This is a genomic window from Pseudoxanthomonas sp. 97-1-1, assembly GCF_057773125.1.
On the sequence record NZ_JBYMTJ010000005.1, the window covers coordinates 1 to 57671 of the forward strand.

The window sequence follows — 57671 nt, forward strand, 5'->3', positions numbered from 1 at the left end:
CGCGCTCAGCGCAGCAGGTACTGGTTGAGCAGGTTCTCGTAACGCTCCTGCTTGCCGCTGATCTGCTTCGGTTCGCCCTGCCCGGTCGCCAGCGCGGCCAGATCGGCCAGGCCCAGCGTGCCGTTCTCGAAATCCTTGCCCTTGCCGCTGTCGAAGCTGGCGTAGCGTTCCTTGCGCCACTGCTCCCACGGCGAGTCGGTCAGCAGCGCGTGGGCGACTTCAAGGCCACGCGCGAACGCGTCCATGCCACCGATGTGGGCGATGAACAGGTCTTCCAGATCGGTCGACTCGCGGCGCACCTTGGCATCGAAGTTCAGCCCGCCCTCCAGCCCGCCCTGGCGCAGCACCACCAGCATGGCGCCGACGGTGTCGTACAGATCGGTGGGGAACTGGTCGGTGTCCCAGCCGTTCTGCGCATTGCCGCGGTTGGCATCGATGCTGCCCAGCAGGCCGTGGTCGCTGGCCACCTGCAGGTCGTGCTCGAACGTGTGGCCCGACAGCGTGGCGTGGTTAGCTTCGATGTTGAGCTTGAAGTCCTTCTCCAGCCCGTGCTCCTTCAGGAAGCCGGCCACCGTGGCGCTGTCGAAGTCGTACTGGTGCTTCATCGGCTCCATCGGCTTGGGCTCGATCAGGAAGTTGCCCTTCAGGCCGATGCTGCGGCCGTAGTCGCGGGCCATGGTCAGGAAGCGGGCGAAGTGCTCGACCTCGCGCTTCATGTCGGTGTTGACCAGCGAGGCGTAGCCTTCGCGGCCGCCCCAGAACACGTAGTGCTCGCCCCCCAGTTCCACCGTGGCCTCCAGCGCCGCCTTCACCTGCACCGCCGCGCGGGCGACCACGGCAAAGTCCGGATTGGTCGATGCGCCGTTCATGTAGCGCGGATGCGAGAACAGGTTGGCCGTGCCCCACAGCAGCTTGATACCGGTGGCGTCCTGGCGGGCCTTGGCCAGGCCGGTCATATGCTTGAGGTTCTTCTGGTACTGGCCGATGTCCTCGGCATCCGGGGCCAGGTCGATGTCGTGGAAGCACCAGTACGGCACGCCGAGCTTGGTGAAGAACTCGAACGCGGCATCGACCTTGGCCTCGGCCGTGGCCATCGGCGAACCCGCTTCCCACGGGAAGTGGCGCGTGCCCGGGCCGAAGGGGTCATGGCCGGCATTGCAGAAGGTGTGCCAGTAGCAGACGGCGAAGCGCAGGTGCTCGCGCATGGTCTTGCCACCGATGGTCTTGTTGGCGTCGTAGACCTTGAACGCCAGCGGGTTGTCCGAGCCGCGGCCCTCGAACGGGATGCGGCCGATGCCGGGGAAGTATTCCTGGGCGCCGATGAAGGGCTGCGTGCTCATGGTGCGTGATCCTGTGGTTGTGCGTGATGTACGTGGGGGTGTCAGCCGCGCTGCAGCGGCGTGAGGGCATCGAGGTGCTGGAGGAAGCGGCGGTAGGCCGCGGCATAGGCCTGCGTACGGGTGGGATCGGGCGTGGCGGACAAGGCCGGCTCGGTGGCGACGTGGGCGCGTGCGATGTCGGCGATGGACGATGTCTCGCCACGCGAACGGCCCCATGCCCACAGCGCCTGCAGCGCCGCACCGAAGGCCGCGCCCTCGGCCTGCACCGGCACATCCACCGGCAGGCCGAACACATCGGCCACCAGCTGCCGCCACGCGGCGCTGTTGCTGCCCCCGCCGGTCAGCACGATGCGATCGAACTGCATGCCGGCGCGCACGAAGGCATCGAAGCCGTACTTCAGGCTGTAGGTCGCCCCTTCCATCGCGGCGCGGTAGACATGCGCCGGGGTCATGTTGGTCGTATCCAGCCCGGCCAGCACGCCCTTGCCCAGCGGCAGGTCGGGCGTGCGCTCGCCGTTGAGGAAGGGCAGCATCACCAGGCCGTCTGCGCCGGGCGGCGTGGCGTGCAGGTGGGCATCGCCCTCGCGCGTGCTGAAGCCGAACGCCTTGGCCACCTGTTCGGTGGCCACGGTGCAGTTCATCGTGCAGATCAGCGGCAGCCAGCCGCCGGTGGAGGAACAGAACGCGGCCCAGGCGCCGGCCGGATCGACTACCGGGGTATCGGAGTAGGCGAACAGCGTGCCCGAGGTGCCCAGGCTCATCGCCAGCCGGCCCTCTTCCACGCAGCCGGTGCCGATGGCCGCCATCATGTTGTCGCCGCCGCCGACGGCGACCTTCGCCGTCGCCGGAAGGCCCAGTCGCGCGGCTGCGGTGGGATCGATGTCGAACAGGGCATCGGGTGCAGCGATCGGCGGCAGGCAGGCGGCCAGGTCGCGATCCGGATCGGTGGCACGCAGGAGCTCCGCCGACCATGTCCGCGTGCGCACGTCGAGCCAGCCGGTGCCGGAGGCATCGCCGTACTCGCAGAAGCGCTGGCGGGTCAGCACGAAGTTGAGGTAGTCGTGCGGCAGCAGGATGCTCGTCAGCTGTGCATAAGCCTCGGGGCGGTGGGTCTTTGTCCACGGCAACTTGGAGGCGGTGTAACCGGCCAGGATCGGGTTGCCCGCCAGCGCAATCGTCGCTGTCGAACCGCCCACCGCGTCCATGATCTGCGTGCACTCGGCCGTGGTGCTGGTGTCGCACCACAGTTTGGCCGGTGCGAGTACCTCACCCTGCGCATCCACCGGCACGAAGCCGTGCTGCTGGCCCGACACCGACAGCGCCACGATGCGCGCACGCAGTGCCGGATCGATGCGCGTGAAGCACGCCTGCATCGCGGCCACCCAGTCGGCCGGGTGCTGCTCGCGGCTGCCGTCCTCGCCGCTGATCAGCTCCAGCGGCGCGCTGGCACCGGCCACCACCGCACGTGTGGCAGCGTCGTACACCACCACCTTCAGGCTCTGCGTGCCTGCGTCGATTCCGGCGACAAGGCTCATGCCATTTCCTTCTTCATGCGCGCACCAGCGCGCCATTGCGCAGTCGCACAGCGGCTGAAGCCCCGGCGGCGAGTTCGATGTCAAGTGTCTGGTCCGCATGGACCAACGCGTAGCGGCCACCCTTGTCCGAGTGCAGCGTCACGTGCGCCAGTCGTCCTGCTTTCCAGCTGAGATCCAGCTGCGCGGCATTGCGTACGCGCACGCCTTCAAGTTCGCCGTCGCGCCACGACGGTGGTAGAGCCGGCAGCAGGAAGATCGACCCGCCCCAGCTCTGCACCAGCATCTCGACGATGCCGGCCGCGCCACCGAAATTGCCGTCGATCTGGAACGGTGGGTGCGCGTCGAACAGATTCGGGTAACTGCGCTGCGGCGACAGCAGCATGCGCAGGATCTTCAGGCTGTGCTCGCCATCCCACAGGCGCGCCCAGAAATTCAGCCGCCACGCGATGCCCCAGCCGGTGGCGTCGTCGCCGCGGATCTCCAGCGTTCGGCGCGCGGCGCGCGCGAGCTCGGGCGTGTCGCGCAGGTTGATCTGCGCGCTGGGGTGCAGGCCGTACAGGTGCGAGATGTGCCGGTGGTGGATCTCGGGCGCCTGCATGTCCCAGTCCTGCTGCCATTCCTGCAACTGCCCGGCCTTGCCGATCCGGTTGGGCGGCAGCTGCGCGCTCAGCGTGGCCAGGCGCGCGGCGAAATCGGCGTCCACGCCAAGCACGCGCGCCGCCTCGATGCACTGGCCGAACAGATCGCGCAGGATCTGCGCATCCATCGTCGGACCCGCACAGATCGCTGCGCCGAAAGGATGTTCGTTCTCCGGCGACAGCGACGGCACGGTGACCTTGTGCCCGGTCTGCGGATCGTCCTGCAGCGTCTCGACGAAGAACTCCGCGGCGCCCTTGAACAGGGGCCAGACCTGCTTCAGGTAATCCGTATCGCGGCCGTAGTCCCAGCGGTCCCACAGCGCCTGCAGCAACCAGGCGCCTCCTGTCGGCCACAGCGCCCAGCGCGCGCCATCCGGCGGCGTGGCCGCGCGCCACAGGTCGGTGTTGTTGTGGAGCATCCAGCCACCGGCGCCGTACATGTCGCGCGCGACGCCGGCACCGGTCTTCGCCAGTTCCTCCAGCATGCGCTGCAGCGGCTCGACGCACTCGCCCAGCCCGTTCGCTTCGGCGGGCCAGTAGTTCATCTCGGTATTGATGTTGACCGTGTACTTGCTCTCCCACGGCGGATCCATCAGGTCGTTCCAGATTCCCTGCAGGTTGGCGGGCTGGCTGCCCGGCCGCGAGCTGCAGATCAACAGGTAGCGTCCGTACGCGTGGTACAGCGACACCAGCGCGGGATCGTCGCCCTGCGCAAACGCGGCGATGCGCTCGTCGGTGGGCAGGTCGGCCGCGGCGGTGCGGCCCAGGTCCAGCCGTACGCGACGGAAGAGCCGGCGGTGGTCGGCCAGATGGTCGGCCAGCACCGCATCGAACGCCTTGTCCTTCACCCGCCCCAGCTGCGCGGCGGTGATCGCGTCGGGATCGCCGCTGACATCGTCGTAGGCCATATGGCCGGTCGCCGCGACGATGCGCAGTTCCAGCTCGCGCACGCCGTCGAACACGATCTGGTCCTGCTCCACCCGCACCTGGCCCTCGCGGTGCGCGATATGCACGCGAAACGCGAAGCGCAAGCGCCCCTCGATGCCATGCTTGCCGACGTTGCGCCCGCTGACCAGCCAGCCGCCATCGACGACGCGCGTCGTGGTCGCATGTTCGTTGCCAGTGCGAATGCGGCCGATCATCGCGTCGCCGCCATCGACCGCGTAGCGCACGACGATGCACTGGTCGACCGCTGACACGAACACCTCGCGCCGATGCACGCCGGCACCCACGCGGAAGGTCGTGCGCGCGACGGCCGCATCGAGATCGAGTTCACGGCGATAGTCCGCCACGCCATCCAGGCGGTCGAACTGCAGCCACAGGTTGCCCAACGGCTGGTACGCCATCTGCTTCACCGGGCGCGAGATCAGTGTCTCGTCGGCCAGCGCCGCAGCTTCGGCGTAGCGACCGGCGAAGACCAGCTCGCGCACCCGCGGCAAGCCCTCGCGCGCCTTGGGATTGACCGCCGAGTACGGCCCGCCCGAATACAGCGTGTCCTCGTTGAGCTGCAGGCGCTCATGCGCCACGCCGCCGAACACCATCGCGCCCAGTCGGCCGTTGCCGACCGGCAATGCTTCCACCCAGACGCGCGCCGGCTGGCGATACCACAGGCGCAGGTCCTGTGCCGTCGTCGCGCCCGCCGGCACCGCAGCGGCATCCCAGGGCAGTCCCGCCACCAGTGCACCGCCCGCCACGCCCTTGAACAGGGTGCGGCGACCGGGATCATGTGGCCCGGTGTCGACGGCGACCGGCGACATGCCCGGGCGCGGGGACTGCATCATCCAGCCCTCCCGGACAGGTGTTGTCTACCGGTTTCCATGGTGCCGCCCGACCACCCTGCTGTCATCGTGCAGTGCGGGGAAACCGCACGGCCTGCGCCTTGCCGTCGTAACGCACGGTGACGTCGGCCGCCGGTTCCAGCGTGCCGGCATCGGCGCGCGGACCGTCGATGAAGCGCACCCGCACCTCGCGGTTGGCGACCATGCCGGGATAGCGGCCTTCGCGCGCACCGATGCGCAGTTCACCCGTCTTCTCGTTCCACGCCAGCGGAATGCGGCTGGATTCACCGCGCTCGTAGCCGTAGCTGCGGCCGTTGTCCTCGTACAGCGAGAACGTGCCATCGGCGCCGGTGTAGACCTCGATCGTCAGCGGCGCATCGGGCTGCTCGTCCACGTACTGCTGCACTACCGTGCGTGGCACGATCGAACCCGCACGCACGAACAGCGGCATGCGCTGCAGCGGCGCGCTGGCGTCGATGGTCTGGCCACCGCCGTAACGCTTGCCGGTCTGGAAGTCGATCCAGCTCGTGCCCGCCGGCAGGTAGACCGGGCGCGTGGTCGCCTTGAACGTGGTGACCGGGGCGACCAGGAATGCCGGACCGAACATGTACTGGTCGGCGATATCGCGCACCTTCGGGTCGGACGGGAAGTCCATCGCCAGCGTGCGCAGCAGCGTGCCGTCCTGGTGGTACGTATCGCCGGCCAGCGTGTAGATGTAAGGCAGCAACGTGTAACGCAGCTTCAGGTAGTGCACGAAGCTGTCGTAGTGCGGCGAGCCTTCCGGTGCGATTTCCCAGATCTCGCGGTACGGGAACTGGCCGTGCAGGCGGAAGATCGGCACGAACGCGCCGTGCTGGAACCAGCGCAGGCTCAGCTCGCGCCACTCGGCGAGGTGCGCCGGGTCCTTGGTCTCGTAGCGCCGCTCCGGCGAGAAGCCGCCGATGTCGAAGCTGATGTTCGGTGCGCCGGCCATTGAGGCGTTGACGAGGCCCGAGATCTGCTCGCGCAGGTCGTCCCAGCGCGGCACGATGTCGCCACTCCAGAACGCCGCACCGGCGCGCTGCTGGCCCGCGAAGAACGCGCGCGACAGGATGAAGACGCGCTTGTCCGGATCCTGCTCGCGCGAGCCACGGTAGACGCCCTCGGAGTGCACCAGCGGATAGGAGTTGAAGAACTCCACGGACGGGGCCAGCGAGGTCGGCGTGGTGCGCGCCTTGCGCTCGCCGACATCGATGTTGCTGTGCAGGTCGGGCTCGCTGGCGTCCAGCCACCACGCATCGAATCCCTTGGCGTTGAGCTTGCCGTTGACCTGGCGCCAGAAGATGTCCTGCGCCTCCTTCGAGTACGGGTCGTAGAACGAATTCAGGTAGCCCTTGCCGATCCAGTCCAGCTCGCCCACTTCCACGTTGCGGTGGTACATGTGGCCGGCGGCGTCGAGCTCCTTGTAGTTCGCGGTGGTCGGATAGAACTTCGGCCACACCGAGATCATGATCTGCGCGTGCTGGTCGTGCACGTGCTCGACCATGCCATCGGGATCGGGGAAGTTCCTGGTATCGAAGTCGTGCGAACCCCAGGCATCCTCCGGCCAATACGACCAGTCGAGCACGATGGCGTCGATCGGCAGCTTACGCTTGCGGTACTCGTCCAGCGCGCCGGTCAGCTCCGCCTGGGTCTTGTAGCGCTCGCGGCTCTGCCAGAAGCCGTACGACCATTTTGGCAGCAGCACGGCCTTGCCGGTCAGCGTGCGGTAGCCGGCCAGGACCTGGTCGGCGTCGTCGCCCGCGACCACGTAGTAGTCGATGGCCTGCGCGGCCTCGGACCAGATCGACAGGTCCTTAGCTTCTTCCGCAGGCAGCGGATCGCGGTGCAGCAGCGCGATGTAGGCCGGCTCGATGCGGTCCCACACCAGCTTCACCTTGTGGCGCTGGCCGGCCTTCATCTCCAGCGCAAACTCGTGGTGCCACGGATTCCAGTTCTGGCGCCAGCGGTCGATGACCAGCTTGCCGTCGATGTACAGCTTGGCGTACTCGCTGTTGTAGACCGAGAACGTATGCCGGCCATCGCTGCGCGCCGCGATCTCGCCCTCCCACACCACGTCGCTGCGTCCGCCCTGCGCCATGTTCTTGCCGGCCGCCGGGAAGTTGGCGAGATCCTTGATGTACTGGTAGTTCACTTCGCTTTCGCGACGCTCCACCACCTGCTTGCCGTTGACCGTGTAGCGCGCCGTCAGCGCACCCGGCTTGCCCTGGGCGTCGAACAGGTCGAGCGACGCGCCCAGCGGCTGCAGGCCACGCGGATCGCCATAGCGGGTGATCGCGTTGCTGTCCCACAGGATGCCGTAGTGGCGCGTGGAGACCAGGTAGGGAATCGCCTTGTCGATGTTGTGCTGGAGCAGCTCGACATCGCGCCCCTTGAGGTTCATCCAGCCCTGCTGGTGCAGGCCGGTGCCGTAGAAGGCTTCGTCGTCCGTCGATTCGAAGCGCTGGCGGATGCTGTAGTAGTCCTTGCCCTCGAACGTCGCCGGAGAAAAGGTGCGCGCGCGCTCGGCGAGCAGCGGCTTGCCGGCGGCGTCAAAGAAGCTGACCTGCCCCGTGCGGGCATCGACCTTCGCCGAAATGCCCTGCGTGCTGACCGTCACCTGCCCGCCGGCTTCGCCCACCTTCACCGCCGGCGGCGCACCGGTCTTCGCCCGCATCAGGCTGGGCGTGCGGGCGAAGTCGCCGTCGGGATCGGCCATCACGCGCAGGATGCCCGGCGCGACCGCTTCCACCTTCACGTCGGCGGCGGACGCGTCGGCGGGGCGCACGATCACGCCGTGGTCGATCTTCTCGACGGCCTCGTTGCCCGCGGCGTTGGCGCCCGCTGCAGCCAGGGCCAGCAGCGGCACCGTCAACGTCTTCAAGTAACCCATCGCTTGCTCCTCGTGGGCGCCCGCAGGCGTCCCGGTTCATGGACCGGCGGAACCGGCCCGTGGATCGTTCAGTAGGTCGCCAGCTTCACCCGCAGCAATTGCGGGACGCTGGAGAAATTGAGGCCGTAGTCGGTCTGGTCGCCGTTCCAGCGACGGCGGAACACCCACTTGCCATCGACGTAGGTGCCCTCGTCGACGTAGTCGTAGATCTGCCGCGCGGCCAGCGCCGGATCGGCGGCGTGGATGTTGATGCGCGCGTGCGCGCCGGTGACCAGGAATTCGTCCGGCCCCAGCTGCACCACCAGCGCGCGGCCGATGGGCTCCGGATTGCCGGGCGGCTCGCCCTGGAACCAGAACTGCGGCACGCCATACGTCACCACCATGTTCCAGCGGTCATCGATCTTCACCGTCTGCACTGCCTGTCCCGGCTGCTCGGCGGTGCCGCGCACCTTGCCCTCGAAGCTCGCCTGCGCGATGACGCGAGCCGCCGGCTTCACCATCGCGTAGTTCATCGCGAACGTGGCCAGCGTCTTCTCGTCCATGTGCTTGGCGCCGAGCGGCCAGTTGGAATAGCGCGAGTAGTCGATGCCGAACGGCGACCAGCCGATGGCCTGCTCGCCCAGCGCCGAGAAGAAGTAGCGCGCGTATTCCTCGCGGTTGCCGGTCTCGGCGACGAACAGCGGGTTGTCCGGGCGTGAGTAACGGTCCAGCACCGTGGTGTAGTGGGTGTACTCGGGCATGTAGATGTCCGGCGCCAGCAGGTCGATGTGCGGCGCCGCGGCCTTGTACACGTCCAGCACGTTGTCGGTCGGGCCACCGCTGGCGTACTGGCCCGGCTGGCCCGGATTGAACGGCCCGCGCAGGGCGGCGTTGACGAACATCGGCAGCGGGTAGACCGCCTTGCCCGCTTCCGCCACCTGGTCGATGTAGTGCGCGATATGCCAGGCATGGAAGACCTCGTCCGCGTCGGCGCCGAACACGTCGCGCCACGTGCCCGGCGACTTGCCCAGCTTCTTCAGCAACGCTGCCGGCACCGGTCCTTCGAACACCTTCTGCGCCAGCGGCGAGAAGTCGCGCACGCTGCCGTAGGTGCCCGGCTCGTTCTGCGGCTGCACCAGGATGACGGTGCGCTGCGGGTCCGCCGCTTTCAGGTGCGTCATCAGCGCGACGAAGGCCTTGCGGTCGGCATCCAGCGTGGCCTGCGCATGCGGCGACAGCGAGTTCAGCGTGCGACCGTCGGCGGTGACCACACGCGGGAAGCGCGCGTTGTCCAGCTTCACCCAGGCCGGCGCGTAGTTCGGGCCGTTGTTCTTCCAGGTGGCGAACCACAACAGTACCAGCCGCACGTTCTTCTCGCGCGCCTGCTTGAGCAGCACATCGACGAAGGAAAAGTCGAACGTCCCCTCCTTCGCTTCGATCTGCTCCCATGCCACCGGCACCATCACCGTGTTCGGCTTGACCACGTCGATCGCCGGCCATACGTCGTCCAGCGCCTGCGGCCAGTTGCTGGAATTGTTGACCTGCGCGCCCAGGATCAGGAACGGCGCGCCATCGACCATCAGCGCATGGCGGCCGTCCTTGCTGACGATCTGCGGGATGGGGGCCTCGCCGCCGCTCCGGCTGCCTGCGCCCGATGCCGCTTCGCCCGGCGTTGCCGCATCGTCGGGAGCGCGGCATGCAGGGAGTGCGCAGATTGCGACCAGAAGACCGCAGAGCGTGGACAGGCGAAGCAGGCGAGGCATCATCAACAAGACTCCAGGTTCACCAGGTGTCGCTGCGGAAAGGCGAAGCGGGCAGCTGCGCGGTGTTGATCAGGTCGGCATCGGCGGGATTGTCGGACCAGCCGTAGCGCACGGCGACCGGGCGCGGGACCGCCGCACTGCGCACCACCACCTGCCCATCCACCAGCGACGCCTCCGCCGGATGGAAGACCTGGTCCGTGCCGGCGAGCGCGAAGCCGTGCACGCGCGTGCCGCCACCGCGCACCGCCAGCGTGCCGCCCGCGCTGCCGAACTCGACATGTGCGGCACCGCCCTCGAAGCGGGTGTGCTGGGGCGTCGGGCCATGGAAGTCCACGGCTTCGCCGTACGCCACATGCCGTGCGGCCAGTGCCAGACGCTTGCCGACGTCCTGCTTGTTGAGCGGATGGATGTCGTCGGGATTGCCGATATCGATCGCCACCGTCTGCGCGGTGCCCGGCATCCACAAGGTCATCGATTGCGACTCGCGCAACACCGCCCAGGGACTCTCGTCGCCCTTGTCGGTGCCGGAGGAGAAGTTGGCCAGCTGCACCCACAGGAACGGCAGGCCGGGCGCATCCCACTGCGTGCGCCATTGCGCCCGCCACTGTTCGATCATCGCGGGGAACTGGCGGCGGTAGCGCAATGCGTCCGCCACGGTGTTCGCGTTCGATTCGCCCTGGTACCAGATCACGCCGCGCAGTGCGTAGGGCTGCAGCGGATGGATCATCGCGTTGTACAGCAGGGTGGGATGCTGGTTCTTGTCGTCGACCAGGGCGACGCTGACGCTGGACGGCCGGAACGACCAGTCCGCCAGCGTGCGCGGTGCGGCGCCCTGCGGCTGGACGAAGACCTCGGCCGCGTCGCCGTGGATGCCGCCCCCGCCGCCGAAGTCGGATACGCGCACGGCCACGTGATTGACGCCCGCATGCAGGGCCGATGCCGGCACGGTGTAGCGGCGCGGCAGGTTGTACTGCATGTGCGTCTGGCCGACCTGGGTGCCATTGACCCAGGTGGTGTCGGAATCGTCGATGCGGCCCACGCCCAGCATCACGCCGGCAGCAGCCTCTTCGGCGGTCAGCGTGAACGTGGTGCGGTACCACGCCACGCCGTCCATGCCGTTCCAGCCCGTGGCTTCCCACAGCGCGGGCACCTTGATCGGTGTCCACGCGGACGCGTCAGTCGCGGCGGACTGCCAACCTGCATCATCGACGGGAAGATCCGGCCAGCGCGCCAGATTGCGGCGCGTCCGCGCCAGCGCCTGCTCATCCTGTGCGCGCAGCGTGCTGGCCTGCTGGGCCAGCGCCTTTTCGTCCAGCCCCTGCGATGGCGCATCCATCCAGGCTTCGATGCGGCTGCCACCCCAGGTGCTGTCGATGATGCCGATCGGCACACCGGTGACCTTGCGCAGTTCGCGCGCGAAGAAATGCGCCACCGCCGAGAACTTGCCCGCGGCCTGCGGCGACGAAGCGACCCATTCGCCACCTGCGAGCTGCGCCTGCGGCGTGCCGGCCCAGGACTTGGGGATCTTGAAATGGCGGATCTGCGGATCGGTCGCGCGTGCGATCTCCCCCTCCGGATCGGCCGACTGCGCGATCGGCCACTCCATGTTCGACTGCCCGCTGGCCAGCCACACGTCGCCTACCAGTACGTCCTGCAGCACACGCGCGCCGGTGCCATCGTCGATACGCATCACGTGCGGGCCACCGGCGGGCAGCGCGGGCAGTTCCAGCGACCAGTGGCCGCTGGCATCGGCCTGCGCCGCGCCGTCACGGCCGGCGAACGCCACCACGACGTGTGCGCCCGGGGCCGCCTGGCCCCAGACCTGCACCGGCTGGTCGCGCTGCACCACCATGCCATCGGCAAAGATGCGCGGCAGTTCGACGGCGTGTGCGGCCGGCATTGCGAGAAAAACGAGAAGAGCGAGGGCGATTCGATTCACTGCGGATCTCCGTACCAGATGCCACGTCCTTCGGTGCCGAAGTAGACGCGGCCATGCAGGCGGGGATCGCCTGTCACATGGCGGATGATGCCGCCAAACCGCAGCGCGTCGGTATCGATCCGCTGCCAGTGCCGGCCGTTGTCGCCGGAGCGATACAGGCCGCGCTGGCCCCCCACTTCGCCGAACACGAACAGCACCGGCGCATCGCCGTCCTTCGCCGGCTTGCCCAGGCCCACCGACATCACGTTGTCCACGCCCGGCACGCGTGCCAGCCTGCCGGGGGAAAGATGCAGCAGGCCGCGCCAGGACGACGCGATCCAGGCTTCGCCGGCACGCTGCGGATGCGGCCGGATCTCGGCCCGGTACCAGTCGCCGATTTCGCCCACCGGCGCGCGGACTTCCTCGAACGCGACGCCGCCATTGCCGCTGACATACAGCGTGCCGCTGATGGCATCGAAGCCGTAATAGATGCCTTCATCGACGCGGTCGGCTTCCACCACCGCCGTCTTCGGCAGGCCTTTCACCTGCTGCCAGCGCCCGCCCATGTCGGCGGTGATCCAGTGATGTTCACCGTTGCGGGGATGCCAGATGGCGCGCTTGCCATCGGCGGCCAGGGTGATCTGCCCCGCGCCATCGCCATCCGGCGGCTCGCTTGCGAACGCGGTCCAGGTGCGGCCGCCATCATTCGACCATGCGCCACGCACCGCGCCTTCCGGCCGGTTGTGGAAATAGCCCGTGCGTACCATCACCTGCGGCACCTGTCCGGCGAAGGCCAGGCTTTCGGTATTGGAGAAACGCACCCCGGCAAAGCGCGGTTGCGATACATCGAGCGTGTCATGCACGAAGCCGTCGACATCCCCCAGGCCACTGACCAGATGTGCGCCCTGCGGCGGACTGGCCAGCGCCAACGGCACGGTTTCCTCGAAGCCCGCCTGCTCGAAGCGCCACTGCATGTCGGCGCCCTGGTCGAATGCACGCGCATTGGTCGACGCCCACACGCCGTAGCCGGTGACGAACAGGATGCGGTCCGGATCGTGCGGATCGATCTCGATGTCGGCCATCCAGTGCGGCTTCGCATCCGCAGTCCACGGCGCGGACGAATGATCGAAGCGGGAGCGCGGCAGCGTGGCCGTCCACGTGCGGCCGCCATCGACGCTGCGATAGAGGTCATCGTGCGGCTGGTAGCGACGGAAGGTGGTGGCGATGATCACGTCCGGGTTGTCGGCCTGCACCGCGACCGCACCCCAACCGAACCCCTTGCCGGATGCGTCGGAGGAACGGGGTGCCGGCGTGATGTTTTCCCAGCGGTCTCCGGCGGGATCGAAGCGCCATACCGCACCATCGGCCATGTTGTTGGGGCCGGGCTCGTCGCCGTAGCTGAGCAGCCAGCGCCCGCGCCCGTCGCGCACCATGTGGCTGGGACGCAGCCCCACCGGCTGGCCGGGCACCGCGTGCCAGCTCACGCCACCGTCAAGCGAGCGATACAGGCTGGTCTCGTTCGTCGATACGCCTGCATACAGGGTCTTCGAGGGCGTGCCCGGCGTGCCGCTGGCGGGATCGAACACCACGAACGCGATGCCGACGGGACGCAGCTCGCGCCAGCCCATCGCCCAGGCCGAGCGCGCCTTCGCAATGGCAGGGAACGCCGGCACTTCACGCCAGGTCGCGCCGGCATCGCCGCTGCGCCACAGCCCGTCGGCGCGCGTGCCGAACAACAGCACGCGTCCGTCGTGGGGATCCACCGCCAGTCGTTCACCGTTGCCGCGCCCCTGCTCGTTGCCGCCGAGCTTGAAGGGCAGCGACGTGCGCTGGAACGTCGCGCCGCGATCCGTCGAACGCAGGATCGCGCCGTCCTGTCCACGTTCGTGCAGGTAGGTGCCGACGGCGAGGTACACGCGATCCGGATCGGACGGATCCAGCGCCAGGCTTTCCACGCCGAAGCGGCCACTGTCCTCGTGGCCCATCCAGTCCATCAACGGTTGCCAGCGCTGTTCGCGCGACACCCACCGGTACGCGCCACCGATATCGGTGCGGGCGTACAGCAGGCCCTTCTCGCGCGGATGGAACACCAGCCCGGTCACGAAGCCCCCGCCGCCGATGGCGACGTTGCGCCAGCGGTAGTCGGCGGTTTCGTCCTTCGCCGCGGCGGCGGGTGCCAGCAGCAGGACGGAGAGCGCGAGAATCAGGCGAAGCGTGTGCACGGAGTCTCCTGTGGAGAGGGAGAGCCGGTGCGCCAGCGTGAAGCACACCCAGGTAGCCGCGAGCGATGCGGGAAGGGCGGTTGCTGCTGCCCCTCCCGCAAAGCACGCATCAGAACGTGAAGCGGATCGTTGCGGCGTAGCGGCGGTCGTTGACGTACCAGGACGTGACGCGCCTGCCGGCGCCGTTCTGGTCCATGATCGTGCGCTGCTCGGCGTTGTTGAGGTTGTTCATCTCCAGGCCGATCTGCACGTTGTCGGAGAAACGGTAGAAGATCGAACCATCCAGCTGGCCGAACGCGTCGCTGTACACCGGCAGTTTCCATGCGATGCCGCCGTCACCGCCGTTGTAGCCGTTCGGGCCGATCGACAGCAGGTACTCGCTGCGCCAGTTGTAGGCCAGGCGGAACTGCCACGGACCCTTCTCGTAGAAGGCCGCCACGTTGTACGAGTTCTTGGACAGGCCATCGGCCGGCAGGTCGTCGAACAGCGAGCCATCGGTATCGACGGGCACCGCGTTCGAGGCGTCCGGAATGCTGGTGGAGCTGTCGATGTAGGTGTAGTTCGCCGACATGCCCAGGCCATCGAACGGCGCCGGCAGGAAGTCGAAGAACTGGTTCCAGCCGATTTCCGCGCCCTGGATCTTCGCCGTGCCGACGTTGACCATCCGCGAGACCAGGTAGTCGTACTGGTTGCCGTCGACGCCGGGATAGGCAACGAGTTCGGTCTGCTGGCGGAAGTAGTCCTTGATGTCCTTGTAGAAGAAGTTCACCCAGGCCATGCCGCCGCGGTCCGGCGCGAAGTACCACTCCAGCGACAGGTCGAACTGGTTCGCCTTCATCGGCGTGAGGTACGGGTTGTCGGTGGAACTGCCGGTGAGATCCAGGTCGCCGGGTTGCAGCGTGGTGCCCGGTTGCGGGGTCACGCCGTCCCTGACCGCCACGCTGAGTTGCTGGTAGGCCTGCATGTCGCTGAAGGCAGGACGTGCGATGGCCTTGGACGCGGCGAAGCGCACGATCCAGTTCTCGGCCGGCTCCCACTTCACGTTCGCGCTCGGCAGCACGTCGGTATACGAGTTCTCCGCCGAGATCGGTTCGGACTGGCCCGAACCCAGATACGGCGCGAACGCGTTGTTCGGATAGACGAGATAGCCGTCCGCGCTGTTCTCGGTGCGGACGACGCGCACGCCCACGTTGCCGTCGATACGCGCGTCGTCCATGGCGAAGTTCACCATGGCGTAGGCGGCGTACGTCTTCTCCTTCTGCACGTTGCCCCATTGCGGGTCGGCGAGGTTGCGCGGGGTGATCTGGCCGTAGGGCGCGCCGGGAAGGTAGTACGGCACCGCTGCGCCGTGGATGTCGAGGTAGCTGTTGGGGAAGCCGAGCGCGGTGGCCAGCACCGGCGAATAGAACGCCCCCGGCGTGGTGGCGCCGCCCCGGTAGAAATTGTCGAACGTGACCAGGTTGGTCAGGCTGGAATTGACGGTGCCGTTGAGGTCGAGGCCGGGCAACGGCACGCCGCCCGGCAGCGCCCACCACTGCATCCACGGCTGGAACACGGGCTGCCAGTCGTAACCGGTATCGATGCTGTGGGCATCGCGGTCGGTGACGCGCACGCCGACCTTGAAGGAATCGAAGAAATTGCTGTCGAAGCTGTGCTTCAGGTCCGCGCGCCAGGCGATCTCTTCGGCTTCGTTGTCGTCCTGGTGGTCCATGGTGAACCCCCAGTAGTAGTTCGCGGGGTTCGTCGTGAACTGCTGGTCGACACCGATGCGCGGCACGCCATGGCCCAGGTCGATGTCGATGTAGGGCACGTTGAGGCCCAGCGACACGGTGGAATCCAGCGAACGCGTGTCGGCGGTGATGTACTGCAGGTCGGTCGACAGTTCGGTGCGGTCGCTGAAAGCCCACTTCAGGCCGAACGAGTAATCGGTGGTCTCGGACTTGCGATGCGACGCGCGGATGTCCGTGCCCATCGGGATGTCGCCGTTCGACAGCAGGCGACCGGACACGAACACGTTGCCGTCCATCTCGTACGGCTGGCTGGCATCCACCCGCACCTGCAGCGGGTCGTTCGAGACGAAGATCGCGTCTTCGTACCAGAGCTCGTCGTACTTGCTCTGGAAGGCCGTGGCGAACAGTTCCAGCGTGTCGCTGGGACGCCACTGCAGGGCGACATACGCGCCCTGGCGCTCGCGCTTGTATTCCAGTGTGCGCCAGTCGGCGCCGCGCGGCAGCCACAGTTGCTCGTTGGTTCCGTCATTGTTGAGGTCGGAGTTGGCGGTGCTGAAGAACGGCCGCACGAACATGCCGTCGGTGCGCGTGGCCAGTTCCGAATGCGCCACGTCGACCAGGATGCCGAAGTCGCCGGCATCGGTTTCCCAGCGGTTGCTGAAGAGGATGGAGCCCGACGGCTGCAGCTTCTCGGCGAAGTCGCCGCGGTTGGCGCTGAAGGACATGCCGAACTTGCTGCCTTCGAAGTCGAACGGCATGAAGGTGCGCAGGTCGACGCTGCCACCCAGGCCGCCTTCGATCATGTCGGCCTTCTGGTTCTTGTACACGTCCACGCCGGCCATCAGTTCGGATGGCACGTCCTGGAAGCTCAGGCTGCGGCCGCCGGAAGCGGAGAAGCTGTCGCGACCGTTCAACTCGGACCGCACCTGGGTCAGGCCGCGCACCTGCACGCCACCGCCCTCGGCGGAGAAATGCTCGGGATCGCCGACCGACAGGAAACGGTCGATGGTGACGCCGGGGATGCGCGACAGGGTTTCGGTGATGCTGCGGTCGGGCAGCGCGCCGATGTCGAGCGCGGTGACGGAATCGACGAAGGTGTCGGCGTCGCGCTTGATGTCCTGCGCCTTGTAGACGGAACCGCGGATGCCGGTGACGACGACCGCGTCAAGCTCGGTAGCGGCCTCTTCCTGTTGCGTGGCGGGCGCGGTGTCCTGCGCATACGCAGGCGCGGCCAGCATCATGGCGATGCCCAGGGCGAGGACGGTGGGTTGCAGCTTGCGGCCATCGGAGCGGACGGCACGGACGGCCGCCGCAGGGCGGCGCTGGAGCGTTGACATGGATGTTCCCTCCCAGGACACATGACAAGCGATTGAGTTTTGGTCCCGATCCGCGGACGTCTGCGCGTCTTTCGGCCGGATGAAGCAAGTGGCGGCTGCGGCCCCGGCCGCGGTCGTCGGTGGTGCGGATCCATCCGTGGTGGATGTCAGGGCGGTGAAAGCCATCTGGGCGGGCCCGGACAATCAACCGGCGGCAATGGGACCGCGCTGGGTGACTACGGCGGGAGCATAGGCGGCGCTGACATGCCGTACCAATGAAATATTGATCGCCAGCTATATCGAACCCGAATAGCTGGCCCGGCTCAGCCCGGGGAACCCTCGCCCGGCGGCGGTGCACCCGCAGGACGCGGCGGCTCCGGTTCGGCATACAGCCGGCGGGCGGTTGCCCGCAGCGCCTCCAGCACGCGCTCGGCGCCTGGCGACAGCAACTGGTCGCGGCGGCGCACGATGCCGAAGAACTCCATGCGCACCCCCAGCTCGATCGGCAGCACGCACATCTGGCCGGTCTGCAGATACGGGCCCACGGATTCGGCCGGCAACGCGGTGAGCATGTCGCTGTGGCGCAGCAGGTGGATGATCACCGGCAGCGAAGCGGTTTCCACGATGTTCTGTGGCGGCGGCTGGCCGTGTTCCAGGAACACCGCGTCCAGTCGCGAGCGCAGCACGCTGGCGGCCGGCGGCATGATCCAGCCGTAGTCCGCCAGGTCGGCGTGGGTGATGCGCGGGCGCCGGGTAAGCGGATGGCCGGCGCGCACGATGACGGCATGCGGCTCGTCCGCCAGCGGCTCGAAGTCCAGTTCGCCCGCGCCTTCCGGGCCCATGATGCGACCGACCACGATGTCCAGCTGCCCATCCAGCAGCTTGGCGACCAGGGGCCGGCTGTAGTCCATCTCGACCTTGATGAGGATGTCGGGAAAGTCGCGCTTCACCGCGGCAACCGCCTGGGGAACCAGGGTGGTGCCCGGGTTCACCACCGTGCCGATGGACGCCTGGCCCATCCGCCCGCTGCGCAGCGCGGCGATCTCGTCATGGGCGCGTCCGATCTCCGACAGCGCGGAGCGCGCGCGGCGGATCAGCACCTGGCCGTACCAGGTGGGCTCCACGCCACGCGCGTGCCGCTCGAACAGCGGCACGCCCAGCAGGCTTTCCATTTCCGCCAGCAGCTTGGACGCGGCCGGCTGGGTCATGTTGGCGGCCTCGGCGGCACGCAGCACCGACCGCTGCTCGTACAGGTGCAGCAGCAGGGTGAGATGGCGGGTCTTGAGCCGGGTGGCGCCGAACCAGCCGGTGGTGGGTTGGACCATGGGAACCTCCGGGCGAATGACCTATTCGCGCTGGGAATAGCCTATGACAAAAATTTCATTTGTCGTACATAGATGCCCACGCGAGGCTATGCCACGCTTCAAGGGCGGACTGGCCGGGACATCGGGCCGCCCGCAACGGGGCACCCACGGACGGCCGGCACAGGCCCGCCGCACGGTGATCCCGCATCCGATCAACGCCGGGAGGAGGGCCCCATGGCGACATCGCAGTCCGACGGCACCTCGCGTGCCGGCGCCATCGTCGCGTCCATGCCATCCGCAGGTGCACGCCCGTGAGCACCCGGCTGTCCGGCAAGATCGCCATCGTCACCGGCGCCGCCAGCGGCATCGGCGCGGCGACCGCGCGCCTGTTCGCCCGCGAAGGCGCCACCGTCATCGGGCTCGATCGACAACCGGCGACCTCCACCGACGCGGGCGTCACCCACCACCTCGCCGACATCACGGATGCCGCCGCCGTCGATGCCGTCGTGCAATCCGTGCGCGAGCGGCATGGCCGCATCGATGCGCTGGTGAACAACGCCGGCGCCGACGTGTTCTCCGAGCCGCTGTCGCTGTCGGACGAAGACTGGGAACGCTGCTTCGCGCTGAACCTCAAGGGCGCATGGCACCTGTGCCGTGCGGTGCTGCCGGCCATGCTGGCGCAGGGCGCCGGCTCCATCGTCAACATCGCCTCGGTACACGGGCACAAGATCATCGCCGGCTGCTTTCCGTATCCGGTGGCCAAGCACGGCCTGATCGGCCTGACCCGTTCGCTCGGCATCGAGTACGCCGCACGCGGCATCCGGGTGAATTCGATTTCGCCCGGCCTGATCCTGGTGCCGCGCATCGAAGCCTGGTTCGAACGCGAGCCCGGCACGCGCGAGAAACAGACTGCGCTGCTGCCGCCGCAACGCATCGGCACGCCGGAGGAAGTGGCCTATACCGCGCTGTTCCTCGCCAGCGATGAAGCCCGCTTCATCAACGCCACCGACATCGCCATCGATGGTGGCCGTTCGCAGGTCTACCACGACTGAGCGCATGGACAGCCCTCCCCTCCCTTTCGCCCTGCCGCTGATCGCGATCCTGCGCGGCATCACGCCCGCCGAGGTGCCTGCGCATGTCGGCGTGCTGGTGGAGGAAGGCTACGATGCGATCGAGATACCGACCAACTCGCCGGACTGGGAGCACAGCGTACGCATCGCCGTGGATGCCTTCGGCCAGCGCGCGATGATCGGCGCCGGCACCGTGCTGACCCCGGCGTCCGCCGATGCGCTGGTGGCGGCCGGCGGCCGCTTGATGGTGACGCCGAACACGCGTCCGGCGGTCATCCGCCACGCGGTGGAGCACGGCCTGCAGGTGGCGGCCGGCTTCGCCACCGCGAGCGAAGCCTTCGACGCACTCGATGCCGGCGCGCAGATGCTCAAGCTTTTCCCGGCTTCTGTACACGGACCGGCGCTGGTGCGCGCCCTGCGCAGCGTGCTGCCACCCGTCCCCCTATTCGCCGTCGGTGGCGTCACGCCCGACACCCTCTCCGGCTACCTCTCAGCCGGCTGTCAGGGCGCCGGCATCGGCGGCGAACTTTACAAGCCCGGCCAACCGGTCGAGCGCACGCGCGAACACGCGCGGCGTTTCCGGCAGGCCTACCTGGACCACGCCGCATGAAGATCGTCCGCCTCAGCACCTACCATGCCGCACCGCGCTGGCTGTTCCTCAAGGTGGAAACCGACGAAGGCATCACCGGCTGGGGCGAGCCGGTCATCGAAGGTCGCGCGCACGCGGTGGAAGCGGCGGTGCACGAACTGTCCGACTATCTGGTTGGCCAGGATCCGGCGCGCATCAACGACCTCTGGCAGGTGCTGTATCGCGGCGGCTTCTACCGGGGCGGCGCGATCCTGATGAGTGCCATCGCGGGCATCGACCAGGCGCTGTGGGACATCAAGGGCAAGGCGCTTGGCGTGCCCGTGTACCAGTTGCTCGGCGGCCTGGTGCGTGACCGCATGAAGACCTACCGCTGGGTCGGTGGCGACCGTCCTTCCGACATCGTCGCGCAGATGCAGCGGTACCAGTCGCTCGGGTTCGACACGTTCAAGTTCAACGGCACCGAAGAACTGAAACTGATCGACAGCCCGCGCGCGATCGACGCCGCGGTGGCCAAGGTCGCGGCGATCCGCGAGGCGATGGGCGACCGCGTGGACTTCGGCATCGACTTCCACGGCCGCGTCAGTGCGCCGATGGCGCGCGTGCTGCTGCGCGAACTGGCGCCGTTCAAACCGTTGTTCGTCGAAGAGCCCGTACTGCCCGAACAGTGGGAATACTACCGGCCGCTGTCCGATGCCACCTCCATTCCGCTCGCGGCCGGCGAGCGCATGTACTCGCGCGCCGAGTTCAAGCCGGTGCTCGCCGCCGGAGGGCTGGCGATCCTGCAGCCCGACCTGTCGCACGCCGGCGGCATCACCGAGTGCGTGAAGATCGCGGCGATGGCCGAAGCGCACGACGTGGCGCTGGCGCCGCATTGTCCGCTGGGCCCGGTGGCGCTGGCGGCCTGCCTGCAGGTGGACTTCGTGTCGCACAACGCGATGCTCCAGGAGCAGAGCATCGGCATCCACTACAACGCAGGCGCCGACCTGCTGGACTACGTCCTCAACAAGGACGACTTCCGGTGCGATGGCACCGGCAGCATCGCCGCACTGCCAAAACCGGGCCTGGGCGTGGAGATCGACGAAGCCCGCCTGGTCGAAGCGAGCCGGCAGCCGCCGCGCTGGCGCAATCCGCTGTGGCGGCACGCCGATGGCAGCGTGGCCGAGTGGTGATGCCGTGACGACGGCGCTGGCGACCCTGGCCGTCGACAGCCGCTGCGCACTGGGCGAAGGCATCCTGTGGTGCGAACGCCGCCGGGTGCTGTACTGGACCGACATCCTCGCCGCCGAACTGTGGCGGCACGACCCCGCCACCGGCCACACCCACACCTGGTCGCTGCCGGCCCCGCTCGGCTGCCTGGCGCTGGGCGAAGACGGACGCCTGCTGCTGGGCCTGGCCAACGGGTTGTATGCCAGCGACGTGGAAGCGCACCTGGTCGCGCGCGACCTGCCGCTGGCGAAGCTCGTGGACGTCGAAGCGGACGACCCGATGACACGCATCAACGATGGCCGCGCCGACCGGCATGGCGGCTTCGTGTTCGGCACCAAGAGCGAACACGCCGACCTGCGCCCCGCCGGCCGGTTCCATCAGTACACGGCCGCCCACGGCCTGCGCGAGCTCGCGCTGCCGCGCGCCGCCATCCCGAATTCGATCTGCTTCGATGCAAGCGGCACGCGCATGTATTTCTGCGACTCGGTGGCGCCACGCATCCTGCAGTGCCGCTATGACGCGGCGACGGCAACGGTGTCGGACATCGCCGTGTTCGTCGAACTCGACACGCCCGGCGCGGAGCCGGATGGCGCCATCGTGGATGCCGAAGGCGCGCTGTGGAACGCGCAGTGGGGAGCCGGTCGCGTGGTGCGCTACCTGCCCGACGGCCGCACCGACTGCATCGTGGCGGTCCCCGCGCCGCAGCCTTCGTGCTGCGTGCTGCACGACGACACGCTCTACATCACCAGCGCCCGCGTCGGGCTGGATGCCGCCGCACTGGCCGCGCATCCCCTGTCGGGCGGCGTGTTCTCCCATCGCATCGCGCGTCCGCTCGCGCGTGCGGAAGACCGGGTGCGACTGCCATGATCGCCGTCGACTGGGGCACCAGCACGCTGCGCCTGTACCGCATGGCCGACGACGGCCAGGTCCGCGAGCGCCGTCGCAGCGACCACGGCGTGATGGCCTGCGATGGCCGTTTCGGCGACGTGCTGGCGCAGGAGATCGCAGGCTGGGACGACACCGACGTCCTGCTGTGCGGGATGGTCGGCGGTCGCGGCGGCTGGCACGAAATGCCCTACCTGCCGTGCCCCGCCGGCAACCATGCGCTGGCGCTGGGCATGCAGCGCTTCCAGCCTCCGGGCTTCGACGATCGGGCGCTGTGGCTGGTGCCGGGATTGCGCGACAACGATTCCGACACCGTGCCCGACGTGATGCGCGGCGAAGAGACGCAACTGGCGGCATTGCTGGACGTGCTGCCCGGCGGCACGCACCTGGTCTGCCTGCCCGGGACGCACAGCAAATGGGTCACGGTGCGCGACGGCAGGGTGCAGCGGATCGCGACCGCGATGACCGGCGAGCTTTATGCGGTCCTGCGCCAGCACAGCATCCTGGGACGACTGATGCCCGTCGGCGACGTGCGCTTCGACGGCTATGCGTTCGACGCCGGTCTCAAGCGCAGCGCGGATGCGGGCGGCCTGCTGCACCATCTGTTCGGCGTACGCACCACCGGCCTGTTCCAGCAGTTCGCCGAACCGGCGCTGCCGTCGTACCTGTCCGGCCTGCTGATCGGCCATGAGCTGCGCGCGTCGGGCCTGTTCTCGCATGCGCCGCGTCCCGCACAGGTGCACCTGATCGGCAACGACCGGCTGCTGGGCTCGTACGCACACGCGCTGACCGCGCTGGGCGTCGGCGTGCAGCGACACCCGGAAGACCTGGCCGCACGCGGCCTGCATGCGCTGTGGTCACGGCGCACGAGTGCCGCCACCACATGAGGAGGCAGACGATGCTGACGCGTTGCGCACTGGTGTTGATGGGCATTCTTTCGATGGCATCCGCATGGGCGGGTGACGCCGTCTTCAGCGAGGTGCGCTATGTCGGCGACGACGGTGGCCCGCCTGTCGACGCCACGCTGTTCCGCAACCCGGTGGTCGCCGGCTTCTATCCGGACCCGTCCGCCATCCGCGTCGGCGACGACTTCTATCTCGTCACCTCGACCTTCGGCTATTTCCCCGGCCTGCCGGTCTTCCACAGCACCGACCTGGTGTCGTGGACGCAGATCGGCAACGCGATCCATCGCCCGGACCAGATCCACTACGGCGACAAGGAAGAACTGACGCGCGGCCTGTTCGCGGCCACCCTCGCCCACCGCGACGGCACGTTCTACGTGGCCAACACCTGCTTCTACTGCGACCGCGGCAACTTCGTGGTGACGGCAAAAAATCCAGCCGGCCCGTGGTCCGACCCGATCTGGCTCGGCGTCAGCGGCATCGACCCTTCGCTGTTCTTCGATGACGATGGCAGCGCGTGGGTGGTGCACAACGACGTGCCCGATGGAACGCTGCGCTATGACGGCCACCGCGCGGTCTGGCTGCAGCGCTTCGACTTCGACAAGCGCGAACGCGTAGGCGGGCGCGTCCTGCTGGTGGATGGCGGCGCGGACCCGTCGACGAATCCCGAGCACGTCGAAGGGCCGCACATCTTCAAGCACGACGGCTGGTACTACCTGACCGCCGCCGAGGGCGGCACCGGCGAGCAGCACGCGCAGATGGTCTGGCGCAGCCGCAAGCTGACGGGGCCGTACGAAGCGTTCCCGGGCAATCCGTCGCTGACCCAGCGCGATCTCGACCCGACGCGCATCGATCCGGTGACATCCACCGGCCACGCGCAGTTCGTGCAGCTCAAGGACGGCGCGTGGTGGGCGGTCTTCCTTGCCACGCGTCCGTACCGTGGCAACCAGTACAACCTGGGCCGCGAGACCTTCCTGCTGCCGGTCACGTGGAAGGACGGCTGGCCGGTGATCCTGCCGCGCGGCGAACGCGTGCCGATGGTCGTGAAGCGCCCGGACCTGCCGCGCAATCCGCAGCCGCTGCCGACCAGTGGGCCGATCGCATGGACGGAGCGCTTCGACGCGCCGGCGCTGCCGCTGTCGTGGATGACGCTGCACCCGCCGAGGACGAGGTGGTACACGACCGGTGCACAGGGCCTGGCACTCTCGCCCGGCACGATGCCGCTCGGCGGATTCGGCGCCACCCCCGGCCAACCGTCCTATGTCGCGCACCGCCTTCAGCACCACCATGCCACGCTGGAAACGACGATCGCCTCGTTCGACCCGTCGCCAGGCGAGTTGGCGGGACTCGCCCTGCTGCAGAACGAATACGGTCACTACGTGCTCGGTGTCGAACGCGACGCGCGCGGCCTGGCGGTGTCGCTGTACCGGCGCAGCAGCCGCGATGGCGCGAAGGAAGGCGAACGGCTGGCGCGCATCCCGCTGGATGCGAACGCCATGCCGATCACGCTGCGCTTACGCCTCGACGGACCACGCCTGGATGCCGATTACGCGTTGGCTCCAGGCGAGTGGAGGTCCGTCGCCTCCGGCCTGGATGCGAGCCTGCTGAGCGTGGAGACCGCAGGCGGCTTCATCGGCAACACCTTCGGACCCTACGCCGTCCGTCGCTGACCACGCCATCACGGGAGTTCGCATGTCGGGTACCTCGCGTCGCGGGTTGTTCAAGGCTGGGCTCGCGGGACTGGTCGCCTGGCCGCTGTCCTCGCGTGCCAGTGCGGCGGACACATGCGCGGCACCGCTGCCACCGCACGCCACCGGCATCGAGGGCCAGCGCAAGGCCGATCTCGGCGACGGCACCTACCTCAATCCCGTCGTCGCGGGCGACCGCCCCGATCCCACGATCCTCAGGGACGGCGACGATTACTACATGACGTTCTCGTCGTTCGATGCCTATCCCGGCCTGGTGATCTGGCATTCGACCGACCTGGTCAACTGGGTGCCGCTCGGACCCGCATTGCGCACGCCGGTCGGCACGGTCTGGGCCGTCGATCTCTGCAAGCACGGCGACCGCTATTTCATCTACCTGCCTTCCCTGGCGAAAGGCGGGGCGTGGAAGATTCACGTCATCTGGGCCGACGACATCCGTGGCCCCTGGAGCGAACCGGTCGACCTGCACATCGATGGCTGCATCGATCCCGGCCACGCAGTCGGCGAGGACGGTCGGCGGTATCTGTTCGTCAACGGCATCCGCAAGGTGCGGCTCACCGACGATGGCCTGGCGACCGACGGGGCGCTGGAGCATGCGTACAGCCCGTGGCGTTACCCGGACGACTGGATCACCGAGAACTTCGCGCCGGAAGGCCCCAAGCTGACGCGCCGCGGCGACTGGTTCTATCTGGTCACCGCCGTCGGCGGCACCGCCGGCCCGGTGACCGGCCACATGGTGATCGCCGCACGTTCGCGTTCGATCCACGGCCCATGGGAACACTGCCCGCACAATCCGCTGGTACGGACCCGGGACGCTTCCGAACCCTGGTGGTCGCGCGGACACGCGACGCTGGTCGAAGGCCCTGCCGGCGACAGCTGGATGGTCTACCACGGGTACGAGAATGGGTACCGCACGCTCGGGCGGCAGACGCTGCTGGAGCCGATCGAGTGGACGGAAGACGGCTGGTTCCATGCGCGTGGCGGGGATCTATCGAAACCGTTGCTTGCTCCACGGGGTGGCAAAGTCGGCATTGCCGGTGTCGCGCTGTCCGATGATTTCTCGACAGACCGGCTCGGCACGCAATGGGCCTTCCACGCGCCGCGGCCTGACGAGATGCAGCGCATCCGCTACGGGACGCAAGCGCTCCGCCTCGCCGGCGCCGGCACTTCGCCTGCCGATGGCAGCCCGCTGGCCTGCATCGTCGGCGACCGCGCCTACCAGGCCGAGGTCACGCTGACCTTGGTGGGCGAAGGCGAAGGTGGCCTGCTGCTGTTCTACAACCCGAAGGCCTTCGTCGGGCTCGGCTTCACGCCCGCCGGGCTGCGCGTGTTCCAGTACGCCGAGGAACAGACCTGGGCGCGACAGTCGATGCCGACACGGCGCGTACGCATCCGCCTGACCCACGACCACCACGTGGTCACCTGGCACCACTCGCACGACGATGGCCGCACGTGGAAGCGGCTGGACACGCGGATGGAAGTCTCCGGCCTCCACCACAACGTGTTCGGCGGGTTCCTCAGTCTCCGGCTGGCGCTCTACAGCGCCGGCATGGGCGCAGTCGAGTTCAGCGACTTCCGCTACCGCGCGCTCGCCTGAGGCGCGTCACGTCGCGTCGCCGGCCGCGTTGGCGCGATCGTTCTCGCGCATCTCGTACCACATGCCATTGAGGATGGCGAAGCTGGCCGCGAGGCTGACGCCGAGTATCCAGGAGAAGTACCACATGGTCGTTCCTCAGTAGGCGTTGTGGTTCTGTTCCAGGCTTTCAGGACTCACCTTGCCGCGCAGCACGCGGTACACCCAGGCGGTGTACAGGAGGACCAGGGGCAGGAACACGCAGGTGGCCACCAGCATCACGAACAGCGTGAGGTGGCTGGAAGACGCATCCCACACTGTCAGGCTCGACGCGGGATGGGTGGAGGACGGCAGAAGGAACGGGAACACCGCCAGGCCTTCGGTCAGGATGATGCCGGCGATGGCGAGCGCCGAGGCGAGGAACGCCGCCATGCCGCGGCCCGCGCGCAACAGCAGCGCGGCGGCCAGCGCGCCCGTGACGCCCAGCACGGGGAAGATCCAGGTCCACGGCATGGCCTGATAGTTCGCCATCCAGCCGCCGCGCGCGCTGGTCACCTGCTTGAACAGCGGATTGGACGCGGCATCGGTCACGGCGGCCCCGACCACGGCGTAACCGTCCACGCCCTTCGCCACCCACACGCCGGCCAGCACGAACAACACCGCCGTCGCCACCGCCGCCAGCGATCCGAGGCGCCGCGCACGCAGCGCCACCGGCCCGTCGGTCTTGAGCACCAGCATGCTGGCGCCATGGGCCACCAGCATGGCGACGCTGACCAGGCCGCACAGCACCGCGAACGGCGACAGCAGCGCGAAGAAGCCGCCGCTGTAATGGATGCGCAGCGTGTCGTCGAAATGGAAGGGCACGCCCAGCAGCACGTTGCCCATCGCCACGCCGAACACCAGCGCGGGCACGAAGCCGCCGACGAACAGCGCCCAGTCCCACACCGCCCGCCAGCGCGCGTCTTCGACCTTGCTGCGGAACTTGAAGCCGACCGGCCGCAGGATCAGTGCGAACAGGATCAGGAACATCGCCAGGTAGAAGCCCGAGAAGCTGACTGCATACAGCGCCGGGAATGCCGCGAAGATCGCGCCACCGCCCAGGATCAGCCACACCTGGTTGCCTTCCCACACCGGGCCCACCACGTTCAGCACCAGCCGGCGCTCGGCATCGGTACGCGCCACCGCCGGCAACAGCGTGCCGATGCCCAGGTCGAAGCCGTCCATCACGGCGAAGCCGATCAGCAGGATGCCCAGCAGCAACCACCAGATCAGGCGCAGGGTCGCGTAGTCGAGGGGAATCGTGTCCATGTCGTCCTCCTGTCAGGCCACGGTCGTGGACGCGGGTGCCAGCGGCGTGCCTGCCTGGTCGGGTCGCCGTTCGCCGCCGGGCACGTCATCCGGGCCTTTCAGGATCACCTTGCGCAACAGGTACACGTCGATGACCGCCAGCGTGGTGTAGACCAGCACGAAACCGGTGAGCGAGATGACGACCTGGTGCAATTGCAGTCCCGAGGCGGCCATGAACGTCGGCAGCACGCCATCGATGGCCCACGGCTGCCGTCCGTACTCGGCGATCAGCCAGCCGGCTTCGATCGCCAGCCAGGGCAGCGGCAGGCTGTAGAGCGCCAGCTTCAGGAACCACGGGTACTTGTCGAGCTTCTGCACCGTCGCCAGCCAGAACGCCAGCGCGAAGAACGCGATGAAGTAGAAACCGATGCCCGCCATCAGGCGGAAACTCCAGAACAGCGGCGCCACGCGCGGGATGGTGTCGGCGGCGGCGCGCGTGATTTCCGCGTCGGTGGCGCTGCCGATATCCTCGCGGTAGCGCTTCAGCAGCAGCGCATAGCCCATGTCGCGCCAGTGCTGATCGAACACCGCCTTCGCCTGCATATCCTCGCGATTGGCGCGCAGCTGCTGCAGCGCCGCGTAGGCCAGTTGTCCGTTGCGGATGCGGCCCTCGGCGCGTTCGACCAGCTCCCCGATGCCCGGAATTTCGGTATTGAACGAGCGCGTGCCGATCAGGCCCATCACCCACGGGATGTGCACGGCATAACGGTTGGCGCGCGCCTCCTGGTCGGGAATCGCGAAAGCAGTGAATCCCGCCGGCGCCGGCTCGGTCTCCCACATCGCCTCGATGGCCGCCAGCTTCATCTTCTGGTTCTCGCCGGCCACGTAACCGCTCTCGTCGCCCAGCACCACCACCGACAGGGCCGCGGCCAGGCCGAAGCTGGCCGCCACCGCCATCGAGCGCTTGGCCAGGTCCGCATGGCGTCCCCGCAACAGGTAGAACGCGCTGATCGACATCACGAACACCGCGCCCAGCACGTACCCCGCGCTGACGGTGTGCACGAACTTCGCCTGCGCCACCGGGTTGAACAGCACCGCCGCGAAGTCGGTGACTTCCATCCGCATGGTGACGGGATTGAATTCGGCGCCCACCGGGTACTGCATCCAGCCGTTGGCGATCAGGATCCACAGCGCCGAGAAGTTGGTGCCCAGTGCCACCAGCCAGGTCACCATCAGGTGCTTCACGCGCGACAGTTTGTCCCAGCCGAAGAAGAACAGGCCGATGAAGGTCGCTTCCAGGAAGAACGCCATCAGCCCTTCGATGGCCAGCGGCGCGCCGAAGATGTCGCCCACGTAGTGGCTGTAGTAGGACCAGTTCATGCCGAACTGGAACTCCATCACGATGCCGGTGGCCACGCCCATGGCGAAGTTGATGCCGAACAGCGTGCCCCAGAACATCGTCATCCGGCGCCAGATGTCGCGCCCGGTCATCACGTAGACGCTCTCCATGATCGCGATCATGAAGGACAGCCCCAGCGTCAGCGGCACGAACAGGAAGTGGTACATCGCCGTCAGCGCGAATTGCAGACGGGACAGTTCGACGACGGTCATGTCCGGCATGGCGATGCGGCTCCCGGGTGTCCGTGGTGGATTCTAGACCCCGCCTGTCGCGAACGGGGGCGACCATCTGTCGCACCCCCCTTCGCGCGGCCCTGCGGCATCCTGCGCGCCCCGCAGCCGACCGGCTGTCGGGAAGGGGTTGATCCTGATCAATGCGGCCCGGCTGAATGGGCTCGAGAATCCACCGTACCAGAATAGGAGAGGCCGCATGCAAGGCGTCCAGGGGACTTACAACGACAAGGTGGTGCGCCAGTTCACGGTGATGACCGTGGTCTGGGGCATCGTGGGGATGCTGGTGGGGGTGCTGATCGCGGCCCAGCTGTACTGGCCGGCGCTGAATTTCGATCTGCCGTGGCTGAGCTACGGACGCCTGCGCCCGCTGCACACCAACGCGGTGATCTTCGCGTTCGGTGGCTGCGCGCTGTTCGCCACCAGCCTGCACGTGGTGCAGCGGACCAGCCACGTGCGGCTGCTCTCCGACAAGCTGGCCGCGTTCGTGTTCTGGGGCTGGCAGCTGGTCATCGTGGCCGCCGCCGTCTCGCTGCCGCTGGGCCTGACCCAGGGCAAGGAGTACGCCGAGCTGATCTGGCCGATCGACGTGCTGATCGCGGTGGTCTGGGTGTCCTACGCCGTGCTGTTCTTCGGCACCATCGCCAAGCGCGCGGTCAAGCACATCTACGTGGCGAACTGGTTCTTCGGCGCCTACATCATCGCGGTGGCGCTGCTGCACATCGTCAACAGCCTGGCGCTACCCAGCGGCCTGCTGCACTCCTACCCGGTGTACAGCGGCGCGGTCGATGCGATGGTGCAGTGGTGGTACGGCCACAACGCGGTGGGCTTCTTCCTGACCGCCGGCTTCCTGGGAATGATGTACTACTTCGTGCCGAAGCAGGCCGGCCGCCCGGTCTACTCCTACCGCCTGTCGATCGTGCACTTCTGGGCGCTGATCGCCATCTACATGTGGGCCGGTCCGCACCACCTGCACTACACCGCGCTGCCAGACTGGGCGCAGAGCCTGGGCATGGTGTTCTCGCTGATCCTGCTGGCGCCCAGCTGGGGCGGCGCCATCAACGGCGTGATGACGCTGTCGGGCGTGTGGCACAAGCTGCGCACGGACCCGATCCTGAAGTTCCTGATCGTCTCGCTCTCGTTCTACATGATGTCGACCTTCGAAGGTCCGATGATGTCGATCAAGACGGTCAATTCGCTGAGCCACTACACCGACTGGACCATCGGGCACGTGCATGCCGGTGCCCTGGGCTGGGTGGCGATGATCACCATCGGCTCGGTGTACGCGATGCTGCCCAAGCTGCTGGGCCGCGAACAGATGTTCTCCATCAAGGCCATCGACACGCACTTCTGGCTGCACACGCTGGGCGTGGTGTTCTACATCGCCTCGATGTGGATCGCCGGGGTGATGCAGGGCCTGATGTGGCGCGCCACCAACGCCGACGGCACGCTGACCTACAGCTTCGTCGAAGCGCTGAACGCCACGTATCCCTACTACCTGGTCCGCCTGGGCGGCGGCCTGCTGGTATTCGTCGGCATGCTGCTGATGGCCTGGAACACCTGGAAGACCTTCCAGGCGGCCCGGTCCACCGCACCGCAGCCGATCCTGCCGCCCGATGCCAGCCAAGCGCGCGCCTGAGGAACCGACATGAGCAACGGAAATTCACACGAGAAAGTCGAGAAGAACGTCGGCCTGATGGCGGTGCTGATCGCGGTGGCGGTGTCGTTCGGCGGCCTGGCCGAGATCGTCCCTCTGATGTTCCAGGCCGAGGCGATCAAGCCGCTGGAAGGCGTGAAGCCCTACCCGGCGCTGCAACTGGCCGGCCGCGATATCTACATCCGCGAAGGTTGCTACAACTGCCACTCGCAGATGGTGCGCACGCTGCGCTTCGAATCCGAGCGCTATGGCCACTACTCGCTGGCCGGCGAATCGGTCTACGACCGCCCGTTCCAGTGGGGCAGCAAGCGCACCGGGCCGGACCTGGCCCGGGTGGGCGGACGCTACTCCGACGACTGGCACCGCGTGCACCTGATCAACCCGCGCGACGTGGTGCCGGAATCGAACATGCCGTCCTTCCCCTGGCTGGAGAACGCCAAGGTGGACGGCGCCGAAGTCGCCCAGCGCATGAAGACGCTGCAGCGCATCGGCGATCCGTACACCGACGAGGAAATCAACAGTGCCGCCACCGACGTGGAAGGCAGGACAGAACTGGACGCCGTGGTCGCCTACCTGCAAGGGCTGGGCAAGGCCGCGCCGAGGGGAGGCTGAGCCATGGTATCGGGGATCGTGACCGGGGCACTGATCGTGCTGTTCATCGCCGGCTGGGTGTGGGCGTGGAGCCCGCGCCGCAAGGCGGATTTCGAGGATGCGGCACGCATGCCGCTGGGTGAGGAAGGGGAGAACAACCCATGAGCGCAGGCTGGATCGGATTCATCGTCGCGCTGGTCGTACTGAACATCCTGGGCTGCGTGTGGCTGCTGTGGTGGACCGGCCGCCGCCGGCCCGGCGACCCCGCACCGGAAGACACCTCGCACGTGTGGGACGGCGACCTGACCGAGTACAACAAGCCGCTGCCGAAGTGGTGGATCAACCTGTTCTACATCACCATTTTCTTCAGCATCGGCTACATCGCATGGTACGGCGGCCTGGGCGTGATTCCCGGCTATGCGAAGTGGTCCTCCACAGGCGAGCACGACCAGGTCAAGGCCGTGCAGGACAGGAAGCTGGAAGCGACGTTCGCACCATTCGCCAACCAGCCCATCGACCAGCTGGCCAAGGATCCGAAGGCGCTGGCGCTGGGACAGTCCATCTTCAACAACACCTGCGCCACCTGCCATGGTTCCACCGGCCAGGGCGCGATCGGATATCCCAATCTCAGCGACGACATCTGGCATTGGGGCGGCACGCCCGACCTGGTGCTGCAGACGGTGCTGGATGGCCGCGAAGGCGTGATGCCGGAATGGGGCACCGCGCTGACCAACATGGGTGGCGACAACGCGGTCGACTACGTCATCGCCTACGTCAACGTGCTGAACAACCCGCAGGACGGCATGAAGAACAACTTCATGGCTGCCCAGGGCAAGCCGCTGTACGATGGCCTCTGCGTGGCCTGCCACGGCGTGGACGGCAAGGGCAACCAGGAACTGGGCGCCCCCGACCTCACCGACGATTACTGGCTGTACGGCAACAGCAAGGAGAGCATGCGCACGACCATCAACAAGGGCCGTCATGGCGTGATGCCCGCCCACCGCGAACTGCTGGGCGAGACACGTGCCCGCCTGGTCGCCTCGTATGTCTGGTCGCTCTCGCACAAGCAGGGCCAGGCGACCGCCGGCGCGAAATGACGGATTTCACCGAGCCCCGCCTCGACCATCCGCCCCGACCGCTCGCACAGCGCATCGGGGCAGTGCTGTGGCCCAGCTTCTTCGCCGCCGGCGTGGCGACGATGGTGTTCTTCGCCTTCGTCGACCCGCTGACGCTGCGCGACATGACCTTTCCCGACCTGGCGATCAGCCGCGAACTCGGCTACACGCTGGGTTTCTTCATGTTCTGGCTGGCGACGTCGGCCAGCAGCCTGTTCACCTGGATCCTGCTGCGTCCGGCCAGCCGCTTCAACCGCGCGCTGCCGCCGGACTGAGCGCGGCCTGCGACAAACCGTCGCTCCCTCGCGTGCCGATGCGGCGCGAGCATGACGCCAGCCAAGACAGAGTCGCCCATGTCCACGCCAGCACCTCCTCCCTCTCCCGCCCCTGACACCGCCAAGCGGCGCATTCCGCTGGACGTGGTGGATGCGCAGGGCAACTCGTTCTACGTGAGCGAACGCAAGGTGTATCCGCGCGATGTGGCGGGCACGCTCAACCGCCTGCGCGTGGCGGCGGTGTGGTGGCTGCTGGGCATGTACTACGTGTTCCCGTGGTTGAAGTGGGACGACCGCCAGGCCGTGCTGTTCGACCTGCCCGCGCGCAAGTTCTACGTGTTCGGGCTGGTGTTCTGGCCGCAGGATTTCCTGCTGCTGGCGGTGCTGCTGATCATCGCGGCGATGGCGCTGTTCTTCTTCACCGCGCTGGCAGGCCGCCTGTGGTGCGGCTATGCGTGTCCGCAGACGGTGTGGACGGAAGTGTTCCTGTGGATGGAGCGCTGGACCGAAGGCGACCGCAGCGCGCGCATCAAGCTGGATGCCGCGCCCTGGAGCGCCAACAAGGTGATGCGCAAGGGCGGCAAGCACGTGCTGTGGGCGCTGTTCGCACTGTGGACGGGCTTCACCTTCGTCGGTTTCTTCACGCCCATCCTCGATCTCGGCGCGCGCCTGTGGCCCTTCGCCTGGGGCGGCTGGGAGACGTTCTGGGTGTTCTTCTACGCGCTGGCCACGTGGGGCTTCGCCGGCTTCCTGCGCGAGCAGGTCTGCAAGTACATGTGTCCGTATGCGCGCTTCCAGAGCGCGATGTTCGACCGCAACACCCTGATCATCGCCTACGACCCGATGCGCGGCGAGCCGCGCGGTCCGCGCAAGCGCGGCCTGGGCAGCGTGCTGGAACGTGCGCGCGGCCTGCTCGACCAGGTCACCGCCTACGACTACGTGGTACGTGCCAACGCGCATCCCAGCGCCGCCGACCAGCGCCTCGGCGCGCACGGCACCATCACCTTCGCCGGTGCCGGCGCGGTGATCGAACCGCTGCCGAAATTCGTCCCCGACCAACTGGGCGACTGCATCGACTGCACGATCTGCGTGCAGGTCTGCCCCACCGGCATCGATATCCGCAACGGCCTGCAGTACGAGTGCATCGCCTGCGGCGCGTGCATCGACGCCTGCGACGACGTGATGGACAAGATGGGCTACCCGAAGGGCCTGATCCGCTACACCACGCAGAACGCCATCGACGGCAAACCGTCGAAGGTGCTGCGACCGCGCATCTTCGTCTACGGCACCATCCTGCTGGCGCTGGTGGCGGCGTGGGGCTGGGGCGTGTTCAACCGCGACGTGCTGATCGCGGAAGTGCTGCGCGACCGCAACGCGCTGTACCGCGAAGTGACCGGCGACCAGGTCGAAAACAGCTACACGCTCAAACTGGTGAACAAGGACCAGCAATCGCACCGCTACCGCGTGACGCTGGCGTCCGGCCAGCCTGGCATCCGCCTGCGCGACGGCGAACTGACGGTGCAGGCAGCGCCCGAGGAAGTGCTGTCGCTGCCCGTCACCGCCACCGCCCCTGCCACCCTGCGCGGCCGCCATGCCGTGACGTTCACTGTCCGCGATGTCGATACCGGCACCGGGAAGACCGTGGAAAGCAGCTACTTCGGACCCATGCAATGACCACGAAGCCCGATCCCTCCGCCGCCGTCGCGCGCCCGTTCTGGAAAGAGCCGATGGTATGGCTGGTCTGGGGCCTGCCGCTGGCATCGGTCATCGCCGGCCTCTGGCTGGTGGTGGTCGCCGTGCGTGCGGGAGGAGCGGATTCCGTCACCGACAAGGTGCAGCGGGTGTCGCAGATCCAGACCACCGACCTGGGCCCCGACGACAATGCCGCGCAACGCAAGCTCAGTGCGATCGTGCAGGTCCGCACGGATCACGTGGAGATGATCGCCGTCACCGGCGATTTCGCGGGCACGTCCCCGCTGGTGCTGACGCTCGCCCATCCGACCGAAGCCGCGAAGGACGTCATCCTGACCCTGGCACGCGACACCGCCGGCTGGACCGCGCCCGCGGAAATCGAAACCACCCACGACTGGAACATCCAGCTCGCGCCGCAGGACGGCGCATGGCGTATCCGGGGACGCCTGCAGAAAGACACCCAGGCCGTGCGACTGGCCCCCTCGCACGGGAGCGGCTGAGCGCCCCTGCATGGACATCCCCGTGGTGCCCTGCCACCACTGCGGCGAGCCGGTCGGCGATGCCGCACGCCGGGTGGATGCGGGCGAGCGGTCGTTCTGCTGCGAAGGCTGCGCGGCGGCCGCCGCGTGGATCGAGGATGCCGACCTGGGCAGCTACTACCGCCTGCGCAGCGCGAGCGCCAACCGCGTGCAGGCCGACCGGCTGGATCTTGCAAGCTGGGACCGTGCCGAGTTGCAGGCTGAACACAGCCGCGCCATCGACGGTGGCCGCGAGATCGTGCTGCTCACCGACGGCATGCGCTGCGCCGCGTGCGCATGGCTGATCGACCGCGCACTGGCGCGCGAAGCCGGCGTACTCGACACCACCGCCAATGCGGTGACCGGCCGCATCCGCATCGCCTGGGACCCGGCACGCACGCACCTGTCCGCCCTGCTGCACCGCCTGGCCATGCTGGGCTATCGACCGTATCTGGCCACCGGCGACGCACGCGAACAGGCCCGCCTGTCCGAACGCCGCCGCTGGCTGCTGCGGCTCGGCGTGGCCGGCCTCGGTTCGCTGCAGGCGATGATGCTGGCCGAGGCTTTGTACCTGGACGTCAACGCCACCATGCCGCTGCCGACGCGCGACCTGTTCCGCTGGCTGACGTTCCTCGTCAGCACGCCGGTGGTGTTCTACAGCGGCTGGCCGTTCCTCGCCGGCATGGCGCGCGAACTGCGCGCGCGCCACGTGGGCATGGACACGCTGATCGCCAGCTCCACCCTGCTCGCCTACGTCGCCAGCCTGGTCGAGACGATCCGTGGCGGCACGCATGTCTGGTACGACGCGGCGGTGATGTTCGTCTTCCTGTTGCTGGCCGCGCGCATGCTGGAACAGCGCGCGCGCAACGTCGCCACCGCACAGGTGGATGCGCTGGCGCGCGCGCAGCCGGTGTTCGCGATCCGCGAGCGCGATGACGGCACGCGCGAATCGGTGCCGCCGTCGGCGCTGCGCGTGGCCGACGTGGTCTGCGTGCCCGCCGGCGAGGGCGTGCCCGCCGATGGCGTGCTGCTGGACGCGGCTGCGGATTTCGAGGAAGCGCTGCTGACCGGCGAATCGCGACCGGTGCGCCGGCATGCGGGCGAGACCGTGTATGCCGGCACCACCTGCCGCGAGCGTCCGGCACGGCTGCGCGTGACCGCCACCGGCACGGCGACGCGGCTGTCGCAGCTGGCGGAACTGGTCGACCGCGCGCAGGGCCATCGCCCGCCACTGGCGCAACTGGCGGATCGCGTGGGCCGGCATTTCGTGGTCTCGCTGCTGGTGCTGGCGGCGTGCGTCTACATCGGCTGGCGGATGTACCAGCCCGAACGGGCGTTCGAGGTGACCCTCGCCCTGCTGGTCATCAGCTGCCCCTGCGCGCTGTCGCTGTCGGTGCCCGCCGTGCTCGCCGCTGCGCATGGCGCGCTGGCGCGCTGCGGCGTGCTGGCCACGCGGCCCGAAGCGCTGGACACGCTGGCGCGCGCTACCGACGTGGTGTTCGACAAGACTGGCACGCTCAGCGACGGCCGTCCCGCACGCGTGGCCGTGGAGGTATTCGATGGCCTGGACGCGGACGCCGCCACGCGCATCGTGGCCGCGCTGGAGAAGGACAGCGGCCACCCGATCGCGACCGCATTCGCGGATGTCGATGCACGCGCATGGGCGCAGGCCGTGGTCGCGCGTCCCGGCCAGGGCGTGGAAGGCGATGTCGACGGTCGCCATTGGCGCTTCGGGCGCGCGGACTGGGCCGCACACCGGGCAGACGATGGCGGCCTGTGGCTGGGCGATGGCACGCACGGCGTCGCCCGCTTCACCTTGAACGAGCGACCGCGCGAGGATGCCGCCATCGCCATCCGGGCGTTGCGCGCGCAGGGCTTGGACATCCATCTGGCCAGCGGCGACAGCGAGGGCGCGGTGCAGCGCCTGGCGCACGTCCTCGGCATCGCGTCGACGCTTGCCCGGCAGTCGCCGGAGGACAAGCTGGCACGCGTGCGGCAGCTGCAATCGGAAGGCCGCATCGTGGCGATGGTCGGCGACGGATTGAACGACGCGCCGGTGCTGGCCGGCGCGGATGTCTCGATCGCGATGGGCGAAGGCGCGCCGCTGGCGCAGCGGGCGGCCGACCTGGTCGCCACCGGCCCTTCGCTGTTGCGCATCGCCGACGCCGTGCGCGTGGCGCGGCTGTCGCGGCGGCTGGTGAAGCAGAACCTGGCCTGGTCTGCCGGCTACAACCTGCTCGCCGTGCCACTGGCCGCCGCCGGCCTGGTCACGCCATGGATCGCGGCGCTGGGCATGGCGGTATCCTCGCTGGTGGTCACCCTCAATGCGCTGCGGCTGGCGCGCACGTCCACGGAGATGGCGGCATGAACATCCTGCTGATGCTGTTGCCGATCAGCCTGGTCCTGCTGGGCCTGGCCATCGCCGCCTTCGCGTGGGCCGTGCGCAAGGGCCAGTTCGACGATCTCGACACACCCGCGCTGGACATCCTCGACGATGCACCGCCGAAACAGCGCGAGGACGCGCGCGCGCGCGAAGGCGACGATGGCGCCTGACCTCCCTGTCCTGTCCGCTGCCCTGCTGGCGGGCCTGGTGGGCAGCACGCACTGCGCGGTGATGTGCGGCGGCATCGCCACCGGCTTCTCCGCGATGTCCTCGCGGCAACCAGGCTGGAGCGGTGCCCTGCAGCTCAACCTCGGCCGCGTCGCCGGTTACACGCTGGCGGGCGCGATCGTCGGCGCCTTCGGCGGTGGCCTGCTGGCGCTGGCACGGCACGACACCGCCGTGCTCGCGATGCGCGTCGGCGTGGGACTGGCCCTGGTGGTGCTGGCGCTGCGCCTGTTCGACCAGCGGGGCCGCCTGGATTTCCTTGCCCGTCCCGGTGCGAAGGTCTGGCAGGCATTGCGGCCCCTGCATGCACGCGTGCTGCCGGCGGACACGCTGCCGCGCCGCCTGGTGGCCGGTGCGCTGTGGGGCTGGTTGCCGTGCGGACTCAGCCTGAGCCTGCTCACCGTCGCCTGGCTGCAGGCCAATGCGCGCGATGCCGCCTTGACCATGGCCGCGTTCGGGCTCGGCACACTGCCGATGATGGTCACCCTGACCTGGTCGGGCGCACGCCTGGGGCGGCGCTGGCAGCAACCGGCCGTGCGGCGCGTGGCCGCGACCTTCGTGCTCGCGGCGGGCCTGCTGACCATCGCCTCGCCCTGGTTGATGCGGCACCCGGCGCTGCACGGCGTGCTCACGGCACTGGGCTGCCAGCCATTGCCACCATGAGGGCGGATGCGACACCGGCTTCAGAAGGCGCGAACGCGAAGATGCGCCTGCAGACGCTGGGGCGCGTGGCGCGCGATCCCTTGCGGGCCGCCAGCGCGCTCGCCCTGTTCGCTGGCTGGCTGCTCGTGCCGCAGGCTGCGCTCATCGCCGTGTGCATGCAGCGCGCGTTCGTCGCCCACGAGCCGCCCCTCGTCCTGCTGCCACTGCTTGGCGGCCTGTTGATCCTGTTGCTGCTGCGCGCCGGACTGGGATGGGCGAGCCGGCGATGCGCCGACCATGCGGTCGAGCGCATCCGCGTCGACCTGCGCGGCAGCATCGCGCGCGCGCTGGTGGCGCGCGGTCCCGCCTGGGTACGCACCCGGCAGAGCGGCGCGCTGGCCGAACGCATGGGCGCGCACGTGGATGCGCTGGAAGGCTATTTCGGCGGCTTCGTGCCAGTACGCGCGGAGGTGGTGGGCGTACCGCTGGCGATCCTGCTGGCGGCGTTCTGCGTGGATCGCACGGTCGGCCTGATCCTGTTGCTGACGATGCCGTTGGTGCCGGTGTTCATGATGCTGGTCGGCTGGAGCGCGCAGGCCGCCAGCCAGCGGCAGTTGCAGGCACTCGCGCGCATGGGCGGACACTTCGCCGACCGTCTGCGCGGACTGGGTCTGATCCGCCTGTATGGGCGTGGCGAGGCTGAACTGGAAGGCATCCGTTCCTCCGCCGAGGAACTGCGCCTGCGCAGCCTGCGCGTGCTGCGCATCGCGTTCCTTTCGTCGGCGGTACTGGAGTTCTTCGCCTCGCTGAGCGTGGCGATGATCGCGCTGTACCTCGGCCTGAGTTATCTCGGCATGATCGATCTGCGCGCGCAACCCTTGACGCTGGGCACGGGCGTGTTCTGCCTGCTGCTGGCGCCGGAGTTCTATGCGCCGCTGCGACGGCTGGCCACGCACTACCACGACCGCGCTGCGGCGTTGGCGGCGATGGACGAGATCGCGCCGGTACTAGACGATGCGGACGCCGTCACGTCGCCCGTCCTTCCGACCACAGCGCCTGCGGGCGCGCTCGTCAGCGCGCGCGACGTCACGCTGCGCCATGCAGGCAATGCACGCGACGTGTTGCGCGATGTCGATATGGCACTGCATCGCGACCAGCACATCGCCCTCGTCGGCGCCAGCGGCGACGGCAAGAGCACGCTGCTGGAAGCCCTGGCCGGCTGGATTCCGGCCACGACCGGCACGGTGGGGCGCGCACCCGGCCTGCGCATCGGCTACGCGCCGCAGCGTCCGTTCCTGTTCGCCGGCAGCCTGCTCGACAACCTGCGTCTGGCGAAACCGGATGCGGACGATGACGAACTGCGGCGAGCGGCCGAAGCGGCACAGGTGCTGCGTTTCGCGGACCGCCTGCCTGACGGACTGGATACGGTGATCGGCGAACGCGGCTTCGGCCTGTCCGGCGGCGAAGCGCGACGCATCGCGCTGGCGCGCGTGTTCCTGCGCGACCCCGACCTGCTGCTGCTCGACGAGCCCACGGCCTTCCTCGATCCGGACACGGAAGCCGCCGTGCTGCGGGCGATCCTGCACTTCGCACACGGACGCGGGCTGATGATGGCCACGCACAGCGCCGCCGCGCAGGCGGCGATGGCGCAGACCTGGCGCGTGCATGGCGGGAAGCTGCATGCAACCGCGGTAGCGCCCCGATGACCGACCGCAACGACACGCTGCCGGTGCGCCTGCGCGAGGTGGTCCTTCTTCACCGCAGATGGATCGTACTCGCGATAGCGCTGCTGTTGCTGACGCTGCTCGCAGGCACGGCACTGCTCGGCCTGTCCGGACATTTCCTCACCGCCGCGGCGCTGGCGGGCAGTACGGCGCTCGGCTTCAACTTCTTCGGCCCGTCGGCCGGCATCCGTGCGCTGACCTTTGTACGCATCCTGTCGCGCTACGCGGAGAAGCTGCTCGGCCACGATGCCACGCTGCGGCTCGCGCGCGACCTGCGGGTGTGGTTCTTCCGCCGCGCACTGCCGCTGGCGCCGCTGGGCCTGGGCCGCTTCCGCATCGGCGAACTGATGGCGCGGTTGATGGCGGACATCGAAGCGGTCGACGGCGTGCTGGTCCGCGCGCTCGGCCCGCTGCTGGCCGTGCTGTCGCTGTGCGCGCTGGCGACGCTGGTGGCGACGTTCGCGCTGCCGGCAGCCGGCGCCCTTCTGCTCGTCGCGCTGCTGCTGGTCGGTGCGCTGGCGCCGTGGCTGGCCGCGCGCAGCGTGGCGGCGCTGGAACGCGAACGCGCCGAGGCCCGCATGTGCCTGCGCGCGTCGGTGCAGGAGGGCATCGAAGGCCAGCAGGACCTCGTCGCGATGGATGCCACATCGGCGTGGCTGGCAGCGCTGGATGCGCGGAGCCGCGAGGTGGCGCAGTGGGAAGACCTGCGCAAGCGCCGGCTTGCGCTCGCCAGTTTGGCGCATGCCCTGGTCACGGCCGCCACGCTGCCGGCGATGCTGTGGGTCCTGCTGTCGGCGGTGCACGGCGAACGCATCGGCGCTGCAGCCGCGGGCGGCCTGTTCTTCATGACGGTCGCCGTACTGGAAGCCTGCAGCGCCATCGCCCCGGCCTGGCAGGCATGGCGTGCCGCCGTCACCGCAGCCGGACGGCTTGAAGAAGTGGTGGAGCCGAAGCACGAAGCACGAAGCCACGGGCGCACGGGTGCGCAACCGCCAGCGCCACGCGGTGCGCTGTGGTTCCGCGAGGTGGTGTTCGCCTGGCCCGGCAGCGCGCGGCGCGTGCTCGATGGCGCCAGCCTGCGCATCGAAGCGGGCGAGCGCGTGCTGGTCTCCGGCGACAGCGGCGAAGGCAAATCCTCCTTGTTGGCGTTGGCGCTGGGACTGTGTACGCCGGACGCAGGGGAAGTACGCTTCGCCGACGACGACCTGCGCACGCTGGATCCTGCGCTCTGGCACACCCGCATCGCCTGGCTGCCGCAGGACGCGCCGGTCTTTTCCGGCAGCGTGCGCGAAAACCTGCGCCTCGGCGACCCCGCTGCCGACGATGCGCGCCTGTGGCAGGCGCTGGCGCAGGTGAAGCTGGACGCCCGCTTCCGCGATGCGGACGACGGCCTGGATACCTGGGTCGGCGAAAACGGCGCGACGCTGTCGGCGGGCCAGGCACGTCGACTGGCGCTGGCGCGTGCGCTGCTGCGCGATGCACCGTTGCTGCTGCTCGACGAGCCCACCGAAGGCCTCGACCAGGACACCGCCGACGCCCTGATGCGCGACATCGCGACCGCCAGCAAGGGGCGCAGCGTGCTGATCTTCAGCCATGCGACGCTGCCGGATGGCGTGGTGGATACGCGGTATCGGCTGCGCGATGGCAGACTGGTGAAGGAGGCCATCCCCCTGTAGGAGCGACATGAGTCGCGACCGCACGAATGATCGACCGTTGCACCGTCGGGTGGAACAGCGCTGCGGAAACACCTGCATGCCCTGCTGCGCTCCCATAGTTCGCGGGGCATACGGTCGCGACTTACGTCGCTCCTACAGAGAGCAAAAAAGCCTCAGGCGCGCGCTTCGGCCAGGGCGTCCAGGCGCTTGCGGTTGAGCAGGCGCACGTGGTGCGGGTCGTCGGTGGCGATGCTGCCTTCCTGGCGCAGGCGGGTGAAGCTGCGGCTGACGGTCTCGACGGTCAGGCCCAGGTAGTCGGCGATGTCGGTACGCGTCATCGGCAGGATTACTTCGGTGTCGTCCTGGCCCTGGCGCCGACGACGCTGCGCCATGTCCACCAGGAAGCCGGACAGGCGTTCCATCGGATTGAGGCGGGCCAGCGACATCAGGTTGCCACGGGTGGCATCGAGTTCGACGCAGGCGCGCTCCAGCAGTTCGCGCTCCAGCTCGGGGTGGTCGTGGCACAGGCCGCGCATGTCGGCCATCGAGAATTCGCACAGCGTGCTGTCGGTGATCGCCTCGATGGTGTGCTTGTAGTGCGAGGTCCCGCTGAAGCCGATGAAGTCGCCCGGCATCAGGAACCCCGCCACCAGCCGGCGCCCGTCCGGCAATAGCCGGATGCGGCGCAACGCGCCCTTGGTCACCGTGAACACGCCCCGCCGCGGCTCGCCCTCGCGCACCAGCGCCTCGCCCGCGGACAGCCGGACGTCATCGGCCAGCGCCTCCATGGCATGGGCCTTCTCCACCGGCAGGGCCGCGCAGATGGCCAGGTGCCGGACCAGGCAGCCGCCACAACCGCGCGAATTGGCCTGGCAGACCACGCCATCGGCTGGCGCACGGGTCACCGGGGCGTCGTTCTGGCGGAGGATGCGAAGGCTCATGGCGGTCGGCTACGTGGTCTTCCCAGGCCATGATACGCCCGCAAGTCACTGATTTCCGGGCTGCGACAATTGGTCGCAGACCCGGGTTTCAGCACCCATTCCCCCATTCAGGCCCGGATTCGGTTACAGTGCGCGCCGCTTGCCCGCGGCCGTTCGTTTCCCCATGGTCCGCCGGCGCCGGGATGTCCACACGACCTCCCGCGCCCGCCCCGCCCCGACTTCTTTCGTGGGCAAGCCCGGATCCGCCGCTTTGGCGCCTCCGCACCCCTTCTCGCAGCGCGGTTTCAGGGAACGCTTCGAGTCACGGCCTCACCGCATTCCGCGCGTCCCACGTTGCCGCACTTCGCTGTGCCGGCGTTGCGTGCGTGTCCGGCCGGCCGGCTTTGGAGCTTCCACCATGACGTTTGAAAACCTTGGCCTCGCGCCCGCCCTCCTGCGTGCGCTGGACGAACAGGGCTACACCCAGCCCACCGCCATCCAGGAACAGGCCATCCCGCTGGCCCTGGCCGGGCACGACCTGCTGGCCGGCGCCCAGACCGGCACCGGCAAGACCGCCGCGTTCGGCCTGCCGCTGATCCAGTACCTGGCCACCACGCCGCAGGAAGTCGCCACCCGTGGCCCGCGCAAGCCGCGCGCACTGGTGCTGACCCCCACCCGCGAACTGGCCGTGCAGGTGCATGACAGCCTGCGTGGCTACGGCAAGTACCTGCGCATTCCCAGCACCACCATCTATGGCGGCGTGGGCATGGGCAACCAGCTGGACGCGCTGCGCCGTGGCGTGGACATGGTGATCGCCTGCCCGGGCCGGTTGATCGACCATATCGAGCGCCGCAGCATCGATCTGTCCGGCATCGAGGTGCTGGTGCTGGACGAGGCCGACCGCATGCTCGACATGGGCTTCCTGCCCTCGATCAAGCGCATCCTGGCCAAGCTGCCCAAGCAGAACCGCCAGACCATGCTGTTCTCCGCCACCTTCGCCGAGCCGATCCGCGAACTGGCCATGGAGTTCATGCGTGATCCGAAGCAGATCCAGGTCACGCCCAAGAACACCGTCGCCGAGACCATCACCCACCGCGTCCACCCGGTCGATGGCAGCCGCAAGCGCGACCTGCTGCTGCACCTGCTGGCCAAGGACAGCCGCCTGCAGACGCTGGTGTTCGCCCGCACCAAGCATGGCAGCGACAAGCTGGCGATGTTCCTGGACAAGAGCGGCATCAAGACCGCGGCGATCCACGGCAACAAGTCGCAGGGCGCACGCCAGCGCGCGCTCAACGACTTCAAGGCCGGCCGTATCAACGTGCTCGTTGCCACCGACATCGCCGCGCGCGGCATCGACATCGACCAGTTGCCGCAGGTGATCAACTTCGACCTGCCGATGGTGGCCGAGGACTACGTGCACCGTATCGGCCGCACCGGCCGCAACGGCTCGACGGGCGAGGCGATCTCGCTGGTGGCGCAGGATGAAGCCAAGTACCTGCGCGCCATCGTGCGCATGCTCGGCCGCGACGTGGACCTGCGCGACGTGCCGGGCTTCGAGCCGCAGACGCCGATCCGCTGGGGCAACAGTGCGCCGGGCAAGGCCGAACAGCCCGCCGGCGAGCGCACCCCGCGCCGCAACGGCCCGCAGAAGCATGCGCGCCGCCCGCACAGCGAGGCCCCGCGCCACGCCCACGCCGGCCCGAAGAAGCACAGCAGTGGCCCGCGTCGTGAAGGCGACCGCCGCCCCGGCGGTGCGCGCCCCAGCCAGGCACGCCCTGCCCGTTGAGTCGATCGTGCGGCGCCCTCACCGGCGCTGCACGCTGGTTGCCACGCCCTCTAGAATCGCCGCATGGATATCTTCAAGGTCTTCACCGTGGAAGCCGCGCACCGGCTGCCGCACGTGCCGGACGGGCACAAGTGCGCGCGCCTGCACGGACATTCGTTCCGCATCGAACTGCATCTCTCCGGCCCGGTCGATCCGCACGCTGGCTGGGTGATGGACTTCGCCGACGTGAAGGCGGCCTTCCAGCCGATCTACGACCGGCTGGACCACCACTATCTCAACGACATCCCCGGCCTGGACAACCCGACCAGCGAGCAGCTCGCGAAGTGGATCTGGGACCAGACCAAACCGGTGCTGCCGCTGCTGAGCGCCATCGTGGTGCATGAAACCTGCACGTCCGGGTGCCGCTATACGGGCTCCTGAGGCAGGAAACCGGTTTCATGCCACCACATACAAGCGTTTGATTTTTAACGGCTCCTGACCGTTCGTCGGATTTCCATACGCCACTTATTGCACTGCAACATGGATATGTCTATGCTGCGTCGCAACAGATGGGAATCCCCTTTCAGGAGCACGCCATGACCACGCAATTCAACGAAAGCTTCAGCCAGTTCACGCACCAGTTCGCCGCCGCTGCCTCGCGCGCCAACCGTCTGGCCCTGGAAAGCGCCGAGACCGTGTTCGGCGTGCAGCTGAAGACCTTCGAAAAGAACATCGACGCCACCACCGCCTTCTTCGGCGAGCTGGCTGAAACCCGCGACCTCGAAGGCTACAAGACCCTCTGGCCGAAGGGCATGCAGGTGGCCAAGGACAACGCCGAGCGCGTCGTCGCCGCCAGCCAGGAAGTGTTCGGCCTGGGCCTGAAGACCGGTGAGGCCTTCGGCCAGCTGGTGAAGACCCAGTTCGAGACCGCGACCGACAACGTCCAGGCCTCCGTGGCCAAGGCGACCAAGGCCGCCAAGGGCAAGTAAGACCCGCCCCAGGACCTGCACGTCCAACGTTTATTGCGCGGCTCCCCCTCCCTCCGCGCAGCCGACCCGGCAGCCCCCACGCTGCCGGGTTTTTTATTGCCCGCGCACCCAGGTTTCTCGTGGAGGGCCTTCAGGCCCGACGCTTTTCCGGCAACGCCTGTCGGGCCTGAAGGCCCTCCTACAGGGAAATCGCGATATGCCGGCTGAGCTGCCTGGCGTCGATGTCCGGCGCATGTGGCAACCTCCCCCAGCACGGCACCGGCATGCGCGCGGACAGCAGGGCGAAGTTCTCGTCCCGGCGTTCCATCTCCGGATCGACCTCGTTCGCTATCCAGCCCACCAACCGTGCCCCGTCGTCCTGGATGGCGCGCGCACTGAGCCGTGCATGGTTGATGCAGCCGAGCCGCATCCCCACCACCAGCACCACCGGCAGGCGCAGTTCCTCGACGAGGTGCCGTTGATCGAGCGTCGCCGTCAGCGGCGCGGCCCAGCCGCCAACGCCTTCCACCAGTACCAGATCAGCCAGCGGATGCAGGCGCTCGAACGCTGAAACCAGCACCCCCAGTTGGACGTCCACGCCTGCATCGCGGGCCGCGATCTCCGGCGCCAGCGGGGCGGGCAGCGCATACGGATTGAGGTCCTCGTACGGCGGCACGGGATCGCTCGCCGCCTGCAGGGCCAGTGCATCGTCGTTGCGCCAGCCGGCCGGCGTGAGGGTACAGCCGCTGGCAACCGGCTTCATGCCGACCGCGCGCAACCCGCGCGCGCGGAATGCATGCAACAAGGCGGCACTGGCAACGGTCTTGCCGACGCCGGTGTCGGTACCGGTGACGAACAGCCGGTCCATCGGCCTATCCATCTGCGCGCTCCGGCCAGCGGCGCGCGCCCCAGCGCTGGCCACGCACATGCACCAGGCCGGTGAACGAAAGCAGGAAATACACGCTGCCCGGCAATGCGACCTGCCACGACCGCGAGTGCTCGGTCAGCAGCAGCGCGATCAGCACCGACACCAGGCTGACGAGAACGAAATAGGCATGCGATGCGACCTCCCCAGCTGCGTTGGCGGCGGCATCGCCATCCAGCCGCAGCCGGCCACGCGCGCGCCATGCGAGCGCATACAGACCGCCTACGCAGGCGGACATCGACGCGAACGCGAGCCCGTAGAAAAGGAACATGAAGGCCAGCGGACGCGGACCGTTGGCGTCGGACAGCGGCATCGGCAGCCACCCGCCCGTGATCCACCCGAAGAACGTACCCAGCAGCAGCCGCAGCGGATACACGTAGACCAGCACCAGGAACACCAGCAACAGGCTGAGCAGCGTGGCGGGGACGGTGCCCAGCCGATAGCGCCGGCTCCAGCGCACATGCGCGTACCAGAACATCGCCACCATCGCGAAGCTGGCGGCGAACGCCGGTATGTTCTTCAGCGCCTGCAGTACGCCGCCGATGCTGTCAGGAATGCGCTCCACCGAGATGACCAGCAAAGTGACCGCGAACGCGAACGCCGCATCGACGAATGCCTCCAGCCGCGTCACGCCATGGCCACGCCAACCCGCTTCTTCTTCATCGCGTGCATTCGCGCCCACCTGTCGCCCCCGTCAGCCCATGCGGATGGGACGCATCATATCGGGCCGTCCCGCAGGACGCGGGAGTAGAATCGACGCCATGTCATTCGCCTCCCAGACGCTCACCGGCAGCAAGCCGGAACAATACGCACAGCTGGCCGCGCAGGCCCGTGCCCTGCTGGCCGGCGAACCGGACCGGATCGCCAATGCCGCCAACCTGGCCGCACTGCTCTACCACGCCCTGCCGGACTTCAACTGGGCCGGCTTCTACTTCTTCGATGGCCGGGAATTGGTCGTTGGCCCGTTCCAAGGCTTACCAGCCTGCGTGCGGATCCCGTTGGACAAGGGGGTCTGCGGAGCCGCCGCACGCACCCGCCAGACCCAGCGCGTGGACGATGTGGAGGCCTTCCCAGGCCACATCGCCTGCGATTCCGCTTCACGCTCGGAGTTGGTGGTACCGCTGGTGAAAGGGGACGAACTGGTCGGCGTGCTCGACCTGGACAGCCCACGCCTGGCGCGCTTCGATGCCGACGACCAGGCGGGCATGGAACGCATCGCCGCCATCTTCGTGGATTCGCTGACATGACAGGCACCAAGCTGCGCAACATCGGCCCCAAGTCCGCCGCCTGGCTGCGCCAGGTCGGCCTGCGCACGCAGGAGGACCTGGAGGGCGTCGGCGCGGTGGAAGCCTTCATACGGGTCAAGCGCGCGGGGTTCCGGCCCAGCCTCAACCTGCTCTATGCGCTGGAAGGCGCCCTGCTGGACTGCCACTGGCAGCAGCTGCCCGAGGATCGCCGCAGCGCATTGCTGGTGGCCTACGACGCGGCGGCGGCCCTGCTGCCGCCGCCGCGCGGCCGACCCGCAGCAGGCCCGGTGACCACGACGCACACCGAGCGCGAAGAAGACACGGGCCCTTCGCTCAACCTGTTCGACTCGCCAGGCGGCGACGACTGATTCCTCCAGGAGGGCTTCAGCCCCGATGCTCTTCAGCCACTGCGTCGGGGGCTGCCAGAAGAGCATCGGGACTGAAGCCCCTCCTGCACCTGTGCGGGCAGGAACGCATGGGCTTCCCGTATACTGCGCGCGCTTTCAGGTGACCCGCGGCTTCCACGCCCGGGTTGAAACGGGAAGCCGGTGACCCGCGATACGCGGCATTCCGGCGCTGCCCCCGCAACGGTAGGCGAACAACAGCCGCGGCATCGGCCACTGTGCATTGCATGGGAAGGCGCCAAGGTGGAGTGCCCTGCACTCGTTCGCAAGCCCGGAGACCGGCCTGGGAGTCCACTGGTTGCGATGCGGAGGGCGTCGCGGCGTGCCGCGCCGCTGCCTGTCTGCTGCGCTGTCCGCAACGCTCCCTTCCCCGTCGCAACTCCACGCCGAAGAATGCGCGCGGGGCGCGCGATGGAGTTGAATCCGATGTACAGCCGTTTTCCCCTTTCCCACCTGGCCCTCGCGGTCGCATTGGCGCTGCCGTTCGCGGCGCAGGCGCAGGACGCCACTGACTTGGACGAAGTCGTCGTCACCGGCACCCGCACCGATGTGGCCGTGCGCGACAGCCTGGCGCCGGTGCAGGTCATCGCGCGCGCGGACATCGAACGCAGCCAGTCGCGCTCGCTGATCGATCTGCTCAAGGGCCGTGCCGGCATCGGCTTCACCAACCAGGGCGGCCTGGGCAAGCTGAGCACGATCAACATCCGCGGCACCGAATCCGACCACGTGCTGGTACTGGTGGACGGCATCCGCATCGGCTCGGCAACCGCGGGACTGGCGTCGTTCCAGGACTTGCCGGTGGATCAGATCGAGCGCATCGAGATCGTGCGTGGCCCACGCTCCAGCCTGTACGGCTCGGAGGCGATCGGCGGCGTGATCCAGATCTTCACCCGTCGCGGCGGCAAGGGCCTGTCGCGCGAACTGCGTGTCGGCGGTGGCAGCAACAATCTGCGCGAAGCCAGCGGCGGCTTCGCTTATGGCGGGGAACGTGGCTGGATCGGCGCCAATGCCGCGTACCAGGAAACCGACGGCACCAACGCCTGTCGTGGCGCCGGCTTTCCGGTCTTCCAGGGCTGCTTCACCGACGAGCCAGACGATGACGGCTACCGCAACGTCTCGCTCAACGTGCGCGGCGGCTACAGGCTGACCGATGCGCTGACGCTGGAAGGCCACGCATTGAACGCCGATGCCTTCAACGAGTTCGATGGCAGCATCTTCGGTGGCAACGAGGCCGATAACGTGCAGCAAGTGCTCGGCAGCAAGCTGACGTGGAAGCCTTCCGCCGCCACCACGCTCACCGCGCAAGTCGGCCGCGCCTCCGACAAGTCGGACAACCATTTCGCCGATGCCGCCGCCGGCACACGCACCTTCGTCAGCACGTTCGACACTCGGCGCGACACCGCCTCGCTGCAGGGCGACTTCGTCTTCGCTGACCGGCACCTGCTGACCGCCGGCGCAGACTGGCAGCGCGACGAGGTCACCAGCACGGTGACCTTTGCCGACAGCGCCCTGACGCCGATCGAAAGCCGCGACAACACCGGCGTCTTCGTCGAGTATCAGGGACGCTTCGGCGCGCAGCAGGTGCAAGCCAGCGTGCGCAACGACGACAACGACCAGTTCGGCAACCATGTGACCGGGAGCCTCGGCTGGGGTCTCGGATTCGGCAGCGGCTTCAAGCTCAGCGTCACCGCCGGCACCGGTTTCAAGGCGCCCACGTTCAACGACCTGTACTACCCGTTCTCCGGCAACGAGTTCCTCGAGCCCGAACGTTCGAAGACCCTGGACATCGGCCTGGCGCAGTACGCCGACAACTGGAACTGGTCGTTCAACGTCTACGAGACGCGTATCGACGACCTCATTGCGCTTGACAGCAACTGGCTGCCGGCGAATACCGAAGAAGCGCGCATCCGCGGTGCCGAACTGACCGGCACAATGACGCTGGCCGGCTTCGACATCGCCGCCCAGGTGAGCCATGTCGATCCGCGCAACCACACCGCCGGCCTGAACTACGACAACCTGCTGGCGCGCCGCGCACGCAACACGGCACGCGTGGATGTGGACCGTGCCTTCGGCGGCTTCCGCGTCGGCCTGACCGCCAATGGCGCCAGCCACCGCTACGACAACGCTGCCAACAGCGTTCGACTGGCCGGCTACGGCACGCTGGACCTGCGCCTGGAGTACGCAATCACGGACGAGTGGTCGCTACAGGCACGCGCCAGCAACGTGTTCGACCGCCAGTACGAAACGATCGCCTGGTACAACCAGCCCGGTCGTGAGTACGGCCTGAGCCTGCGCTACAGCGCGCGCGACTGAGTCGTACGCCCGAGGGAAGGCCGGCAATGGACTGCTCCGTTGCCGGCTTTGCCGCTTCGTCCCCGCGGCCACAAGACTGCGGACCACGCTGTACCAGCCCGACGCCGGACCGCGCACGCGTCTGCAGAACGCGATGGCCTCGCACCTGCGATGCTTCGAGCGCAACGAAGACCCCGCCTTCGACTGGCACGCTGCATGACCCTGCGCTACACGTCCATCACATCGAACAGGCTCGCCTGTACTCCCAACTCCTCGCGATCGCGGAACCCGGAAAGGCCTACGCCGACCAAGCGGTACCGAGTCGCAGCAGGCAGGTCCACGCGCTCGCGCAATGCCAGCGCGATATCGATGAACTCCTGCGCGGAGGATGCAGGCGACTCCGGCGTGAAACTTCGGGTCAGGATGCGGAACTGCGAGGTCTTGAGCTTCAGTACCACCGTGCGGCCCACGCGCTCCGTCTTCCGGCTGGCGGCCCAGGCCTTTTCCGCGATACGGACGATGTGCGGTTCCAGTTCGGGCAGCAACAGGTCGGTGGCGAACGTGTCTTCGGCCGAGATCGACTGCACCGGCTGGTCAGGCTCCACGGGTCGCTCGTCGATGCCGCGTGCGCGCCGATAGAGACTTCCGCCGAAGCTGCCGAAGCGCTGTTCCAGATCGCGCTGCTCGAAGGTGCGCAGATCGCCGACGGTATGGATGCCGGCCGCGTTCAACTTGCCCTGCATCACCTTGCCCACGCCCGGAATGCGCTCCACCGGCAAAGGCGTCAGGAACGCCTCCACCTGGTGCGGCCGCAGCACGAACTGCCCATCGGGCTTGCGCCAGTCGGACGCGATCTTGGCGAGGAACTTGTTCGGCGCCACGCCGGCCGATGCCGTCAGCTGCGTCTCCTCGCGGATCTGCGCACGGATCGTTTCGGCCACCGCGGTGGCGGTCGGCAGGTCGGACTTTGGCATGGTGACGTCGAGATAGGCTTCGTCCAGCGACAACGGTTCGACCAGGTCGGTGTGGCGCAGGAAGATCTCGCGCACCTGTCGCGACACCGCCTTGTAGCGCGCGAAGTCCGGCGGCACGAACACCGCCTGCGGGCACAGCCGCTCCGCGCGCACCGCCGGCATCGCCGAGCGCACGCCGAAGACGCGGGCTTCGTACGATGCCGCGCACACCACCGAGCGCTCGCCGCGCCACGCGACCACCACGGGCCGTCCGCGCAGCGATGGATCGTCGCGCTGTTCGACCGACGCGTAGAAGGCGTCCATGTCGATGTGGATGATCTTGCGCATCACGCGATGATATCGGCCGCCGTACGCGATCGCATGGACGCAGGCGGGAACGATACGGTTGCGTTTGGACATGCGGACAGAGAGTGCGAAACCCTTGCCGCAATTACGCCTCGCCGATGGTACGCCGGCGTATGGAAAAAACCCGGTTGATTTGCATCAAGACAAGCGTATGCACATGTGTGCATTATTTGCGCCTTCGTAGAACGGACCATGCAATGACCGCCCCTGCTTCCTTCTCGCGCGAACAGCTGCTGGCCAGCGCGCGCGGCGAACTGTTCGGCCCCGACAGCGGCCGCCTGCCCAATGACCCGATGCTGATGTTCGACCGCATCACCGAGATCCGCGAGGACGGTGGTGCGCACGGCAAGGGCCTCATCCGCGCGGAACTGGATATCCACCCCGACCTGTGGTTCTTCAAGTGCCACTTCCTCGGCGACCCGGTAATGCCCGGTTGCCTGGGGCTGGATGCGATGTGGCAGCTCACCGGTTTCTTCCTGACCTGGATCGGCGCGCCCGGTCGCGGTCGTGCATTGGGATCGGGCGAAGTGAAGTTCACCGGCCAGGTTTTGCCGACCGCCAAGCGCGTCAGCTACGAGATCGACATCAGCCGCGTGATCAACCGCAAGCTGGTGCTTGCGGTGGCCGATGGCCGCATGCTGGTCGACGGCCGCGAGATATACACCGCGCGCGATCTCCGCGTGGGCCTGTTCACCTCGACGGAGAGCTTCTGATGCGCCGTGTCGTCATCACCGGCCTGGGCATCACGTCCTGCCTCGGCAACGACGCGGATACCGTGTCGGCCGCGCTGCGCGCAGGCCGTTCGGGCATCCGCCATATCCCGCAATACGCCGAACTCGGCTTCCGCAGCCAGGTGGGCGGTGCGCCCGAGATCGACCTTGACGCGCAGATCGACCGCAAGCAGAAGCGCTTCATGGGCGATGCCGCGGCGTTCGCGCATATCGCGCTGCGTGATGCCATCGCCGATGCCGGCCTGGACGACGCGCTGGTCAGTCAGCCGCGCACCGGCCTGATCGCCGGCTCCGGCGGCGGCTCGGCGGAATGGCAGATCGAGGCCGCCGACCTGCTGCGCGCGCGCGGCATCCGCAAGGTGGGCCCGTACATGGTGCCGCGCACGATGTGCTCCACCGTGTCGGCGACCCTCGCCACGGCGTTCAAGATCAAGGGCGTGAGCTATTCGATCTCCGCCGCCTGTGCGACCTCGGCACACTGCATCGGCGCGGCAGCGGACCTGATCCGCGCCGGCCGCCAGGACATCGTGTTCGCCGGCGGCGGCGAAGAGCTGCACTGGGCGCTGACGATGATGTTCGATGCGATGGGCGCGCTGTCGAGCAAGCGCAACGATGACCCCGCGCATGCCTCGCGTCCCTACGATGCGGACCGCGACGGTTTCGTCATCGCCGGTGGTGGCGGCATGCTGGTGCTGGAGGATTACGACCACGCGGTGAAGCGCGGCGCACGCATCCACGCCGAACTGCTGGGTTACGGCGTGACCTCCGACGGCGCCGACATGGTCGCGCCGTCCGGCGAAGGCGCGGTGCGCTGCATGCAGATGGCGCTGGAAGGCGTCACCGCGCCGCTGGACTACCTCAACACGCACGGCACCTCCACGCCGCTGGGCGACGTGATCGAACTCGAGGCGATCCGCACCGCGCTGGGCGATACGCTGCCGCCGATCTCGTCGACCAAGGCGCTGTCCGGCCACTCGCTGGGCGCGGCCAGCGTGCATGAAGCGATCTACTGCCTGCTGATGATGCGCGATGGCTTCATCGCGGGCTCGGCCAACATCGAGACGCTGGACGAAGGCGCCAAGGATTTCCCCATCGTGCAGGCGAGCCGCGACGCGACCCTGACCACGGTGATGTCCAACAGCTTCGGTTTCGGCGGCACGAACGCCAGCCTGGTGTTCGGCCGGGTCTGACCCGGCTCAGCGCCCGTCCACCGCGCGCCGCCCCAGCGCCGGATCGTCGGTGAAGAAGCCGCCGATCCCCAGCGCGAGATAGGCGCGGATCTCGACAAGGGATCCTGCCTCGCTGCGCATGCGCGGATCGTCGCCTTCGCGCAGTGCCTTCGGCAGGAAATGGTTCTCCGGCCGGAAGGTGTATGGCCACACATGCAGGCCTTCGTTGCTGGCATCCGCCATCAGCGCGGTCGGCGTTCCCAGCGCGCCGTCCTCGGAAACCGGCATCAGCAGGCGCGTCCACGGCCCGATGATGTCGGCATAGCCGGCGATGTCCTGCAACCCGGCGGGTGTCATCAGGTCCGCGTAGCGTGTCGGCCTGCCCGCCGCCAGCGCATCGCCCGGTTGCGAGTCAGCCGGACCCAGCAACTGCAGCAGGCGGATGTTCCCGTGCGACGGCCCAAGGCGCGTGTGCAACGCACGCAGGTTCGCCTGCTCGAACGATTGGATCACCACCGGGGCCTTGCGCGTGTACGCGTGCGCCGCCAGCGTCTCCAGCAGCCGCGCTTCCATCGGCAGCCCGATGCGCTGGAAGTGGCTGGGATGCTTGATCTCGGGTATCAGGCCGATGCTGCGCCCACTGCGTGCGGCGTGTTCCGCCGCCAGCGCGATGACCTCATCCAGCGTCGCGATGTCGTATCGGCCATCGTGTGATGTACCGCGCAGCTCGGGCAACCGCTCACGCGCGCGCAACGTCTTCAGTTCGGCGAGGGTGAAGTCTTCGGTGAACCAGCCATCGAACGTCTCGCCATCGATTACCTGTTGTCGCTTGCGGACGGCGAACTCGGGCCGCTGCGCGACATCGGTGGTCCCGCCGATCTCGTTCTCGTGCCGCGCGACCAGCACGCCATCGCGCGTGGACACCAGGTCGGGCTCGATGTAGTCCGCGCCGTCCTCGATTGCACGCGCATACGCCTCCAGCGTGTGCTCAGGCAGATGCGCGCTGGCGCCGCGGTGTGCGACAACGACCACGTCGGACGGCATGTCGCCGGACTGCACGGACGCGGCCGGCATCAGTGCCAACAGGACGGGAAGCAGACGACGGAACGGCATGGACAATCCTTCATGCATGCAAGCATGCCACGCGCGGCACGGGACCCGGACAGCACAAAGCCCGGCTTTCGCCGGGCTCCGGTGCAACGCGGGAGGAGAGAGGACCTCGTTGCAGGTCGCATTCTGCGCGCCGCCTGTTACAGGAAGGCGACAGCGGTCACTCCACCGTCACCGACTTCGCCAGATTGCGCGGCTTGTCCACGTCGGTGCCGCGGGCCAGTGCGGTGTGGTAGGCCAGCAGCTGCACGGGGATGGTGTGCACGATGGGGCTGAGCACACCGACGTGGCGCGGGGTGCGGATGACGTGCACGCCTTCCGACTCGCTGAAGTGGCTGTCCTGGTCGGTGAACACGAACAGCTCGCCGCCGCGCGCGCGCACTTCCTGCATGTTGGACTTCACCTTCTCCAGCAGCATGTCGTTCGGCGCAATCACCACCACCGGCATGTCGGCATCCACCAGCGCGAGCGGGCCGTGCTTCAGTTCGCCGGCCGGGTAGGCCTCAGCGTGGATGTAGGAGATTTCCTTCAGCTTGAGCGCGCCTTCCAGCGCGATCGGATAGTGCAGGCCGCGACCGAGGAACAGCGCGTCGGACTTCGGCGCGAAACGCTCGGCCCAGGCGGCGATCTGCGGCTCCAGGTTCAGCGCGTGCTGCACGCTGCCGGGGAGGTGGCGCAGTTGTTCGAGGTAGTCGGCTTCCTGTTCCGGCGTGACCTTGCCGCGCAGTTTTCCCAGCACCACGGTGAGCTGGAAGAGCGCAGCCAACTGGGTGGTGAAGGCCTTCGTCGAGGCCACGCCGATCTCGGCACCGGCGCGCGTGTAGCACACCAGTTCGCTGGCACGCGGGATGGCGCTTTCGGGAACGTTGCAGATCGACAGCGTGTGCTCGTGGCCCAGCGACTTGGCGTACTTCAGCGCCTCCATCGTGTCCAGGGTTTCGCCGGACTGCGAAATCGTGACGATCAGGTGCTTCGGGTTCGCATATGCGGCGCGATAGCGGTACTCGCTGGCGATCTCGACGTTGCACGGCACGCCGGCGATGGCTTCCAGCCAGTAGCGCGCGGTCATGCCGGCGTAGTAGCTGGTACCACAGGCGAGGATCTGCACGCCCTCGATGTCCTTGAGCGCGGCCTCGGCGTTGGCGCCGAACAGCGCGGGCGAGAAACCGCCGTCGACCACCGCCTCGATGGTGTCGGCGATCGCGCGCGGCTGCTCGTGGATTTCCTTCTGCATGAAGTGGCGGTACGGGCCCAGCTCCAGCGACGCCAGCGACACGTCCGACACATGCACGTCGCGCTGCACGGGTTCATTCTGGCCGTCGAACACCTTGACGCCTTCGCGCGTCACTTCGGCGGTATCGCCTTCTTCCAGGAAAATCACGCGCCGCGTGGCCTGGATGATCGCCGACACGTCGGAGGCGATGAAGTTCTCCCCCTCGCCCAGGCCGATCAGCAACGGGCAGCCCATGCGCGCGCAGACCATGCGGTCGGGTTCCTTGCGACTTACCACGGCCAGTGCGTACGCGCCGGTGAGCTCCTTCACCGTGTGCTGCAGCGCGGTGAGCAGGTCGTCGCCCCCCTTCAGGTGGTGGTGCATCAGGTGGGCGATGACTTCGGTGTCGGTCTGCGACTCGAACACGTAGCCGAGCGCGCGCAGTTTCTCGCGCTGCTCCTCATGGTTCTCGATGATGCCGTTGTGCACCAGCGCCACGCCGTGGCTGATGTGCGGGTGCGCGTTCGCCTCGGTCACGCCGCCGTGCGTGGCCCAGCGCGTATGGCCGATGCCGAGCGTCGCATTGAAGCCCTCGGCGGCGGCTGCGCCTTCCATCTCGGCCACGCGACCGGTGCGGCGCACGCGGCGCACATCCTGCTGATCGACCACGGCGATGCCGGCGGAATCGTAGCCGCGGTATTCGAGCCGCTTCAGTCCCTCGATCAATACCGGCACCACGTCGCGATCGGCGATCGCACCCACAATTCCGCACATAGGCCTGTGTCTTCCATCTGAGTCAAACGAACGGACATTCTACGTGTCCGGCACTGGACAACCCCTGTCCGGCGGGTGTCCGCGGACACCCGGACAGTCCTCCGCCCCGGACAAGCCCCTAGTAAATCAATTACTTGCGTTTGGCACGCATCCTGCTGAGTACGGCAGGTCATTCCAAAGAACGCATGCAGCCGATGATTCGGGACACCTCCGCGCAAGACCGAGTGCTCAGTTCCTCGCAGACCCGCCCGGCCTGGCGCCGCTGGGTATGGCCCGCCGCCGGTGGCGCACTGCTGCTGGCCGGTATCGTGTTCGCGGCGCGCGGCTGGCTGGCGGGCACGACCTCGATCGACGGCGCCCGTCTGCGCATCGCCGAGGTGACCCGCGGCGATCTGGTCCGCGACATCGCCGCTGACGGTCGCGTCATCGCCGCCAACAGCCCCACCCTGTACGCGGTGGCCGGGGGCGTGGTCACGCTGAAGGTCGTGGCCGGCGACAAGGTCGTCAAGGGCCAGCCGCTGGCCGAGATCGACAGCCCTGAGCTGCGCAGCAAACTGGCGCAGGAACAGACCACGCTGGCGGGCATGCAGGCCGAGGCCAGCCGTGCGACCCTGGATGCGAGCGTCACCCGTGCCAATGCGCAGAAGGCACTGGACCAGGCTGGCATCGAGCGCCAGGCCGCCGAGCGCACCCTGCAGCGCTATCAGCGCGGCTTCGAAGGCGGTGCGGTGCCGCAGGTCGACGTGCTGGAAGCGGAGGACAACCTGCGCAAGGCCGAGATCGCACTGTCCCATGCACGCAAGGATGCGGGGCTGCAGGGCCAGGGCGCCGGGCTGGATGCGCGCAACAAGCAACTGCTGGCCGAACGCCAGCGTGCCGTGGTCACCGAAGTGCAGCGCCAGGTCGATGCACTGACCTTGCGTGCGCCATTCGACGGCCAGGTCGGCCAGATCCAGGCAGTGCAGCGCTCCAACGTCGCCATCAACGCGCCCGTGCTGAGCGTGGTGGACCTGTCGGTGTTCGAAGTCGAGATCAAGGTGCCGGAGAGCTTCGCGCGCGACCTCGCCATCGGCATG

The 57671-nt window shown here is 68.1% G+C and carries 46 protein-coding genes and 1 riboswitch (1 of these 47 running past the window's edge); of the genes, 28 read left to right on the forward strand and 18 right to left on the reverse strand.

What is annotated here, in order from left to right; translation table 11 throughout:
- Positions 1-5: 5 nt before the first annotated feature.
- From xylA to AC3DET_RS17915, 9 genes are all read right to left on the reverse strand, one after another.
- Positions 6-1340, reverse strand: a complete 1335-nt coding sequence (gene xylA, locus AC3DET_RS17875) for a xylose isomerase (protein WP_488390327.1) — start codon at positions 1338-1340, stop codon at positions 6-8.
- Positions 1341-1381: 41 nt separating this feature from the next.
- Positions 1382-2875 carry a xylulokinase gene (xylB, locus tag AC3DET_RS17880; RefSeq protein WP_488392511.1) on the reverse strand — a complete coding sequence of 498 codons (1494 nt, stop codon included), beginning with the start codon at positions 2873-2875 and terminating at the stop codon, positions 1382-1384.
- Positions 2876-2888: 13 nt separating this feature from the next.
- Positions 2889-5270: a glycoside hydrolase family 95 protein gene (locus AC3DET_RS17885; RefSeq protein ID WP_488392614.1), complete on the reverse strand. Its 2382-nt coding sequence runs from the start codon at positions 5268-5270 to the stop codon at positions 2889-2891.
- 85 nt (positions 5271-5355) lie between these two features.
- Positions 5356-8202: a TIM-barrel domain-containing protein gene (locus AC3DET_RS17890; RefSeq protein WP_488392512.1), complete on the reverse strand. Its 2847-nt coding sequence runs from the start codon at positions 8200-8202 to the stop codon at positions 5356-5358.
- A gap of 68 nt (positions 8203-8270) precedes the next feature.
- Positions 8271-9947, reverse strand: a complete 1677-nt coding sequence (locus AC3DET_RS17895) for a GH35 family beta-galactosidase (protein ID WP_446539405.1) — start codon at positions 9945-9947, stop codon at positions 8271-8273.
- A 16-nt stretch (positions 9948-9963) separates the two neighbouring features.
- Entirely contained in the window at positions 9964-11844 is a 1881-nt protein-coding gene (locus tag AC3DET_RS17900; RefSeq protein ID WP_488392513.1) for a sialate O-acetylesterase, read from the reverse strand.
- 35 nt (positions 11845-11879) lie between these two features.
- Positions 11880-14084 carry a WD40/YVTN/BNR-like repeat-containing protein gene (locus tag AC3DET_RS17905; RefSeq protein ID WP_488392514.1) on the reverse strand — a complete coding sequence of 735 codons (2205 nt, stop codon included), beginning with the start codon at positions 14082-14084 and terminating at the stop codon, positions 11880-11882.
- Positions 14085-14193: 109 nt separating this feature from the next.
- Entirely contained in the window at positions 14194-17151 is a 2958-nt protein-coding gene (locus AC3DET_RS17910; protein WP_446539402.1) for a TonB-dependent receptor, read from the reverse strand.
- A 302-nt stretch (positions 17152-17453) separates the two neighbouring features.
- Positions 17454-18455, reverse strand: coding sequence for a LysR family transcriptional regulator (locus AC3DET_RS17915; protein WP_337732552.1), 1002 nt, complete (start codon positions 18453-18455; stop codon positions 17454-17456).
- A 290-nt stretch (positions 18456-18745) separates the two neighbouring features.
- Between AC3DET_RS17915 and AC3DET_RS17920 the strand changes: the two genes are divergently transcribed.
- From AC3DET_RS17920 to AC3DET_RS17950, 7 genes are read left to right on the forward strand one after another with little or no spacing between them, the layout of a single operon-like run.
- Positions 18746-19486: an SDR family oxidoreductase gene (locus AC3DET_RS17920; RefSeq protein WP_488392515.1), complete on the forward strand. Its 741-nt coding sequence runs from the start codon at positions 18746-18748 to the stop codon at positions 19484-19486.
- A gap of 4 nt (positions 19487-19490) precedes the next feature.
- On the forward strand, positions 19491-20114 hold the full coding sequence (locus AC3DET_RS17925) for a 2-dehydro-3-deoxy-6-phosphogalactonate aldolase (protein ID WP_446539400.1): 624 nt from the start codon (positions 19491-19493) through the stop codon (positions 20112-20114).
- A complete protein-coding gene (dgoD, locus tag AC3DET_RS17930; RefSeq protein ID WP_337732555.1) occupies positions 20111-21262 on the forward strand; it encodes a galactonate dehydratase in 1152 nt (383 codons plus the stop codon). Before AC3DET_RS17925 ends, dgoD begins: the two co-directional genes overlap by 4 nt.
- Positions 21240-22166, forward strand: coding sequence for an SMP-30/gluconolactonase/LRE family protein (locus tag AC3DET_RS17935; RefSeq protein ID WP_446539399.1), 927 nt, complete (start codon positions 21240-21242; stop codon positions 22164-22166). The genes dgoD and AC3DET_RS17935 overlap by 23 nt, the downstream gene beginning before the upstream one ends.
- The gene (locus tag AC3DET_RS17940; protein WP_446539398.1) at positions 22163-23071 is read left to right on the forward strand and encodes a 2-dehydro-3-deoxygalactonokinase; all 909 of its coding nucleotides are present in this window, start codon (positions 22163-22165) and stop codon (positions 23069-23071) included. The genes AC3DET_RS17935 and AC3DET_RS17940 overlap by 4 nt, the downstream gene beginning before the upstream one ends.
- Before the next feature lie 11 nt (positions 23072-23082).
- Positions 23083-24756, forward strand: coding sequence for a glycoside hydrolase family 43 protein (locus tag AC3DET_RS17945; protein WP_488392516.1), 1674 nt, complete (start codon positions 23083-23085; stop codon positions 24754-24756).
- A gap of 22 nt (positions 24757-24778) precedes the next feature.
- The gene (locus tag AC3DET_RS17950) at positions 24779-26389 is read left to right on the forward strand and encodes a family 43 glycosylhydrolase (RefSeq protein ID WP_488392517.1); all 1611 of its coding nucleotides are present in this window, start codon (positions 24779-24781) and stop codon (positions 26387-26389) included.
- Between the two features lie 6 nt (positions 26390-26395).
- Here AC3DET_RS17950 and cydX read toward each other — a convergent pair whose 3' ends face one another.
- The 3 genes from cydX to AC3DET_RS17965 are packed head-to-tail and all read right to left on the reverse strand — an operon-like array spanning position 26396 to position 29272.
- On the reverse strand, positions 26396-26515 hold the full coding sequence (cydX, locus tag AC3DET_RS17955; protein ID WP_298125812.1) for a cytochrome bd-I oxidase subunit CydX: 120 nt from the start codon (positions 26513-26515) through the stop codon (positions 26396-26398).
- Positions 26516-26524: 9 nt separating this feature from the next.
- Complete coding sequence (cydB, locus tag AC3DET_RS17960; RefSeq protein ID WP_446539395.1) at positions 26525-27673, reverse strand: cytochrome d ubiquinol oxidase subunit II; 1149 nt, start codon at positions 27671-27673, stop codon at positions 26525-26527.
- 12 nt (positions 27674-27685) lie between these two features.
- On the reverse strand, positions 27686-29272 hold the full coding sequence (locus AC3DET_RS17965; protein WP_488392518.1) for a cytochrome ubiquinol oxidase subunit I: 1587 nt from the start codon (positions 29270-29272) through the stop codon (positions 27686-27688).
- A gap of 208 nt (positions 29273-29480) precedes the next feature.
- Between AC3DET_RS17965 and ccoN the strand changes: the two genes are divergently transcribed.
- The 12 genes from ccoN (at position 29481) to cydC (ending at position 41779) form a co-directional block, all read left to right on the forward strand.
- On the forward strand, positions 29481-30920 hold the full coding sequence (gene ccoN / locus AC3DET_RS17970; protein ID WP_192202965.1) for a cytochrome-c oxidase, cbb3-type subunit I: 1440 nt from the start codon (positions 29481-29483) through the stop codon (positions 30918-30920).
- 9 nt (positions 30921-30929) lie between these two features.
- Complete coding sequence (gene ccoO, locus AC3DET_RS17975; protein WP_185894374.1) at positions 30930-31550, forward strand: cytochrome-c oxidase, cbb3-type subunit II; 621 nt, start codon at positions 30930-30932, stop codon at positions 31548-31550.
- A gap of 3 nt (positions 31551-31553) precedes the next feature.
- Positions 31554-31694 (forward strand): cbb3-type cytochrome oxidase subunit 3, encoded by a 141-nt coding sequence (locus AC3DET_RS17980; RefSeq protein WP_142126089.1) that lies wholly within the window; start codon positions 31554-31556, stop codon positions 31692-31694.
- On the forward strand, positions 31691-32626 hold the full coding sequence (gene ccoP / locus AC3DET_RS17985) for a cytochrome-c oxidase, cbb3-type subunit III (protein ID WP_488392519.1): 936 nt from the start codon (positions 31691-31693) through the stop codon (positions 32624-32626). The genes AC3DET_RS17980 and ccoP overlap by 4 nt, the downstream gene beginning before the upstream one ends.
- On the forward strand, positions 32623-32919 hold the full coding sequence (locus AC3DET_RS17990) for a hypothetical protein (RefSeq protein ID WP_337732564.1): 297 nt from the start codon (positions 32623-32625) through the stop codon (positions 32917-32919). Before ccoP ends, AC3DET_RS17990 begins: the two co-directional genes overlap by 4 nt.
- A 78-nt stretch (positions 32920-32997) precedes the next feature.
- On the forward strand, positions 32998-34593 hold the full coding sequence (locus AC3DET_RS17995; RefSeq protein ID WP_488392520.1) for a 4Fe-4S dicluster domain-containing protein: 1596 nt from the start codon (positions 32998-33000) through the stop codon (positions 34591-34593).
- The gene (locus AC3DET_RS18000; protein WP_488392521.1) at positions 34590-35111 is read left to right on the forward strand and encodes a FixH family protein; all 522 of its coding nucleotides are present in this window, start codon (positions 34590-34592) and stop codon (positions 35109-35111) included. Before AC3DET_RS17995 ends, AC3DET_RS18000 begins: the two co-directional genes overlap by 4 nt.
- Positions 35112-35121: 10 nt before the next feature.
- The gene (locus AC3DET_RS18005) at positions 35122-37497 is read left to right on the forward strand and encodes a heavy metal translocating P-type ATPase (protein ID WP_488392522.1); all 2376 of its coding nucleotides are present in this window, start codon (positions 35122-35124) and stop codon (positions 37495-37497) included.
- Complete coding sequence (ccoS, locus tag AC3DET_RS18010) at positions 37494-37682, forward strand: cbb3-type cytochrome oxidase assembly protein CcoS (protein WP_446539389.1); 189 nt, start codon at positions 37494-37496, stop codon at positions 37680-37682. Before AC3DET_RS18005 ends, ccoS begins: the two co-directional genes overlap by 4 nt.
- A complete protein-coding gene (locus tag AC3DET_RS18015) occupies positions 37672-38400 on the forward strand; it encodes a sulfite exporter TauE/SafE family protein (RefSeq protein WP_446539388.1) in 729 nt (242 codons plus the stop codon). Before ccoS ends, AC3DET_RS18015 begins: the two co-directional genes overlap by 11 nt.
- 41 nt (positions 38401-38441) lie before the next feature.
- Complete coding sequence (gene cydD, locus AC3DET_RS18020; protein WP_488392523.1) at positions 38442-40085, forward strand: thiol reductant ABC exporter subunit CydD; 1644 nt, start codon at positions 38442-38444, stop codon at positions 40083-40085.
- On the forward strand, positions 40082-41779 hold the full coding sequence (cydC, locus tag AC3DET_RS18025) for a thiol reductant ABC exporter subunit CydC (protein WP_488392524.1): 1698 nt from the start codon (positions 40082-40084) through the stop codon (positions 41777-41779). The genes cydD and cydC overlap by 4 nt, the downstream gene beginning before the upstream one ends.
- Before the next feature lie 152 nt (positions 41780-41931).
- On the opposite strand, the gene AC3DET_RS18030 is transcribed toward cydC, so the two are convergent.
- Positions 41932-42699, reverse strand: coding sequence for a Crp/Fnr family transcriptional regulator (locus AC3DET_RS18030; RefSeq protein ID WP_337732572.1), 768 nt, complete (start codon positions 42697-42699; stop codon positions 41932-41934).
- A 397-nt stretch (positions 42700-43096) separates the two neighbouring features.
- Here AC3DET_RS18030 and AC3DET_RS18035 point away from each other — a divergent pair, with 397 nt between their 5' ends.
- From AC3DET_RS18035 to phaP, 3 genes are all read left to right on the forward strand, one after another.
- The gene (locus tag AC3DET_RS18035; RefSeq protein ID WP_488392525.1) at positions 43097-44464 is read left to right on the forward strand and encodes a DEAD/DEAH box helicase; all 1368 of its coding nucleotides are present in this window, start codon (positions 43097-43099) and stop codon (positions 44462-44464) included.
- A 63-nt stretch (positions 44465-44527) separates the two neighbouring features.
- Complete coding sequence (gene queD, locus AC3DET_RS18040) at positions 44528-44884, forward strand: 6-carboxytetrahydropterin synthase QueD (RefSeq protein WP_488392526.1); 357 nt, start codon at positions 44528-44530, stop codon at positions 44882-44884.
- A gap of 155 nt (positions 44885-45039) precedes the next feature.
- Positions 45040-45432 (forward strand): phasin family protein, encoded by a 393-nt coding sequence (gene phaP / locus AC3DET_RS18045; protein ID WP_192202952.1) that lies wholly within the window; start codon positions 45040-45042, stop codon positions 45430-45432.
- A gap of 178 nt (positions 45433-45610) precedes the next feature.
- Here phaP and bioD read toward each other — a convergent pair whose 3' ends face one another.
- Positions 45611-46279 (reverse strand): dethiobiotin synthase, encoded by a 669-nt coding sequence (bioD, locus tag AC3DET_RS18050; protein ID WP_488392527.1) that lies wholly within the window; start codon positions 46277-46279, stop codon positions 45611-45613.
- A gap of 4 nt (positions 46280-46283) precedes the next feature.
- Entirely contained in the window at positions 46284-47018 is a 735-nt protein-coding gene (locus tag AC3DET_RS18055; RefSeq protein WP_488392528.1) for a TMEM175 family protein, read from the reverse strand.
- Positions 47019-47097: 79 nt separating this feature from the next.
- Here AC3DET_RS18055 and AC3DET_RS18060 point away from each other — a divergent pair, with 79 nt between their 5' ends.
- The 3 genes from AC3DET_RS18060 (at position 47098) to btuB (ending at position 50300) form a co-directional block, all read left to right on the forward strand.
- The gene (locus tag AC3DET_RS18060) at positions 47098-47583 is read left to right on the forward strand and encodes a GAF domain-containing protein (protein ID WP_192202949.1); all 486 of its coding nucleotides are present in this window, start codon (positions 47098-47100) and stop codon (positions 47581-47583) included.
- Positions 47580-47951 carry a TfoX/Sxy family protein gene (locus tag AC3DET_RS18065; RefSeq protein WP_192202948.1) on the forward strand — a complete coding sequence of 124 codons (372 nt, stop codon included), beginning with the start codon at positions 47580-47582 and terminating at the stop codon, positions 47949-47951. Before AC3DET_RS18060 ends, AC3DET_RS18065 begins: the two co-directional genes overlap by 4 nt.
- Before the next feature lie 120 nt (positions 47952-48071).
- A riboswitch (cobalamin riboswitch) is annotated at positions 48072-48288 on the forward strand.
- 125 nt (positions 48289-48413) lie between these two features.
- Positions 48414-50300 carry a TonB-dependent vitamin B12 receptor gene (gene btuB, locus AC3DET_RS18070; protein WP_337732577.1) on the forward strand — a complete coding sequence of 629 codons (1887 nt, stop codon included), beginning with the start codon at positions 48414-48416 and terminating at the stop codon, positions 50298-50300.
- A gap of 206 nt (positions 50301-50506) precedes the next feature.
- Here the strand turns inward: btuB and dinB are convergent, their stop codons facing one another.
- Complete coding sequence (gene dinB / locus AC3DET_RS18075; protein ID WP_488392529.1) at positions 50507-51580, reverse strand: DNA polymerase IV; 1074 nt, start codon at positions 51578-51580, stop codon at positions 50507-50509.
- A gap of 215 nt (positions 51581-51795) precedes the next feature.
- On the opposite strand from dinB, the gene fabA reads away from it, so the two are divergent.
- Both fabA and fabB read left to right on the forward strand, forming a co-directional pair.
- The gene (gene fabA / locus AC3DET_RS18080; protein WP_192202945.1) at positions 51796-52311 is read left to right on the forward strand and encodes a 3-hydroxyacyl-[acyl-carrier-protein] dehydratase FabA; all 516 of its coding nucleotides are present in this window, start codon (positions 51796-51798) and stop codon (positions 52309-52311) included.
- Positions 52311-53519, forward strand: coding sequence for a beta-ketoacyl-ACP synthase I (gene fabB, locus AC3DET_RS18085; RefSeq protein WP_337732579.1), 1209 nt, complete (start codon positions 52311-52313; stop codon positions 53517-53519). The genes fabA and fabB overlap by 1 nt, the downstream gene beginning before the upstream one ends.
- 6 nt (positions 53520-53525) lie before the next feature.
- On the opposite strand, the gene AC3DET_RS18090 is transcribed toward fabB, so the two are convergent.
- The gene (locus AC3DET_RS18090; protein WP_488392530.1) at positions 53526-54611 is read right to left on the reverse strand and encodes a glycerophosphodiester phosphodiesterase; all 1086 of its coding nucleotides are present in this window, start codon (positions 54609-54611) and stop codon (positions 53526-53528) included.
- Between the two features lie 157 nt (positions 54612-54768).
- A complete protein-coding gene (glmS, locus tag AC3DET_RS18095; RefSeq protein ID WP_337732581.1) occupies positions 54769-56595 on the reverse strand; it encodes a glutamine--fructose-6-phosphate transaminase (isomerizing) in 1827 nt (608 codons plus the stop codon).
- 194 nt (positions 56596-56789) lie between these two features.
- Here glmS and AC3DET_RS18100 point away from each other — a divergent pair, with 194 nt between their 5' ends.
- On the forward strand, positions 56790-57671 hold the 5' portion of the coding sequence (locus AC3DET_RS18100; RefSeq protein ID WP_488392615.1) for an efflux RND transporter periplasmic adaptor subunit. Its footprint extends 387 nt past the window's final position; only the first 882 of its 1269 coding nucleotides appear in the window; the start codon lies at positions 56790-56792; its stop codon lies off the right edge, out of view.

Excerpts from the sequence above, each read along its gene's own strand:
- xylA (WP_488390327.1), bottom strand. The coding sequence starts at position 1,340 with ATGAGCACGCAGCCCTTCATCGGCGCCCAGGAATACTTCCCCGGCATC.
- xylB (WP_488392511.1), bottom strand. The coding sequence starts at position 2,875 with ATGAGCCTTGTCGCCGGAATCGACGCAGGCACGCAGAGCCTGAAGGTG.
- AC3DET_RS17885 (WP_488392614.1), bottom strand. The coding sequence starts at position 5,270 with ATGTCGCCGGTCGCCGTCGACACCGGGCCACATGATCCCGGTCGCCGC.
- AC3DET_RS17890 (WP_488392512.1), bottom strand. The coding sequence starts at position 8,202 with ATGGGTTACTTGAAGACGTTGACGGTGCCGCTGCTGGCCCTGGCTGCA.
- AC3DET_RS17895 (WP_446539405.1), bottom strand. The coding sequence starts at position 9,947 with ATGATGCCTCGCCTGCTTCGCCTGTCCACGCTCTGCGGTCTTCTGGTC.
- AC3DET_RS17900 (WP_488392513.1), bottom strand. The coding sequence starts at position 11,844 with ATGCCGGCCGCACACGCCGTCGAACTGCCGCGCATCTTTGCCGATGGC.
- AC3DET_RS17910 (WP_446539402.1), bottom strand. The coding sequence starts at position 17,151 with ATGTCAACGCTCCAGCGCCGCCCTGCGGCGGCCGTCCGTGCCGTCCGC.
- AC3DET_RS17915 (WP_337732552.1), bottom strand. The coding sequence starts at position 18,455 with ATGGTCCAACCCACCACCGGCTGGTTCGGCGCCACCCGGCTCAAGACC.
- AC3DET_RS17925 (WP_446539400.1), top strand. The coding sequence starts at position 19,491 with ATGGACAGCCCTCCCCTCCCTTTCGCCCTGCCGCTGATCGCGATCCTG.
- dgoD (WP_337732555.1), top strand. The coding sequence starts at position 20,111 with ATGAAGATCGTCCGCCTCAGCACCTACCATGCCGCACCGCGCTGGCTG.
- AC3DET_RS17935 (WP_446539399.1), top strand. The coding sequence starts at position 21,240 with ATGGCAGCGTGGCCGAGTGGTGATGCCGTGACGACGGCGCTGGCGACC.
- AC3DET_RS17940 (WP_446539398.1), top strand. The coding sequence starts at position 22,163 with ATGATCGCCGTCGACTGGGGCACCAGCACGCTGCGCCTGTACCGCATG.
- AC3DET_RS17945 (WP_488392516.1), top strand. The coding sequence starts at position 23,083 with ATGCTGACGCGTTGCGCACTGGTGTTGATGGGCATTCTTTCGATGGCA.
- AC3DET_RS17950 (WP_488392517.1), top strand. The coding sequence starts at position 24,779 with ATGTCGGGTACCTCGCGTCGCGGGTTGTTCAAGGCTGGGCTCGCGGGA.
- cydX (WP_298125812.1), bottom strand. The coding sequence starts at position 26,515 with ATGTGGTACTTCTCCTGGATACTCGGCGTCAGCCTCGCGGCCAGCTTC.
- cydB (WP_446539395.1), bottom strand. The coding sequence starts at position 27,673 with ATGGACACGATTCCCCTCGACTACGCGACCCTGCGCCTGATCTGGTGG.
- AC3DET_RS17965 (WP_488392518.1), bottom strand. The coding sequence starts at position 29,272 with ATGCCGGACATGACCGTCGTCGAACTGTCCCGTCTGCAATTCGCGCTG.
- ccoN (WP_192202965.1), top strand. The coding sequence starts at position 29,481 with ATGCAAGGCGTCCAGGGGACTTACAACGACAAGGTGGTGCGCCAGTTC.
- ccoO (WP_185894374.1), top strand. The coding sequence starts at position 30,930 with ATGAGCAACGGAAATTCACACGAGAAAGTCGAGAAGAACGTCGGCCTG.
- AC3DET_RS17980 (WP_142126089.1), top strand. The coding sequence starts at position 31,554 with ATGGTATCGGGGATCGTGACCGGGGCACTGATCGTGCTGTTCATCGCC.
- ccoP (WP_488392519.1), top strand. The coding sequence starts at position 31,691 with ATGAGCGCAGGCTGGATCGGATTCATCGTCGCGCTGGTCGTACTGAAC.
- AC3DET_RS17990 (WP_337732564.1), top strand. The coding sequence starts at position 32,623 with ATGACGGATTTCACCGAGCCCCGCCTCGACCATCCGCCCCGACCGCTC.
- AC3DET_RS17995 (WP_488392520.1), top strand. The coding sequence starts at position 32,998 with ATGTCCACGCCAGCACCTCCTCCCTCTCCCGCCCCTGACACCGCCAAG.
- AC3DET_RS18000 (WP_488392521.1), top strand. The coding sequence starts at position 34,590 with ATGACCACGAAGCCCGATCCCTCCGCCGCCGTCGCGCGCCCGTTCTGG.
- AC3DET_RS18005 (WP_488392522.1), top strand. The coding sequence starts at position 35,122 with ATGGACATCCCCGTGGTGCCCTGCCACCACTGCGGCGAGCCGGTCGGC.
- ccoS (WP_446539389.1), top strand. The coding sequence starts at position 37,494 with ATGAACATCCTGCTGATGCTGTTGCCGATCAGCCTGGTCCTGCTGGGC.
- AC3DET_RS18015 (WP_446539388.1), top strand. The coding sequence starts at position 37,672 with ATGGCGCCTGACCTCCCTGTCCTGTCCGCTGCCCTGCTGGCGGGCCTG.
- cydD (WP_488392523.1), top strand. The coding sequence starts at position 38,442 with ATGCGCCTGCAGACGCTGGGGCGCGTGGCGCGCGATCCCTTGCGGGCC.
- cydC (WP_488392524.1), top strand. The coding sequence starts at position 40,082 with ATGACCGACCGCAACGACACGCTGCCGGTGCGCCTGCGCGAGGTGGTC.
- AC3DET_RS18030 (WP_337732572.1), bottom strand. The coding sequence starts at position 42,699 with ATGAGCCTTCGCATCCTCCGCCAGAACGACGCCCCGGTGACCCGTGCG.
- AC3DET_RS18035 (WP_488392525.1), top strand. The coding sequence starts at position 43,097 with ATGACGTTTGAAAACCTTGGCCTCGCGCCCGCCCTCCTGCGTGCGCTG.
- queD (WP_488392526.1), top strand. The coding sequence starts at position 44,528 with ATGGATATCTTCAAGGTCTTCACCGTGGAAGCCGCGCACCGGCTGCCG.
- phaP (WP_192202952.1), top strand. The coding sequence starts at position 45,040 with ATGACCACGCAATTCAACGAAAGCTTCAGCCAGTTCACGCACCAGTTC.
- bioD (WP_488392527.1), bottom strand. The coding sequence starts at position 46,279 with ATGGACCGGCTGTTCGTCACCGGTACCGACACCGGCGTCGGCAAGACC.
- AC3DET_RS18060 (WP_192202949.1), top strand. The coding sequence starts at position 47,098 with ATGTCATTCGCCTCCCAGACGCTCACCGGCAGCAAGCCGGAACAATAC.
- AC3DET_RS18065 (WP_192202948.1), top strand. The coding sequence starts at position 47,580 with ATGACAGGCACCAAGCTGCGCAACATCGGCCCCAAGTCCGCCGCCTGG.
- btuB (WP_337732577.1), top strand. The coding sequence starts at position 48,414 with ATGTACAGCCGTTTTCCCCTTTCCCACCTGGCCCTCGCGGTCGCATTG.
- dinB (WP_488392529.1), bottom strand. The coding sequence starts at position 51,580 with ATGCGCAAGATCATCCACATCGACATGGACGCCTTCTACGCGTCGGTC.
- fabA (WP_192202945.1), top strand. The coding sequence starts at position 51,796 with ATGACCGCCCCTGCTTCCTTCTCGCGCGAACAGCTGCTGGCCAGCGCG.
- fabB (WP_337732579.1), top strand. The coding sequence starts at position 52,311 with ATGCGCCGTGTCGTCATCACCGGCCTGGGCATCACGTCCTGCCTCGGC.
- AC3DET_RS18090 (WP_488392530.1), bottom strand. The coding sequence starts at position 54,611 with ATGCCGTTCCGTCGTCTGCTTCCCGTCCTGTTGGCACTGATGCCGGCC.
- glmS (WP_337732581.1), bottom strand. The coding sequence starts at position 56,595 with ATGTGCGGAATTGTGGGTGCGATCGCCGATCGCGACGTGGTGCCGGTA.